This is a genomic window from Brevibacillus fortis (assembly GCF_003013395.1).
GTDB lineage: Bacteria > Bacillota > Bacilli > Brevibacillales > Brevibacillaceae > Brevibacillus > Brevibacillus fortis.
The window spans coordinates 1-55,164 of sequence record NZ_PXZM01000045.1 but is presented as its reverse complement, the minus strand read 5'-3'; the positions used below and the strand labels follow the sequence as shown (position 1 = coordinate 55,164).

At 47.0% G+C, this 55,164-nt stretch carries 60 protein-coding genes, 13 tRNA genes, 2 riboswitches and 1 other annotated feature (1 of these 76 only partly in view); of the genes, 22 read left to right on the top strand and 51 right to left on the bottom strand.

The features are described from left to right. The 3 genes from C7R93_RS25220 to C7R93_RS25210 all read right to left on the bottom strand — a co-directional run. On the bottom strand, positions 1 to 306 hold the 5' portion of the coding sequence (locus C7R93_RS25220) for a dicarboxylate/amino acid:cation symporter (protein WP_106841363.1). 861 nt of this gene lie to the left of the window's left edge; the window shows 306 of its 1,167 coding nt (coding positions 1-306); its start codon is at positions 304 to 306; its stop codon lies beyond the left edge, outside the window. Between the two features lie 189 nt (positions 307 to 495). Continuing rightward, positions 496 to 1,428 carry a hypothetical protein gene (locus C7R93_RS25215; protein ID WP_106841362.1) on the bottom strand — a complete coding sequence of 311 codons (933 nt, stop codon included), beginning with the start codon at positions 1,426 to 1,428 and terminating at the stop codon, positions 496 to 498. 451 nt (positions 1,429 to 1,879) lie between these two features. Then, positions 1,880 to 2,074 carry a BhlA/UviB family holin-like peptide gene (locus tag C7R93_RS25210; RefSeq protein WP_106841443.1) on the bottom strand — a complete coding sequence of 65 codons (195 nt, stop codon included), beginning with the start codon at positions 2,072 to 2,074 and terminating at the stop codon, positions 1,880 to 1,882. 179 nt (positions 2,075 to 2,253) lie between these two features. Between C7R93_RS25210 and C7R93_RS25205 the strand changes: the two genes are divergently transcribed. The 3 genes from C7R93_RS25205 (at position 2,254) to C7R93_RS25195 (ending at position 3,729) form a co-directional block, all read left to right on the top strand. Then, entirely contained in the window at positions 2,254 to 2,700 is a 447-nt protein-coding gene (locus C7R93_RS25205) for a helix-turn-helix domain-containing protein (RefSeq protein ID WP_106841361.1), read from the top strand. A 72-nt stretch (positions 2,701 to 2,772) separates the two neighbouring features. Continuing rightward, entirely contained in the window at positions 2,773 to 3,297 is a 525-nt protein-coding gene (locus C7R93_RS25200; protein WP_106841360.1) for an ImmA/IrrE family metallo-endopeptidase, read from the top strand. Positions 3,298 to 3,330: 33 nt separating this feature from the next. After that, entirely contained in the window at positions 3,331 to 3,729 is a 399-nt protein-coding gene (locus C7R93_RS25195) for a hypothetical protein (RefSeq protein ID WP_106841359.1), read from the top strand. Here C7R93_RS25195 and C7R93_RS25190 read toward each other — a convergent pair. Together C7R93_RS25190 and C7R93_RS25185 are read right to left on the bottom strand one after the other, a co-directional pair. Continuing rightward, positions 3,707 to 4,459, bottom strand: coding sequence for an alpha/beta fold hydrolase (locus C7R93_RS25190; protein WP_106841358.1), 753 nt, complete (start codon positions 4,457 to 4,459; stop codon positions 3,707 to 3,709). The two genes, C7R93_RS25195 and C7R93_RS25190, sit on opposite strands and share 23 nt — an antisense overlap. Positions 4,460 to 4,601: 142 nt before the next feature. Further along, positions 4,602 to 5,159 (bottom strand): CGNR zinc finger domain-containing protein, encoded by a 558-nt coding sequence (locus tag C7R93_RS25185; protein ID WP_106841357.1) that lies wholly within the window; start codon positions 5,157 to 5,159, stop codon positions 4,602 to 4,604. A gap of 167 nt (positions 5,160 to 5,326) precedes the next feature. Between C7R93_RS25185 and C7R93_RS25180 the strand changes: the two genes are divergently transcribed. From C7R93_RS25180 to C7R93_RS25165, 6 genes are all read left to right on the top strand, one after another. Continuing rightward, positions 5,327 to 5,821, top strand: coding sequence for a DinB family protein (locus tag C7R93_RS25180; RefSeq protein WP_106841356.1), 495 nt, complete (start codon positions 5,327 to 5,329; stop codon positions 5,819 to 5,821). Positions 5,822 to 5,905: 84 nt separating this feature from the next. Continuing rightward, positions 5,906 to 6,091, top strand: a riboswitch (Lysine riboswitch). A 112-nt stretch (positions 6,092 to 6,203) separates the two neighbouring features. Next, positions 6,204 to 7,652, top strand: a complete 1,449-nt coding sequence (locus C7R93_RS25175; RefSeq protein ID WP_106841442.1) for an amino acid permease — start codon at positions 6,204 to 6,206, stop codon at positions 7,650 to 7,652. 48 nt (positions 7,653 to 7,700) lie between these two features. Further along, positions 7,701 to 7,847, top strand: a complete 147-nt coding sequence (locus C7R93_RS30100; protein ID WP_158264049.1) for a hypothetical protein — start codon at positions 7,701 to 7,703, stop codon at positions 7,845 to 7,847. 36 nt (positions 7,848 to 7,883) lie between these two features. Continuing rightward, complete coding sequence (locus C7R93_RS25170; RefSeq protein WP_106841355.1) at positions 7,884 to 8,075, top strand: hypothetical protein; 192 nt, start codon at positions 7,884 to 7,886, stop codon at positions 8,073 to 8,075. Next, positions 8,068 to 8,214: a hypothetical protein gene (locus C7R93_RS30420; RefSeq protein WP_167402503.1), complete on the top strand. Its 147-nt coding sequence runs from the start codon at positions 8,068 to 8,070 to the stop codon at positions 8,212 to 8,214. Before C7R93_RS25170 ends, C7R93_RS30420 begins: the two co-directional genes overlap by 8 nt. Positions 8,215 to 8,431: 217 nt before the next feature. Further along, a complete protein-coding gene (locus C7R93_RS25165) occupies positions 8,432 to 9,487 on the top strand; it encodes a TolC family protein (RefSeq protein WP_106841354.1) in 1,056 nt (351 codons plus the stop codon). Positions 9,488 to 9,559: 72 nt separating this feature from the next. On the opposite strand, the gene C7R93_RS25160 is transcribed toward C7R93_RS25165, so the two are convergent. From C7R93_RS25160 to C7R93_RS25140, 5 genes are all read right to left on the bottom strand, one after another. Beyond that, positions 9,560 to 9,973 (bottom strand): aminoglycoside phosphotransferase family protein, encoded by a 414-nt coding sequence (locus C7R93_RS25160; RefSeq protein ID WP_244191654.1) that lies wholly within the window; start codon positions 9,971 to 9,973, stop codon positions 9,560 to 9,562. A 63-nt stretch (positions 9,974 to 10,036) separates the two neighbouring features. Continuing rightward, complete coding sequence (locus C7R93_RS25155; protein WP_106841353.1) at positions 10,037 to 11,215, bottom strand: aminotransferase; 1,179 nt, start codon at positions 11,213 to 11,215, stop codon at positions 10,037 to 10,039. Beyond that, complete coding sequence (locus C7R93_RS25150) at positions 11,212 to 11,712, bottom strand: Lrp/AsnC family transcriptional regulator (RefSeq protein ID WP_106841352.1); 501 nt, start codon at positions 11,710 to 11,712, stop codon at positions 11,212 to 11,214. Before C7R93_RS25150 ends, C7R93_RS25155 begins: the two co-directional genes overlap by 4 nt. Before the next feature lie 96 nt (positions 11,713 to 11,808). Beyond that, positions 11,809 to 12,050: a binding site (T-box leader), on the bottom strand. Positions 12,051 to 12,099: 49 nt separating this feature from the next. Further along, complete coding sequence (locus tag C7R93_RS25145) at positions 12,100 to 13,596, bottom strand: sensor histidine kinase (protein ID WP_106841351.1); 1,497 nt, start codon at positions 13,594 to 13,596, stop codon at positions 12,100 to 12,102. Further along, positions 13,593 to 14,276 (bottom strand): response regulator transcription factor, encoded by a 684-nt coding sequence (locus C7R93_RS25140; RefSeq protein ID WP_106841350.1) that lies wholly within the window; start codon positions 14,274 to 14,276, stop codon positions 13,593 to 13,595. The genes C7R93_RS25145 and C7R93_RS25140 overlap by 4 nt, the downstream gene beginning before the upstream one ends. A gap of 279 nt (positions 14,277 to 14,555) precedes the next feature. Here C7R93_RS25140 and C7R93_RS25135 point away from each other — a divergent pair, with 279 nt between their 5' ends. From C7R93_RS25135 to nadD, 4 genes are all read left to right on the top strand, one after another. Continuing rightward, positions 14,556 to 15,242, top strand: a complete 687-nt coding sequence (locus C7R93_RS25135; RefSeq protein ID WP_106841349.1) for a YceI family protein — start codon at positions 14,556 to 14,558, stop codon at positions 15,240 to 15,242. Positions 15,243 to 15,402: 160 nt separating this feature from the next. Next, on the top strand, positions 15,403 to 16,185 hold the full coding sequence (locus C7R93_RS25130; RefSeq protein WP_106841348.1) for an NUDIX hydrolase: 783 nt from the start codon (positions 15,403 to 15,405) through the stop codon (positions 16,183 to 16,185). Positions 16,186 to 16,219: 34 nt separating this feature from the next. Continuing rightward, a complete protein-coding gene (locus C7R93_RS25125) occupies positions 16,220 to 16,765 on the top strand; it encodes a cysteine hydrolase family protein (protein WP_106841347.1) in 546 nt (181 codons plus the stop codon). 30 nt (positions 16,766 to 16,795) lie between these two features. After that, on the top strand, positions 16,796 to 17,434 hold the full coding sequence (gene nadD / locus C7R93_RS25120) for a nicotinate-nucleotide adenylyltransferase (RefSeq protein ID WP_106841346.1): 639 nt from the start codon (positions 16,796 to 16,798) through the stop codon (positions 17,432 to 17,434). Between the two features lie 57 nt (positions 17,435 to 17,491). On the opposite strand, the gene C7R93_RS25115 is transcribed toward nadD, so the two are convergent. From C7R93_RS25115 to C7R93_RS25090, 6 genes are all read right to left on the bottom strand, one after another. Then, complete coding sequence (locus tag C7R93_RS25115) at positions 17,492 to 18,397, bottom strand: DMT family transporter (protein ID WP_106841345.1); 906 nt, start codon at positions 18,395 to 18,397, stop codon at positions 17,492 to 17,494. 112 nt (positions 18,398 to 18,509) lie between these two features. Next, positions 18,510 to 20,636: a bifunctional diguanylate cyclase/phosphodiesterase gene (locus C7R93_RS25110; RefSeq protein ID WP_106841344.1), complete on the bottom strand. Its 2,127-nt coding sequence runs from the start codon at positions 20,634 to 20,636 to the stop codon at positions 18,510 to 18,512. Between the two features lie 240 nt (positions 20,637 to 20,876). Next, entirely contained in the window at positions 20,877 to 22,022 is a 1,146-nt protein-coding gene (locus C7R93_RS25105) for an alpha-hydroxy-acid oxidizing protein (protein ID WP_106841441.1), read from the bottom strand. Positions 22,023 to 22,146: 124 nt separating this feature from the next. Next, a complete protein-coding gene (locus C7R93_RS25100) occupies positions 22,147 to 22,425 on the bottom strand; it encodes a spore germination protein (RefSeq protein ID WP_106841343.1) in 279 nt (92 codons plus the stop codon). A 152-nt stretch (positions 22,426 to 22,577) separates the two neighbouring features. Beyond that, positions 22,578 to 23,321 carry an SDR family NAD(P)-dependent oxidoreductase gene (locus tag C7R93_RS25095; protein WP_106841342.1) on the bottom strand — a complete coding sequence of 248 codons (744 nt, stop codon included), beginning with the start codon at positions 23,319 to 23,321 and terminating at the stop codon, positions 22,578 to 22,580. Positions 23,322 to 23,361: 40 nt separating this feature from the next. Continuing rightward, positions 23,362 to 24,117 (bottom strand): SDR family NAD(P)-dependent oxidoreductase, encoded by a 756-nt coding sequence (locus C7R93_RS25090; RefSeq protein WP_106841341.1) that lies wholly within the window; start codon positions 24,115 to 24,117, stop codon positions 23,362 to 23,364. A gap of 136 nt (positions 24,118 to 24,253) precedes the next feature. Here C7R93_RS25090 and C7R93_RS25085 point away from each other — a divergent pair, with 136 nt between their 5' ends. After that, the gene (locus C7R93_RS25085) at positions 24,254 to 25,180 is read left to right on the top strand and encodes a LysR family transcriptional regulator (RefSeq protein ID WP_106841340.1); all 927 of its coding nucleotides are present in this window, start codon (positions 24,254 to 24,256) and stop codon (positions 25,178 to 25,180) included. A gap of 51 nt (positions 25,181 to 25,231) precedes the next feature. Here C7R93_RS25085 and C7R93_RS25080 read toward each other — a convergent pair whose 3' ends face one another. From C7R93_RS25080 to C7R93_RS25070, 3 genes are all read right to left on the bottom strand, one after another. Then, positions 25,232 to 27,562 (bottom strand): glycoside hydrolase, encoded by a 2,331-nt coding sequence (locus C7R93_RS25080; RefSeq protein WP_106841339.1) that lies wholly within the window; start codon positions 27,560 to 27,562, stop codon positions 25,232 to 25,234. Between the two features lie 106 nt (positions 27,563 to 27,668). Continuing rightward, a complete protein-coding gene (locus tag C7R93_RS25075) occupies positions 27,669 to 28,424 on the bottom strand; it encodes a VanZ family protein (protein ID WP_106841338.1) in 756 nt (251 codons plus the stop codon). Between the two features lie 4 nt (positions 28,425 to 28,428). After that, positions 28,429 to 28,755, bottom strand: a complete 327-nt coding sequence (locus C7R93_RS25070) for a PadR family transcriptional regulator (protein WP_106841337.1) — start codon at positions 28,753 to 28,755, stop codon at positions 28,429 to 28,431. Positions 28,756 to 29,219: 464 nt separating this feature from the next. On the opposite strand from C7R93_RS25070, the gene C7R93_RS25065 reads away from it, so the two are divergent. Beyond that, entirely contained in the window at positions 29,220 to 29,483 is a 264-nt protein-coding gene (locus C7R93_RS25065; protein ID WP_106841336.1) for a KTSC domain-containing protein, read from the top strand. Positions 29,484 to 29,547: 64 nt separating this feature from the next. Here C7R93_RS25065 and C7R93_RS25060 read toward each other — a convergent pair whose 3' ends face one another. From C7R93_RS25060 to C7R93_RS25040, 5 genes are all read right to left on the bottom strand, one after another. Then, the gene (locus C7R93_RS25060; protein ID WP_106841335.1) at positions 29,548 to 30,294 is read right to left on the bottom strand and encodes an amino acid ABC transporter ATP-binding protein; all 747 of its coding nucleotides are present in this window, start codon (positions 30,292 to 30,294) and stop codon (positions 29,548 to 29,550) included. A gap of 14 nt (positions 30,295 to 30,308) precedes the next feature. After that, positions 30,309 to 30,968 carry an amino acid ABC transporter permease gene (locus C7R93_RS25055; RefSeq protein WP_106841334.1) on the bottom strand — a complete coding sequence of 220 codons (660 nt, stop codon included), beginning with the start codon at positions 30,966 to 30,968 and terminating at the stop codon, positions 30,309 to 30,311. Between the two features lie 73 nt (positions 30,969 to 31,041). Next, the gene (locus C7R93_RS25050) at positions 31,042 to 31,818 is read right to left on the bottom strand and encodes an amino acid ABC transporter substrate-binding protein (protein WP_106841333.1); all 777 of its coding nucleotides are present in this window, start codon (positions 31,816 to 31,818) and stop codon (positions 31,042 to 31,044) included. Positions 31,819 to 31,979: 161 nt separating this feature from the next. Continuing rightward, positions 31,980 to 32,687, bottom strand: coding sequence for a DNA alkylation repair protein (locus C7R93_RS25045; RefSeq protein ID WP_106841332.1), 708 nt, complete (start codon positions 32,685 to 32,687; stop codon positions 31,980 to 31,982). Between the two features lie 122 nt (positions 32,688 to 32,809). Next, positions 32,810 to 32,995: a hypothetical protein gene (locus tag C7R93_RS25040; RefSeq protein ID WP_106841331.1), complete on the bottom strand. Its 186-nt coding sequence runs from the start codon at positions 32,993 to 32,995 to the stop codon at positions 32,810 to 32,812. Positions 32,996 to 33,185: 190 nt separating this feature from the next. Beyond that, positions 33,186 to 33,274: riboswitch (cyclic di-GMP riboswitch) on the top strand. Positions 33,275 to 33,467: 193 nt separating this feature from the next. On the opposite strand from C7R93_RS25040, the gene C7R93_RS25035 reads away from it, so the two are divergent. The 3 genes from C7R93_RS25035 (at position 33,468) to C7R93_RS25025 (ending at position 36,667) form a co-directional block, all read left to right on the top strand. After that, entirely contained in the window at positions 33,468 to 34,022 is a 555-nt protein-coding gene (locus C7R93_RS25035) for a GNAT family N-acetyltransferase (protein WP_106841330.1), read from the top strand. A 1-nt stretch (position 34,023) separates the two neighbouring features. Next, positions 34,024 to 35,496: a methyl-accepting chemotaxis protein gene (locus tag C7R93_RS25030; RefSeq protein WP_106841329.1), complete on the top strand. Its 1,473-nt coding sequence runs from the start codon at positions 34,024 to 34,026 to the stop codon at positions 35,494 to 35,496. Positions 35,497 to 35,617: 121 nt separating this feature from the next. Next, the gene (locus C7R93_RS25025; protein ID WP_106841328.1) at positions 35,618 to 36,667 is read left to right on the top strand and encodes an alpha/beta fold hydrolase; all 1,050 of its coding nucleotides are present in this window, start codon (positions 35,618 to 35,620) and stop codon (positions 36,665 to 36,667) included. Between the two features lie 164 nt (positions 36,668 to 36,831). Here the strand turns inward: C7R93_RS25025 and C7R93_RS25020 are convergent, their stop codons facing one another. The 3 genes from C7R93_RS25020 to C7R93_RS25010 form a co-directional block, all read right to left on the bottom strand. Then, the gene (locus C7R93_RS25020; RefSeq protein ID WP_106841327.1) at positions 36,832 to 37,119 is read right to left on the bottom strand and encodes a YiaA/YiaB family inner membrane protein; all 288 of its coding nucleotides are present in this window, start codon (positions 37,117 to 37,119) and stop codon (positions 36,832 to 36,834) included. 87 nt (positions 37,120 to 37,206) lie between these two features. Next, positions 37,207 to 38,364, bottom strand: coding sequence for a sporulation protein YhbH (yhbH, locus tag C7R93_RS25015; RefSeq protein ID WP_106841326.1), 1,158 nt, complete (start codon positions 38,362 to 38,364; stop codon positions 37,207 to 37,209). Between the two features lie 70 nt (positions 38,365 to 38,434). Then, entirely contained in the window at positions 38,435 to 40,333 is a 1,899-nt protein-coding gene (locus tag C7R93_RS25010) for a PrkA family serine protein kinase (RefSeq protein WP_106841325.1), read from the bottom strand. A gap of 356 nt (positions 40,334 to 40,689) precedes the next feature. On the opposite strand from C7R93_RS25010, the gene C7R93_RS25005 reads away from it, so the two are divergent. Continuing rightward, a complete protein-coding gene (locus C7R93_RS25005) occupies positions 40,690 to 40,905 on the top strand; it encodes a hypothetical protein (RefSeq protein ID WP_106841324.1) in 216 nt (71 codons plus the stop codon). A 221-nt stretch (positions 40,906 to 41,126) separates the two neighbouring features. Here C7R93_RS25005 and C7R93_RS25000 read toward each other — a convergent pair whose 3' ends face one another. From C7R93_RS25000 to trmL, 3 genes are all read right to left on the bottom strand, one after another. Next, the gene (locus tag C7R93_RS25000; RefSeq protein ID WP_106841323.1) at positions 41,127 to 41,687 is read right to left on the bottom strand and encodes a hypothetical protein; all 561 of its coding nucleotides are present in this window, start codon (positions 41,685 to 41,687) and stop codon (positions 41,127 to 41,129) included. Positions 41,688 to 41,832: 145 nt separating this feature from the next. Beyond that, entirely contained in the window at positions 41,833 to 42,558 is a 726-nt protein-coding gene (locus tag C7R93_RS24995) for an HAD family hydrolase (RefSeq protein ID WP_106841322.1), read from the bottom strand. A 24-nt stretch (positions 42,559 to 42,582) separates the two neighbouring features. Then, positions 42,583 to 43,053 (bottom strand): tRNA (uridine(34)/cytosine(34)/5-carboxymethylaminomethyluridine(34)-2'-O)-methyltransferase TrmL, encoded by a 471-nt coding sequence (gene trmL / locus C7R93_RS24990; protein ID WP_106841321.1) that lies wholly within the window; start codon positions 43,051 to 43,053, stop codon positions 42,583 to 42,585. A gap of 139 nt (positions 43,054 to 43,192) precedes the next feature. Here trmL and C7R93_RS24985 point away from each other — a divergent pair, with 139 nt between their 5' ends. After that, entirely contained in the window at positions 43,193 to 43,900 is a 708-nt protein-coding gene (locus C7R93_RS24985; RefSeq protein ID WP_106841320.1) for a ferric reductase-like transmembrane domain-containing protein, read from the top strand. A gap of 18 nt (positions 43,901 to 43,918) precedes the next feature. On the opposite strand, the gene C7R93_RS24980 is transcribed toward C7R93_RS24985, so the two are convergent. From C7R93_RS24980 to rnhA, 4 genes are all read right to left on the bottom strand, one after another. After that, positions 43,919 to 44,887: an amidase domain-containing protein gene (locus C7R93_RS24980; protein WP_106841319.1), complete on the bottom strand. Its 969-nt coding sequence runs from the start codon at positions 44,885 to 44,887 to the stop codon at positions 43,919 to 43,921. A gap of 125 nt (positions 44,888 to 45,012) precedes the next feature. Then, complete coding sequence (locus C7R93_RS24975) at positions 45,013 to 45,549, bottom strand: methylated-DNA--[protein]-cysteine S-methyltransferase (protein WP_106841318.1); 537 nt, start codon at positions 45,547 to 45,549, stop codon at positions 45,013 to 45,015. A 26-nt stretch (positions 45,550 to 45,575) separates the two neighbouring features. After that, a complete protein-coding gene (gene queG / locus C7R93_RS24970; protein ID WP_106841317.1) occupies positions 45,576 to 46,727 on the bottom strand; it encodes a tRNA epoxyqueuosine(34) reductase QueG in 1,152 nt (383 codons plus the stop codon). Beyond that, the gene (rnhA, locus tag C7R93_RS24965) at positions 46,724 to 47,158 is read right to left on the bottom strand and encodes a ribonuclease HI (protein WP_208637852.1); all 435 of its coding nucleotides are present in this window, start codon (positions 47,156 to 47,158) and stop codon (positions 46,724 to 46,726) included. Before rnhA ends, queG begins: the two co-directional genes overlap by 4 nt. Positions 47,159 to 47,363: 205 nt before the next feature. Here rnhA and C7R93_RS24960 point away from each other — a divergent pair, with 205 nt between their 5' ends. Beyond that, positions 47,364 to 48,035, top strand: a complete 672-nt coding sequence (locus C7R93_RS24960) for a B3/B4 domain-containing protein (protein ID WP_106841315.1) — start codon at positions 47,364 to 47,366, stop codon at positions 48,033 to 48,035. A gap of 16 nt (positions 48,036 to 48,051) precedes the next feature. Here C7R93_RS24960 and C7R93_RS24955 read toward each other — a convergent pair whose 3' ends face one another. Further along, on the bottom strand, positions 48,052 to 49,383 hold the full coding sequence (locus C7R93_RS24955; protein ID WP_106841314.1) for a purine/pyrimidine permease: 1,332 nt from the start codon (positions 49,381 to 49,383) through the stop codon (positions 48,052 to 48,054). Between the two features lie 303 nt (positions 49,384 to 49,686). Here C7R93_RS24955 and C7R93_RS24950 point away from each other — a divergent pair, with 303 nt between their 5' ends. Beyond that, a complete protein-coding gene (locus C7R93_RS24950) occupies positions 49,687 to 50,316 on the top strand; it encodes a LysE family translocator (protein WP_146142440.1) in 630 nt (209 codons plus the stop codon). A gap of 205 nt (positions 50,317 to 50,521) precedes the next feature. Here C7R93_RS24950 and C7R93_RS24945 read toward each other — a convergent pair whose 3' ends face one another. From C7R93_RS24945 to C7R93_RS24870, 16 genes are all read right to left on the bottom strand, one after another. Continuing rightward, positions 50,522 to 51,571 (bottom strand): NAD(P)/FAD-dependent oxidoreductase, encoded by a 1,050-nt coding sequence (locus C7R93_RS24945; RefSeq protein WP_106841313.1) that lies wholly within the window; start codon positions 51,569 to 51,571, stop codon positions 50,522 to 50,524. A 30-nt stretch (positions 51,572 to 51,601) separates the two neighbouring features. Further along, entirely contained in the window at positions 51,602 to 52,600 is a 999-nt protein-coding gene (locus tag C7R93_RS24940) for an ABC transporter substrate-binding protein (RefSeq protein WP_106841312.1), read from the bottom strand. 69 nt (positions 52,601 to 52,669) lie between these two features. Next, positions 52,670 to 53,521 (bottom strand): helix-turn-helix domain-containing protein, encoded by an 852-nt coding sequence (locus C7R93_RS24935; protein WP_208637851.1) that lies wholly within the window; start codon positions 53,519 to 53,521, stop codon positions 52,670 to 52,672. 285 nt (positions 53,522 to 53,806) lie between these two features. After that, positions 53,807 to 53,888 (bottom strand) — tRNA-Leu (locus C7R93_RS24930). 8 nt (positions 53,889 to 53,896) lie between these two features. Beyond that, positions 53,897 to 53,970 (bottom strand) — tRNA-Cys (locus C7R93_RS24925). A 28-nt stretch (positions 53,971 to 53,998) separates the two neighbouring features. After that, a tRNA-Gly gene (locus C7R93_RS24920) sits at positions 53,999 to 54,074 on the bottom strand. 7 nt (positions 54,075 to 54,081) lie between these two features. Next, positions 54,082 to 54,156 (bottom strand) — tRNA-Gln (locus tag C7R93_RS24915). Positions 54,157 to 54,182: 26 nt separating this feature from the next. Beyond that, positions 54,183 to 54,258, bottom strand: a tRNA-His gene (locus tag C7R93_RS24910). Positions 54,259 to 54,285: 27 nt separating this feature from the next. Continuing rightward, positions 54,286 to 54,359: transfer RNA gene (locus C7R93_RS24905), tRNA-Trp, on the bottom strand. 8 nt (positions 54,360 to 54,367) lie between these two features. Beyond that, a tRNA-Phe gene (locus C7R93_RS24900) sits at positions 54,368 to 54,440 on the bottom strand. A 41-nt stretch (positions 54,441 to 54,481) separates the two neighbouring features. Further along, positions 54,482 to 54,558 (bottom strand) — tRNA-Asp (locus tag C7R93_RS24895). A 68-nt stretch (positions 54,559 to 54,626) separates the two neighbouring features. Further along, positions 54,627 to 54,703 (bottom strand) — tRNA-Met (locus C7R93_RS24890). Between the two features lie 78 nt (positions 54,704 to 54,781). Next, positions 54,782 to 54,857, bottom strand: a tRNA-Val gene (locus tag C7R93_RS24885). Positions 54,858 to 54,891: 34 nt separating this feature from the next. Next, positions 54,892 to 54,965 (bottom strand) — tRNA-Glu (locus C7R93_RS24880). A gap of 4 nt (positions 54,966 to 54,969) precedes the next feature. Continuing rightward, positions 54,970 to 55,062: transfer RNA gene (locus C7R93_RS24875), tRNA-Ser, on the bottom strand. A 3-nt stretch (positions 55,063 to 55,065) separates the two neighbouring features. Next, positions 55,066 to 55,141, bottom strand: a tRNA-Asn gene (locus C7R93_RS24870). Positions 55,142 to 55,164 lie beyond the last annotated feature (23 nt).

Sequence of the window (55,164 nt, the reverse complement as noted above, 5' to 3'; positions counted from 1 at the left end):
TACCTCAAGAATATGTGGAAAAATACTCGTACTGACCAAATAAGCAAGCGCTCCAGCAATGATTGTAGACAAATAAGCAACCCCTGTGGTTACCCCAAGCAAACGGCCTGCCCCTTTGCCCAGCTCACCGATGCCTGGCGCGATAAATCCAATGATAATCAACGGAATCGCAAATCCGAGAAAATTTCCAAACAGGCCACTAAATGTAGCCAATCCTTTCACAACCCAAATCGGCGAAATGGAGCCAATCCCGATCCCAAGGACAATGGCGATCAGAATTTTGGGTAGTAAACCTAGCTGTTTCATGACTTGAACCCCCGTTACGTGTTGATAAATAATGTCCACGTGGAATGGACTATGTCTCTTTTACATGGACTAATGAATAACAAGGTAACACATTCGGGATGAAGTTGTCATGGATCATAAAAAAGTAAGAATATTTAAATTTAAAAAAAGCCCCCAATGAGCGTTACTTACTCACTTGGGGGAACGATATTATTTGGCGCAAAGCACCTGGCGAAACTCTTCTTCGATGTCCGCCAACACGCGCATGGCTTTCGCTAGCTCTTGCTCATTCTTTTCCACGATCAGTGTGTGACAACCTCCGAATTGCTTCGCCTGCTTCTCTTTGATCGCCGCCAGCTCTGGCGAATGCTTCGAGAAAAACACAGCGAAATCCATGGCTCTCCTCGCCCCTAACTGAAACGCAAAATAGGAGAAATGACCAATTTCAGCTGGGGAGAGCCCACCTTCTCCTTCTATCCGTTTCACTACCCGTAAAATCGCTTCCTTTCCGTGTAGGACCGAAGCTTTTGGTTCCATCGATGCACTTTCCTGATAAATCCCCTGGAATAACCGAAGCGCATTTGCGGCAAGTTTTTCTTCAGATGGACTACCAACACGCTCTGGTGCTGTCCAATAGTGATAGGAAAAGAGGCGATCGAAGATTTTTTCGGCTTTCCACGCCAAGACAAACTGGGACAATGGCAAGCTCACAAAAGGAAATCCTGCCGGATCATGCAGATAGATCGCTTGCTCATCCATCTCGTACGCGAGAACAAAATGGTCAGCGCCACCCAAGTAAGCAGCATTTGGATTATACGTCAAATAGCCCATATCAAGCGGTCCTAGTAAAACGGGGCCACGTTCCAAATCACGCCGTAATTCCTCCAAAGGTGGCTCGCCCTCAGCAGCTCCTGATCTTTCCGTCCAACGAAATCCAAGCAGTTCCAGCGCATGACTCACACCACGATCAGGAATCACCTGTCCAAAATAAATGACTTTCTGCTCCTCATGCCACATCGCTCCGATGCCTACGCCAGAAAGCACTTCAAGTACAGCAGGCGATACCTTCTCCCCAATCGTCTCCAAAAGCATAGCTGAAGAATTTGCGTAGCAGTACGGACCACTTCCGATGTACGGTAACATGCTTTTCTCCCTCTTTCTCGTCAATAGTATGGCTTACCTATCATTGACTTCGGGTTGCATGCTTTTCTGACAACGTTTGAAAAATGCTTCTCGTTGTGACCTTCTTCTTCTGACATGACGAAAAACTCTTTCTCAAACCCGGTTTTCTCCCAAAAGGCTTGGTATGCCGGAGCCACATACAGTTCATCCACGTGTCCCGAGTAAGTATCAAAACTGCTAAGTATTAGTAAGACGGTAGAAGTGTGAATGGGGAAAAGGACACAGCAAGTAAAGAAGGACCTTGAAGGGCTAAGAGCCGATCAAGGTCTGGTACAGACTGCATCGATTTGTTCCCTTTGCTGAATAAGCTCTTCAAGGAATCGGGCAACATAAGTAATGTATTCGTATTCGTCACGCTCATCAGAAGGTTTGATGTCGAGAAAGGTCTCTGGAGTGTCAGTAGCCGTCATCGTTATCTCTTCACTTTTCCTTTGATCTCGCGCAATTCCTCGAGGATCAGATCGTATTTGTCGCTATATTTGTCCAACAAGTCTTGTAAACGCCCCTCGCGTTCGCGATTTGCTTTCATAATATAAAACAACAACCAGACAAACAAAGCAGCAAATGGCCCTTGCTGAAGTAATACGGTTGTTACTTGATCTTCCATGTTGATCTCCCCTTTTGTCACTGTACAGAACGAGCGTTCCCAATTCGTTCTTATCTGTATTTTGTACAAAGTGCTTGTACATAATTCGTTGAAAACAAAAATTAAATCCATACTTTTCTTTTCCCCTCCCATTTAGTACAATAATTTTGTACATCCTCACAGGAAGGACTGGCACGCTCATGCTATCTCAGCGCTTACGCACTGCTCGTAAGACAAAAGGTCTGACCCAGGAAGAGTTGGCAGAGCATGTCTGCACGACCAAGGGGACGATCAGTAACTACGAGAACAACCACAGCACACCACCGAACGACATGCTGCGGCAATTGGCTGATGTGCTGGACGTCACGACCGATTGGTTGTTGGGCCGCACAGATGAAGTCACGGCCTATATTCTCCCAGAAACAGGAGAGACTAATAAACGTTCGCTGGACGAGCTCTTGCAGGAAAAGATCGATGACCCGGACGACTACTATTTCCTAGACGGGTATCTGGATGCTTCAGAAGAGGAGAAAAAAGAAATTCGCCGCTACTGGTACGACTTGAAGAAGCAGTGGAAAGTCCGTAAAGTACGCGAGGAAAGACCTCCGTCTTTGTTTGACATCACGGAAGACATCAAAAAAAAATAACCCCAGTGCGGGGTTTTCTTTTCAACGAAAAATAGAACGTACGTTCCTTGCCGTTCTTTTAGGAGGTCATTGATGCTTCACTCCCTTTTGCAAGAAATCTGCGAACCGCAAACATGGCTCGAGAGTCGCGTGTACTTGTTGCTCCAGCATCACGGCATCGACCAACCTGAACAAATCGATCTGCATCTGCTCTGCGAGACGTACGGTATCGAGATCCATCGTATTTGCGGCCGGAGTCGTGCACACGCGCATCCCTTTTTGCCGGGACGTTATGTCATTGCGGTGGACGAGCGACTCGATCTGGCTGCGCAGCGTGTTAAAATCGCACATGAACTCGGACATTTGCTTCTTCATGAAGGCATTCAGCCCCAGAGCAGCGAATGGATGATTGACTGGCAAGAATCGCAGGCGAATCATTTTGCCGAGCATTTGTTGCTTCCCATTTACATGATGAGCACCCTGCTTGCCGATTGTTCTCGATACAACGCCCCGGCTATGTTGGCTCAGCGCTTTCAGGTGCCGATGCCTCTTGCTCGTGCCCGTTTTGAGCGCATACTAAGCCGTATGTATGCCAAAGGCTTTCCCGTCTATGGGTGAATTACGACTCTATTATGTAGGAGGCGATACCGAATGAAACGAGTCTTTATCGCCGGAGATGCATACACGACTCATTTTTTTGATCTCGCCTTGGACCAAGACGAGGAGTTGTCGCTATTACCCTCCTTGCAGGTAGCTAGCTATCACGTGGCCCGCTTTGCTCTCATCATGCGAGATGACGGCCTGAGTGGTCTCGGTATTTTTCCCGGGGACGCCCTTTTGATCTCAGACTTTTCGATGGAGCCTGTAAAAGACAGACCTGTATTGATCCGACAGGAGGGGCAGTTCCTTGTGCGCATCGCAGCAGACGTCAATCCATTGGAATGTCTGTTTACAACCACACGCGAGCAAGACACTCCCATGCTGCTCCCCTCGGAAAACATTCGCATTACAGGTGTTGTATCCGGTATTATTCCACGTTCATCATCGTAACCTCATGAAGCAGCCAATCCTTGATCGCTGCCACCGTTTGCTGCCACTGCTCCTGCGGGGTAATGGCAGCGGGCTGGTCGCCCTCCTGCGATCCATAGCTTCCGAACTGGGAGTGGTTCCCCCCTTCTATGGACATGTACACAGTACGCTCTGGCAAATATTGCTTGCTCTCCTCAAACTCTTTCATATCGATCACACCGTCTCGAGACCCGAGCAAAGACAGCACAGGCAAATTCGCGGTCTTCAAATTCCCCTGGCTGTTCGGGTACGCTCCCAATAAAAACACACCCTTGATTCGATCCGGGTGGTTTGCTGCGAATTGTGCTGCCATGGTACCACCAAGCGAATGTCCTCCGATGACAAACGTTTTATTCGGGTACGCCTTTAATACTTGTGTTGCTCGCTGCATATCACCTACGGCCAAATTCAACGGCATTCGTGCGAGAAAAACATGGTAACCGTAGCCGGCAAGGGCACGGGCAATCGGTGCATAGCTCTCCGGTTTGACCAGTGCTCCCGGATATAAGATGAGTCCCGGTTCGCGTGACTCCCCGCCTTGGAAAATAATCCAGTCATTTGTATCCATGACCGTTATCCCTTCACCGCCTTGCATGGCAGTTAACGCTGCCTGATCGGGCTGATATGGCTGTAAATACCATATAGCCAGACAAATAGCTCCAAGTATCACCAATACGAGTGCCTGCATCCATTTTTTTCGTGCTTGACTCATCCTACCCACCTCGTTTCCGTTCCGATGTATGATGCTACTTATTATGTCTCAAACGCTCTATGCATGTGCATGAATTGTGAATCTCGACAATTCCATGGTGTTGACGAACAAAGGCGTGCCCTGCCACTGCAAGGAAAGCGTATCACCTTTTTTCCTTCTGCCGCTCGCGAAAACGTCGCACTTTCATCAGGTTCCCGCACATTTTGTCATCACACCAGCGGCGCACCCGGTTGCGGCTTTCATCATAAAACACCCAGCGGCAATCCTCGTTGTCACATATTTTGATGCGCTCCAGATGCTGCGGGGCAAGCAACTCCGCGAAAGAAGCCGCAATTTGAGCCATGACGAGTGGCCAGCCCTCTGTTGAGCTGGATTGCTTTTGCCTGTAGCCTCCCTCCTCTTCTACATACAACACCTGCACTTGAAAAGAGGCGAGACCCAAGACTCTGTTCAATTCCACAAGGTCCTCCTCTTGGAATCGGTCTCCACGGACAACGGCTTCCAGCATACGTCTCAAACGTTCGCGCAGTTGCAAAAGAGACGCGGCACACTCCTCATTCATTGGCAGCGGAGCGGTTAAATTGTATGTTTGCAAAAAGGATGCCAGCCATTCCTGGTTCTCCAAACGATTTTCCCCACGACCAGAACCACGCCAATCACGCCAATCACTATTTAAAAAATCGATACAAAGCCAGTCCATGTCATCATCTCTCCTGACTAACCCTTCATTTTTCTCTCTTGTATCACCATACAGGATATGGTAATCTTTATGTGTAACTACCGTAATTTAATTAACTGGTTACAGATTCACATCTTACTGCTATTATAGCGTTTCAGCAATCTGTTTCACAGACGAGGAGGAAGCGTATGAATCGGAAGGATTTGCTTTTGCACGGATGGGAATGTACGTATGACAAGGAAGATTGGTATCCACCCTTAAAAGAAACGCTTTCCGGAGTATCGGCAACCGAGGCTAGCTGGCGCCCTGTGGGAGAAGCAGCCAACACGATCTGGGAAAATGTCAGCCATCTTCTTTATTACAAAGAACGCCTGTTGCATCGTCTATTGGGTACGGAATTTCCTGGATCCGCAAAGACCAATGATGATACCTTCATCCCGTCCGGTGGTCCAGATGATGAAAACGCTTGGCAAGCTACCCTCTTGCGAATGGAAACCGTTCATCGCCACATTCATGAAAAGCTTTCCTTGCTGACAGATGAGGAGTTAGACCAGACAGCTACCTATACGCCCATTTACCAAACCGTGATGAGTCTGGTCCTCCATGATGCGTTTCACACGGGACAAATCGTCCAAATTCGCAAGCTGCAAGGCTCATGGCCTGCCAGACGCTCTTTTGAATAACAAAATTTCACATTGATTAATCACAAACAATCCTTTATAGTTGATAAATCACATAATTGCATACATGTTATCCTCATCTTTCACGGTGAGGATAGAGGTCGCGGCTTTTATATCATCCTGTACGAGATTCAGAGAAAATCAATGACTCCAGGTAAGGAAAATCCGCCGAAGCTCATATCGCGTCTCTGTGCGATTGGGTTGGGGCTGTACTCGAAAGGGACAGAACTGTCACGTTTGCATGCCAAGCAAGCGTGGTGAGCTATCTTCAGTGAAGGCTTGGTGGGGATTGGATGATACCGCCCTATGCCATTTTTTGGCTATGGCGGTTTTTTCGTTTCCGACCTTCCTTCTCAAAAATCAAGAAAGGTCGTGCAAGCATCTTATGTCACAAAATCAATTGCAACGTGGTTTAAAAGCCCGACACCTGACGATGATCGCCATCGGCGGCTCGATTGGGACGGGATTGTTTCTCGCGAGCGGTGGCTCGATCCATTCCGCCGGACCTGGTGGAGCATTAGCCGCGTATGTCGCTATTAGTATCATGGTTTACTTTTTAATGACGAGCTTGGGGGAAATGGCGGCCTTCATGCCTGTGTCCGGTTCGTTTTCGACGTATGCCACACGGTTCGTCGATCCATCTCTCGGCTTTGCTCTCGGCTGGAACTACTGGTACAACTGGGCCATTACCATTGCCGTCGAGCTGTCAGCTTCCGCACTCATTATGAAATATTGGTTCCCGGATACCCCAGCGATATTGTGGAGCGCTTTATTCCTCGGATTGCTGTTTGCCTTGAATCTCCTGTCTGTGAAAGCCTATGGAGAATCTGAATATTGGTTTGCTTTGATCAAAGTCATAACCGTTATCGTCTTTATTATTGTGGGTGTGTTGATGATTTTTGGTATTATGGGCGGCCAAGCAGTTGGTCTCCAAAACTTCACCAAAGGCGACGCACCATTCAATGGCGGCTTCATGGCCCTGCTCGGCGTCTTCATGATTGCCGGATTCTCTTTCCAAGGGACAGAGCTGGTTGGTGTCGCAGCTGGGGAGAGCGAAGACCCTGCACGCAACATTCCGAAGGCCATCCGTCAAATTTTTTGGCGCATCCTGCTCTTCTACATCCTCGCGATTATGATCATCGGATTGTTGGTTCCATACGATAATCCAAATCTGATCAGTGGCGACATTACGGATATTGCAATCAGTCCGTTTACGATTGTATTTGAAAATGCCGGATTTGCTTTTGCAGCATCCGTCATGAATGCGGTTATTCTCACGTCTGTATTGTCTGCTGGTAACTCTGGAATGTACGCCTCTACACGCATGCTGTGGAACTTGGCGAAAGAAGGTAAAGCTCCAAAATGGTTCGCAAAAGTAACAAGTAACGGCGTACCGATCAATGCCTTGATCTTGACTGCGCTCATCGGTGCTCTTGCTTTTCTGTCCTCTCTGTTCGGGGAAGGCGAAGTGTACGTATGGCTTTTGAATGCGTCCGGTATGTCTGGCTTCATCGCTTGGCTGGGAATTGCCATCAGTCACTACCGTTTCCGCAAGGCGTTTATCGCTCAGGGCCGTGATTTAAGCGAATTGCCTTATCGGGCAAAGTGGTTCCCGTTTGGCCCAATTTTTGCCTTCATCATTTGCTGTATCGTTATTTTGGGGCAAAACTACTCCGCATTCATGGGTGGAATGATCGACTGGTATGGCGTCCTGGTATCTTACATTGGCCTGCCACTCTTCTTAATCATTTGGCTCGCTTATAAAATCACTCAAAAGACCAAGCTCGTCCCTCTAGAACAAGTAGACTTCAGCATGGATGAAGACACGAAATAATCGAAGAAAAAATTACGGACTTCCGTTAGCTGAACGGGAGTCCTTTTTATGTTTAAAAACTGCCCCAAAAGAGCCGATAGTATAGCTGGCGTTGCTAAAACACGAAAGGTTGACCCTGCAACTGGCAGTGTCAGCTACGTAGAGCTTCCGCAAAAACCGCATGGGACGCCGAACGACTATGTGAATCCATGCTGACTCTGGACATACTAACTCGTAAAGGAGGAGACGAACATGTATGACAATCGCGAAAACGACCTGCCTGATTTTAAACAACTGAATGACAGACTGATCGCTCAACCTCCAACTAGCCCAATACTCGCAATCCGTACCAATCTGGACACGGAACCAAATGACGTCGACAATCCGTATGTGCAACAAGAACCTAAACGTACTGGACAAAATAAGGGGGAAGCAAATGACTGATCGCATATCAAAGGAAAAACCGGACATGGGTTATAACGGCAGCAATATGCATGGTTATTCCATTACAGAAAAGGAAGGGACATTGGACCAAACTGCCAAGGCGGCTGCGGAAAACAAAGAAAACAGGGACAAAGAATAGTTCTTTTCCCATTACGACTAAAAATCCCCTTTAGGGAAACAGGCAGATGCTCATTTTGCTTTTTTCCTAAAGGGGATTCTTTTTGGATTTCTGACCAAGAACATGGTGAAAAAACATTTTTTTATTGACGAAATCCTATTGGAAATATATACTTTTCATGGATTTGATAATGAGAATCGTTATCAAATTCTTTTATATACGATCAGGAGGTTGCCCCATGAAATCCAGGCTCTTCAAACACATTTACAGCACAACACTAGTCACTTCTCTACTCACAGGTGGCGCCCATTTGGCTCTGGCTGCTCCACTCGTGGCCACTGCTGAACAGACGGATGTTTCCCCTTTGTCGCTAGATTTTGCAGTTGAACAGGCACTAAAGAACAGCCTTGATCTAGAACTGCTTCGGCTTGACTTAGATATTACAAAGTACGAGACATCCAGCACTCTGAGAGAAAAAGCAGAAATCAAAAAAGCCGACATCATGACGCTGGCTGACGCAAAAAAGAAATTCGAAGACTCAGCTAAAGCGATCAAAGAAGTGGTCGTCGATGAAGTCGCCCTGAATACGCAAAAAAACACCCTTCAATTGCAAGTGCAAAAAGCTTTCTTCGAAGTTCAATCATTAGAAGCCAAAATCAAAGCGCAAAAGAAAAGCTTGCAAAGACAGTACTGGTTGGACTCGCAAGAAACAGAAGCTCATAAAAATCTTTCTGCCCTTGAAGCCAGCTACAAACAAGCATTGGCCAAGCTCAACGATTTATTGAATGAAAAAGCAGACAGACAATGGAAAGTGATCGCCACTGATCTGACCCAGCACGAGCTGCTTTCCTTGGAGCAATTGCAGGCAAAAGCTTATGAAAAACGTCCCGAGATGATCAAAGCACAAGCAGAAATAGATTTTGCCCAAGTAAGAATTGACTACACGGCAGAGTATTCCGCACTCAGCACACTTAAAGGCACGGTCGCCAAAAATGAGCACAAAAAAGCGGAGCTGCAAAAACAAAAAACACAAAAGAAAGTCGGACAAGAAGTAAGTGACAACTATGCGAAGGTGCTGGCAACGAAAAAGGCATTAGAGGAAAGTACAGCAAAGAAAGAAACCGCATTGGAGCGCTATCAGGCAACCATCGATCAATATAGATTAGGAAAAGCATCGCTGAAAGAACTGATGGAAGACGAAGCAAACCTGTTTGACTCCGAAACAAAAGCAATCGAGTCCGTTTATCAGTACAATCTCACTGCTACCACATTGAATCAGTCGACCGGCTATTAATATTTCGCACAACGAAGGATCTCATTTATTCATTTAAAATAAAGAAGGCTTCATCCTTAAGGGTGAAGCCTTTTACTCATTTATTAGCCTCTCAAAAACCTCCGGCATCATCAAACGGCCACCGTCTACACCAAAATCCTCTATGAACCACCAAGCCGATAGTACACTATGGCAATATGCCCACGCCAACACTCTCTCTTTTTGCAAAGACAGTGCCTTCGTCAGTCCATCGACCCGTTGCTTCATTACTTCTTTTACCCGATCCTCTGGCAAATGGTTCAGCAAAAACGGAATCACCTCGTATTCCCTCTCCCCGATTAGCCCCTTTGGATCAATTGCTAACCACGGCTTTCTTTCTGCGCGCAAAATATTTTCATGATGAAGATCACCATGCAGCAGGCACTGTTCTTTTGGTGTGGAGAGAAGCTTTTTGTACCATTGCGGGGCGTAGGCCGAAGTGCAGACTGGAAATGCGCTTCTTCCCACTACAGCCACTCGTCAAAAAAGGGAGCAGCTTGAAAGCCGCCCCCCTTTATTTCCCGGAAAATGTTATGACAGTCGTCCCATCAAGCTCTCCATACGATCCAACGCCTTTTTCAACTGCTCCATCGATGTTGCATAAGAACAACGGATATGCCCCTGACCGCTTTCACCAAACACGTCTCCAGGTACGACAGCTACCTTTTCCTCCATGAGTAGCTTCTCCGCAAACTCTGAAGAGCTGAGACCTGTAGACGCAACAGATGGGAATGCGTAGAATGCTCCATCAGGCTCATGACAAGTCAATCCGATTTGACGGAAACCATCTACCACATAATTGCGGCGCTGACGGTAGCTCTCGATCATCCGTTCCATATCAGAACGTCCATGACGCAAGGCTTCCAACGCAGCCATCTGAGCCATCGTCGGTGCACACAGCATGGTGTACTGGTGGATTTTCAGCATGCCTGCGAGCAAATCAGGTGACGCGCAGACATATCCCAGACGCCAGCCGGTCATCGCGAACGCTTTGGAAAAACCGGAGATCAGGATCGTTCGATCTTTCATCCCTGGCAGAGCCGCGATACTATCATGCATCCGTCCATAGGTAAGCTCCGCATAAATCTCATCGGAGATCACCATGAGGTCGTGCTTTTCAATGATCGGCAAAAGTGTTTTCCACTCTTCAGCCGTCATTGTCCCCCCGGTCGGGTTATTTGGATAGCAGAAAATGATTGCTTTTGTACGCGAGGTGATGTGCGTCTCCAACTCCTGCGGTGTCAGCTTGAACTGGTTCTCCATCGTCGTTTTCAGGAAAACCGGTACCCCGCCAGCCAAACGAATAACAGGTTCATAGGAAACATAGCAAGGTTCCACGACCAACACTTCATCACCCGGATCGAGAATCGCACGCAGCGCGATATCAATCGCTTCGCTGGCACCGACTGTCACGAGAATTTCTGTCTCTGGATGATAGCTGACAGAAAATCGTTCTTCCAAGTATTTCTGTATTTCCACGCGCAATGGCAGCATACCAGCATTGGATGTATAAGCTGTATGTCCACGCTCCAGCGAAGAAATCGAAGCTTCTCTCATACGCCAAGGAGTGACGAAATCAGGCTCCCCTACCCCTAAGGAAATGACACCCTCCATCGATGCTGCCAAATCGAAAAAGCGGCGAATGCCTGATGGCTTCAACGATTGAACTGTATTGGATAAACGGTTTTTGACTTTGACTTGTGTACTCACGGCGTAACCACCATCCTGTGATCTTCGTCACGATCTTCCAGCTCAATGCCATCGTGCTTGTAACGTTTCAAAATAAAGTGTGTAGCTGTTGAGACAACCGAATCGAGAGTGGACAGCTTTTGCGAAACAAAAGTGGCTACCTCTTTCATCGTTTTGCCCTCCAAAATAATCGACAAGTCATAGCTTGCACCAGACATCAAGTAAACAGCCTTCACTTCTGGGAAACGGCAGATTCGCTCCGCCACTTCATCAAAGCCGACGTCGCGCTTCGGCGTCACTTTTACATCAATCATGGCGTTCACGTACGGATGATCGTCCACACGCTCCCAGTTCACCAGCGCTGGATATTTGACAATGACCTTCTCGGCTTCCAATGTTGCAATCGTCTGCTCAACGACCTCTGTCGGCTCCCCGATCATTTTTCCGATTTGCTCAGAGCTCATGCGACTGTCTTCTTCCAACAGGTGCAACAGCTCTCTTTGCTTCAAGCGATCCATGCCCCACCACTCCAGTTTTCTCTTTATTTTTTAAACACACAACCTCATAAAGCAAAAAGCCCCAGCAACCAGACTCATGATTTCCATGAATCCGATTGCTGAGGCGAAGGTATCGCGGTACCACTCAGCTTTTTTGCCTCTCTCACAAAAGGCAAACTTGTGCTGTCCATAAAGACATGCGCCCCATAACGTGGGCTATCCGCTGCTTTCTACTTGGCATTTTCAAAAGCAGAGCTCCAAGGTGGCTTTCAAAAAGAGTTCGCGGCTGCCCTCTCAGCTAACAGGCAACTCTCTGGACGTCAAAATCCCTTTTTTACTTTCCTTATCACGGCTGTGTTGGTTGTTTTATTGAATGTCTCAGATTATAAATGAGGTTTTCTCTCATTGTCAACCAACAACTTCTGTCTTCTGGACCTCTTTCAAACTCTTAGGCAACCAGACGCGAAAGACGGTCCCTGTTCCCAAGCTACTTTGTACGTCAATTTTTCCCCGATGATTTTCCACGATAGATTGGGTGATCGACAGCCCCAGACCAGCACCTCCGCTTTTGCGTGCGCGTGAGGATTCAAGCCGGTAGAAACGGTCGAATACATGCGGGACATGCTCCGGTGCGATTCCTGCCCCATTGTCTCTGATCGTCAGTTCAATCCCATTGGCAAGAGTGTTCAATGTAAGCTCGATCTCACCGTTCACAGGGTCAGTATGCTGCACCGCATTTTGAAACAGATTGAGAATGACTTGTTTCATTCCGTCACAGTCGAAAGTAGCCGTAACATTCGATTCTACCCGAAAGTTAACTTTTCGGTCACCCGCCAGGACCATGAGCTGTGATTCCATACTGTGCACGACAGCATCCAACTGCCCTTCTTGCAAAAGGAAGGCCGGTTCCCGATCCATGCGGGCCAGGTACAACAAATCGTTGACCAGTTTGTTCAGCCGCTCTGTCTCGCCGTGCATGCTTTTCAATGCTTTCTGCAAATGTTCGGGATTTGCCGCCGCACCGCGCAGCAGCACCTCCAAAAAACCATGGATGGATGTCAGGGGTGTTCGCAATTCGTGCGAGGCATCCGCCACAAAGCGTCGCATCCGCTCCCCAGCTTCTTGCTCGATTTTAAAGGAGGTTTCCAACCGCTCCAGCATTCCGTTAAAGACTGCCGATAGTTGATCAATCTCCATCTGGCCTTGATCCATCGGCAGTCGCTCATCCAAATTGCCCGCATTGATTCGCTCAACCGTCACTTCGATACGTGAGAGTGGGTTCAACGTTCGGCGAAGCACAGGCACATAGGTTAACAATCCGATGAGAAGAGCGAGTGCCGATGCAGAGAAAAAAATGATCAACTGCGGAAACAGCACTTCCCTCATTGAACCGACAGGTGTGCTTAGCTGCACGATGCCTTCCAGATGTTCCGGTGATTTGACTGGTGCCAACACGACCAAATAATCTTTCCCACTGCTACCTTCTAATATTTTGTATTTGAAAGAGCATACTCCACTAGCCAGGATCTCGCGGTATAGACTCTCAGGAAAGCGCGGGGAATACCCTTCGCTCGGATTCGCAAACAACTCCGTCACGCTGGCGTCGTTGTCAATAAAGGCATACTTGATATCGGGTGTGCGCAAGGAAAGCAATGCGCTGACATACTGATCGTTTTTCGGGAGCGTTACCGTGTCCTCCAAGACCTGATAAGGAACAGTGACAGCCAGATTTAACAAGCTTTCTGCTTTACTTCGATACAAGAACTGCTCCATCAAAAAGTATTGAATAATGCCGATCAAGAGCAGCAACCCGGATAAGATAAATAACGAACGAGACAACAGCTGATATCGTAAAGAGTTCGGTTCTAGAAAAGAGGCCCATTGATTATTTCGATTCGTCGTCATATAAAATCTACCCGATAGCCTGCACCTCGCAGAGTGCGAATGATCCGATGCTGACGATCGTTCAGTTTGTCACGCAGGGAGCGGATATACACCTCGACAATGTTCTCCTCCCCACCGAAATCATAGCCCCACACGTTATCCAGAATCATTGGTTTGCTCAGCACCAAGCCATGATTCGTCACCAAATATTTCAGCAAAGAGTATTCCGTTGGCGATAGCTCCAGAAGTGTTTCCTCGTAGCTAATTTCCTTTCGCCTGTCATCGATCTGGAATGGGCCGAGATGTACTTTGGAGAGCAAATGCGGGTAATGATTGCGAATGCGCGCATGAATACGGGCAAGCAGCTCCTCAAAGCTAAATGGCTTGATCATGTAATCATCCGCACCGAGCGTCAGCCCTTTTACTCGATCTTCCACGTCTTCTCTGGCTGTGAGCATGATCGTTGCTACATTCTGTATCTTTTTCAGCATCCGGCATACCTCGAAGCCATCCATACCTGGCATCATCACATCGAGAATAACGACATGGGGCTGATGCTCCTTCACCATGGTCACGGCGGTCATCCCATCTTGTGCCGTCAATACTTGGAAGCCTTCATTTTCAAGACCCATCTCCAAAAATTGCAGAATGGTCGGTTCATCATCGACAAGCAATATTTTAATGCCTTTGTTTAGGCTCATTTCTTTCACCTCACCTCTATTTTACCTAATCAGGCCAAATATAGCTGAAAGTTTGCTGAATATGCCCTGAGTACGAGCTGAAAGCTTCTTGCATAAAAATAAACCAAAAAATGTAAATGAAACATAGAAAACGTTGATAATTCTCTTTCCATTGCACATTCAACAAACTTTCAGCCAGCTTTCAAGCCCCACTCAGCTTCCTCTCTCATAATGATCTCTGCGAAGGCACATACATACGACGCAAGTCTAAACACTTCAAAAAATGGAGGTTTTACAAAAATGAAAAAGAATTCCGTCATTCTGACTGCCTCAGTTGCCACGCTCGTGGTCGGTATCGGAGGCTACATGCTCTATGACTATTTTGCGGGAAACCATGTGGAAATCCAGCCTGCAGCTGCGGTAACCACAGCCTCATCTACCGCTTCATCAACGGCTCTGACAGCAGATCAACTGAATAAAAAATGGAAGATCAATGACCAATCCAAAGTCTATTTCTCCGTAACTACGTCGAAAGAAACAGTAAACTTTGAAATGAACGGCATTACCGGCAGCTGGGATGTGAACCTCTCTGCACCCGCTCAAATGAAAGCAACAGCTTCCGCTGATCTGAATCAGCTGAACTCCGGTAATGAAAAGCGCGACACCCATATCAAATCCCCTGATTACTTTGATACAGCCGTACACCCCGCCGCTACCTTTGAAGCGAAATCTTTTGAGAACTGGCCAACGACGTGGACAGAAGGACAAAAGGCTTCGTTCACCATCAATGGCGTCTTGACTGTCAAAGGGATCGCCAAAGACGTGAAAATTGATGCAGACGCGATTTATTCCCAAGGCAAGCTACAGTTGGAAGGTACGTCCATCGTAACGTTTGGTGACTTCGGATTGACCAGCCCTCATACGATCGTGGCCAAAACGGAGGAAAACATTAACATTACATTGCGACTTGCGTTGGATGCTGTTTAATCAATCGCTTTTCGCGGGAACTGCTTCGAGAGACGTCTGATACGCACAGACGTCTTTTTTCACAGATTTTTACATTGTAATATTGACATTGTTAAAATGATATCATACTATAAATGCATGATAACAGATTCGAGCAAACGGAAAGGATGATCTTGTGAGTATGTCTCCCCTTCGAGCCAAACGCATCCACTTTCGGACCAAAAAGTATCGCTCGCCGGATGGACTTCCAACAGATATTTGCCTCTTTACGATCCTTTCCATCCCGCGCCATACGAAAACCAAATCGCTGCCACACAAGCAATTGGCCGTTCTTCTGATCAAGCGAAAAAGCGATACATTTGGAGAGCAATGGGCCTTGCCCGGCGGATTTTCCCATGAATCGGAGACACTGGACGAATGCGCCTATCGCGAGTTAAAAGAAGAGACGAATATTGACCGTGATGTACACATCGAGCAGCTGAAGACATACTACAAGCCGGGAAGAGACCCTCGCGGCTGGATTCCGAGTGTTGCCTATGTCTCCCTCGTTCATGAAGAGTTATTGAAGCACACACAGGCAAACGACGATGCATCAGACGCGCAGCTGTTTCCGATTGAGGAAGCTTTTGCCCTCAACCTTGCTTTTGATCATCGTGAAATTTTGACGGACGCCTTACAGCGAGTCCGTGAGCAAATGCTTCAAACGACAATTGCCAAAGCGTTTTTGCCAGATGAGTTTACCTTGAGCGAACTGCTGCAAGTGATCGAGACCGTCGTTCCATCCTTCTCGTCAAAAGATCGCGGCAATTTTGAAAGGCGCCTGCTTGCGACAACCAGACGGCAAGGACTTCTCGAACCAGTTTTATCGGCTGATGGGCAGCCTGTCTACTCGACCGAGTTTTCGAATTCGCCAGCCAAGCTCTATCGCTTTACCGGCTTCACCCCGACTGCCATGATTTACTGAGCAACTCCACACTCACATTCAGGAGGTTTTTGCCATGAAAGCTTTGATTGTGATCGACTACACGAATGATTTTGTCGCGACAGATGGCGCATTGACTTGTGGGGAGCCTGGTCAAGCTATTGAAGGACGCATTGGAGAACTGATCCGCGACTTCCTCGCAGAAGGCGACTTTGTCGTCATGGCAGTCGACGCTCATCGTGAGCAGGACCCGTACCACCCTGAGACAGGACTCTACCCTCCGCACAACATTATCGGTACCTCTGGCCGGAATTTGTACGGCAGGATTCAGGACATTTACGAGGAATTCGAAGATACGATTCACTGGATGGATAAGACGCGCTACAGTGCTTTTCAAGGCACCGATCTTGCGCTATTGTTGCGCACGAGAGGCATCACTGAGATTCATCTGGTAGGTGTCTGCACGGATATTTGTGTATTGCATACAGCGATTGAAGGCTTCTATAACGGCTTTTCCGTCGTCATCCACGAGGATGCAGTAGCGAGCTTTCTTCCAGAAGGTCACCAATGGGCTCTTGGTCATTTTCAGAACCAGCTTGGGATGACTGTCCGAAAAAAATAACTAGCTCATGGCGAACAGGAGGCAATTTTTATGCGAATCGGCATTTATGGCAGCAGCTTTGATCCCATAACGTACAGCCATTTGTTCACGGCAGCGACCGTCGCTCACCGGAGACGACTGGACAAAGTCATTTTCGTACCATGCTCTTCGAAGCGTCATGATAAAAAATTGCAGACTGATGACGTCCACCGCTTGCACATGCTCAAACTGGCTTTGGCTGGCAGTGCACACAAAACAAACAATTTTGGCGAACCTCTTTTCGAAATTTCTACAGTTGAGATGGATGCCTTGCCAGGTGAAACCTACACGTATGACACGATGATGCACATGAAAAAGAAGTATCCGAACGACGAGCTCTTTTTCATCATGGGATCAGATTTGTTAGAGGGACTATCGAACTGGGGCAACGCAGAAAAGCTGGTCGCAGGCTTCAACTTCATCGTTATGTCGCGCGAAGGTTATCCGACCGCTGACCTGATTGCAGAGGACGCGCTGTTGCGCAATCACGACGAGCATTTTCTCATCATGAGCAAAGGCATCAATATGGGGATCAGCTCTACTTACATCCGTGACGAAATCCGCAAGGGCGGCGACCCCAGCTTCCTATTGCCGGATGCTTGCCTTCAGTACATTTATGAAAAGGGAATCTACAAAGAGCCCTACGTATAAATGCACAAAGAAAAACAGCCGACCTGTGAAGTGTCGGCTGTTTTTTTGTCGTCTCCATCAACGATTGAGAACATTGGCAATGGCAGGCTTTTGTATCTTTTTCTGATAGTTCACCAAGTAAATGCTGCACACGATCAATACCAGACCGGCGATGAGCGAATACGTAACTGGCTCGTCCATAAAAATAGTGCCTGTGACAACTGCGATGAGCGGCACCAGAAACGTAAAGGCGGCCACCTTGCTCGCTTCGCCTGCATTCACAAGCCCAAAGTAAATGACAATGGCAATCGGCACGCCAAAAGTCGCACCATAGCTGAGACCGATCAAATAAGGTACATTCCAGACAATGTCCGACCAGCTTTCAACACCTGTCCCCAAAAGAGTTAAGGCGGCGCCACCAATGATGCATTGCATGGCAACCATCCACAGCGAATCTACCTTGGCACTGACTTTTTTCACATAGATCACGCCCAGCGCCCACGTCAGAGCCGTCAATAAGCCTAAAATGACGCCCACAATGGAAACCTGTCCAGTCAGTCCATCTGCACTGACAGCAAGTATCCCGAGGAATCCCATGATCAGCCCAATGACCTTGAGCACCGTCATGCTCTCACCTAGCCACAACCAGGCAAAGAGCCCAATCAAGATTGGCTGGAAGTAGACCAATACAGAGAATAATCCACCTGGCAAATACACGAGTCCAACCGTCTGAATGCCGTAAAAGCACAATGTATTCAGAAAGGCAGATATACAATAGCGCAACCAGTTTTCACGCCAGTTAATCTTTTTCCATTTCGGCAAAATGAATAAAGCTAGCAGAAGTCCGCCAATCAGCGAACGCATTCCTGCAAATAAAATCGGTGGAGTATAGGCGAGCGACATTTTGTAGATCGACCAGCTTAATCCCCACATCAACACCAAACTTGCAATAGCTAATACAGTCTTTCCCGAAAACTTTCCCACGAGGGGCCTCCCTTTCTAGCTGCACACTTGCACTTATGTTTTTGTCCGCCTCCTATAGTACCACACAAAAGAAAAAGCCAGATGTACTCACCCGGCTTTGCTTCCTGCCATTTTATTGCTTCTCCTGACGCAGGAGCTGGTCAAAATCATCAGTCGGAAGCGGTTTACTGAACAAATAGCCTTGACCGTGGTCGCAGCCATTTTCCTTCAAAGCCGCTACTTGATCATGCAGCTCAATTCCCTCTGCGATGACATTCATTTTGAGACTTTGCGCGATTGTGACGATCGCTTTTACAATGGCTTGACTCTCTTGGTTGTGATGAATGTCGCGAATAAACGAAGCGTCAATTTTGATTGTATCGACTGGCAAGCTTTTAATATAACTAAACGAGCTATAGCCTGTCCCAAAATCATCAATCGATATTTGGATACCGATATCCCGAATCTGTTGCAGGACTGCTGTCGCCTCTTCCATTTTGACAAAAATGCTCTCCGTAATCTCGAGCTCCAGCCAATCAGGGGACAGATTGGTTTCCCGAAGAATATCCTTGATCATCTCGACCAAATCTTTTTGATAGATCTGTCTCGCTGACAAATTGACAGAGACCTTCAGCGTATATCCTTGATCATGCCAAATTTTATTTTGTTTGCACGCCTGTTTCAAAATCCATTCCCCGAGCGCCAGAATCATCCCTGTCTCTTCGGCGATTGGAATAAAGCGATTCGGCGGGATGATACCTAGCTCTGGATGCACCCATCTGACGAGCGCCTCCATGCCTGTCATCGCGCTTGTTACGATATCGATTTTGGGCTGGTAGTAAATTTGGAACTGCTCTTGTTCAATGGCTTTCCGCATCTCATTTTCCATCAAAATGCGCTCCAGTGACTTCGCCTCCATCGTCGGATCGAAAAAGTCATAGCCATTCTTTCCGCGCGATTTCACTGTATATAATGCCGTATCAGCCCGTTTCAGCAAATCTTCGGGATTATCCCCATCCTGCGGGTACAAGGCGATACCGATGCTGCACGACACATTGAACACATGACCATCCAATTCAAACGGCCGCTGCAACTGATTCATGATCTGCTCTGCCAATGCAGTCGCTTCGCTGCGATCTTGCAGCTGGTTCTGCATAATTGTAAATTCGTCTCCACCCAGCCTGGCCACGGCATCTCCTGGCTTGAGACATGCCTGTAGACGCTTTGATGCTTCGATCAGCAACATATCCCCTACGTCATGACCGAACGAATCGTTCACATCCTTGAAGCGGTCCAAATCCAAAAACAGCACAGCTAGAGTCGATTGGAAACGCTTGGCCTGCATCATTTCCTTGCTGAGCTGTTGGACATACATCCGGCGATTTGGCAGGTCTGTCAGCGCATCATGGTAAGCCAAGTGGTGAATCGTCTCTTCGGACTGTTTCCGGTCTGTGACGTCACGGGTTACAAGTAGCAGCTTGGTTACATTACCTTCTTCATCCATAATCGGATTGATTTTGCTTTCTGTCCAGATCACGTCGTTTCTTTGCGTGTTAATCCGGCACTCTACCATGTACTCTTTACGCGTAGAGAAGGCATGCTGAATCGCATAAGCAAAAATATCTCGGTCATCCTCCACAATCCACTCGAACAGGTTGTGGATTTCCTCATCAGGAACAGTATGCTCCCATACACGCTTGTGAGACGGGGACAAATAGAGGAATTCCCCATCCAGATTGATGATGCTGATGATATCCGACGTGTTTTCCGCGATGATGCGATACTTTTCTTCACTCCGCTTCAGCTCGTCTTCCATTTGCTTGCGACATGTGATATCGCTGCGAATGGACAGGTATTGATAGATTTCGCCCGCTTGATTCTTAAATGGCACGATGGTTGTATCGACCCAATAATAGCTGCCATCTTTTGCGCGATTGCGAATTTCCCCCCGCCAGACTTGACCCGATCGTATGCAGGACCACATTTCTTTAAAAAAGCCTTTCGGATGGTAACCCGAATTAAGAATACGATGATCCTTTCCAAGCAATTCACTTCGTTCGTATTTTGATATGCGGCAAAATTGCTCATTTGCTCGCAAAATAATCCCCATATGGTCCGTAATTGCCAAGATCGTGGATTGGTCCAAAGCGTATTTGACATCTGCCAGCTCATTCACAACCATGTTCAGCTCACCATCTTTTTCACGTAGTAGCCCTGCCCAATCTTGGGGTGTCAGTGAAGATAACATTTGGTTTTTCATTTCAATCTCCTGTTTATACTTTCGAATACAGTCAAAAAAAATGATCCTTACAGAAGGATCGTAACGTTCTGAATACAAGTTCGTCCCATTTTACCATGTTTTTCCGAAAGTTCAACGACAACAGCTGCGGTAGAAACAACATTTTTGCAAACTTCTTACGGGGTTCATACAAAAAAAATGAACCAGTGCACGTAGCCTGGCTCACTTTTTTCAACAATGGATATAACCGGGTACCTTCCCTTACAAGCGAGCAAGAATGCTGCGATTGAGGTCTGCGACAGAATTGCTGCCAGACAGCGCCATCGCGACGTCAAATTCATGGATGAGTGTATCTAAAACACTCGCTACGCCCTGCTCTCCGGCAACAGCCAGTCCATACAAGAAGGGGCGTCCAATCAGGATGGCATCGGCACCTAAAGCAATCGCTTTAACGACATCTGCTCCTGTACGCACGCCACTGTCGAGCAAGACAGGGATCTTGCCGGCTACTACCTCGGCGATCGCTGGCAACGCATCCAGCGTAGAAATGGCGCCATCCATCTGCCGCCCACCGTGATTGGAGACGATGATTCCATCTACGCCATATTCTAAGGCAAGTCTTGCATCATCCGGATGCAAAATGCCTTTTACCAGAATCGGTAGACGAGTATGCTCACGCAAAAAAGCGATATCGTTCCAGTTCAGCGCTGGATGATAAATGTTTTTCAACACTTCCTCCACTGCATTCTCCGGTGTTACCTCGGGGAGTCGCGAGCAAAAAACAGGGTCTGTCAAATAATTCGCCAACCCTCTTCCTTCGCGCAGTGGCGAATACCCGTTGCGGAAGTCTCTGCGCTTCCACCCTAGCATGACGGTATCTACCGTGAGGACAATGGCAGAATAGCCAGACTTTTCCGCTCGTCTGACCATGCTCGCAGAAACCTCTCGATCATTCGACCAATAGAGCTGGAACCAGCGATAGGCATCCCCCATCACTTCGGCAATCTGTTCGAGCGAGTGAGCGGACACCGTACTGGCTACGAACGGCACTCCGGCTGCTGCTGCCGCCATGGCAGATGCCAGCTCTCCATCCGGATGTGAAATCGTCTGCATGCCAACAGGAGCCAAGAAGATCGGTGTGCGCAACGCTTGATTGTACATCGAAATACCAAGCGTCCGATTCGTCACATCCCGCATCATCCGTGGAATGATTGCCCAACGGGAAAATGCTACCCGGTTTTCTACCAGTGTTTCTTCTGCCCCTGATCCCCCGGCAACGTAGTCAAATGGCCCATCCGGCAAAACCTCTCGCGCCTTTTTCTCCCAATCCTCAATGGAAATGGGCAGCGCCTGTGTGTCCTTGTTCACACGAGTAAATAAGAGTGATTCCTCGTTTGTTTTCGTCATCTGGTTTGCTTCCTTTCTGCGATCGTCTTTCATTTTTTTTATCTCAATTCCGATAAATTCGCAATAGTCTTAATCTCAATTCTATTGTAGAGCTTGTCCACTCTCTCACGCGCCTTTTTCAAGGCTACTTTTTCTTTTTGCCTTTTCGGGCTGCACGACGGACCCGTTTCTTTGTCTTTATTGTCTTTATTGTCTTCACAGTCTTCATTCCAGCGGCACCTGAACCCACCCATGTATTGGTTTGGCTATTTTCATTGATGACCTTCACTACGTTGCCGCTATTGTTTCCACCCGAACCAGAAAACGCTTTGGTTACGCTTTTCGGAGAGTTGTTTGCCGTATCGCCAAAGTTGATGTTTCCGACATTATTGGTAATGGTCACCGTGCCCACAAAAGTCGGCAAAACTCCTCCCTCCCCGTTGCGTAATGGCTTATTCCCATCTTATTCGAACGGTTTTGCGCCCGCTTGGACGATCGTTGAGGGCATCTGTCCGATGTGGTCTTGCCAAAAAAAATCTCCCCGAGTAGACACATCTACGCGAGGAGAAGACCTTTTTATTGCGCGGTATATCCGCCGTCGACCAGCAGGCTTGTCCCTGTGACGAAGGAAGCATCATCGCTAGCAAGGAACAGAACAGCCTTGGCGACTTCTTCTGGTTTACCCAAGCGTCCCATCGGGTGCAATCCAATCAGGTGCTCGTTTAAGGCTTCATCTCGACCAGCGATCAGCGGCGTGTCAATATAGCCCGGGCAGACCGCATTTACGCGAATCCCTTGCTTGGCATACGTAAGTCCCAGTGTCTGGGTCAAAAGCTTCACGCCACCTTTTGCGGAGGAGTATGCCGTCACACCTGCTTTTCCAGCATGGCTATGGATCGAGCCGCAGTTGACAATCGCTCCGCCAGTTCCTTGCGCCAACATTTGCTCGATGACGTATTTATCACACAAGAACACGCCGGTCAGATTAATATCAATCGTTCTTTGCCAGTCATCCATGCTCAACAGATGACCTGGTGCGTCTTTCGCGATTCCTGCATTGGCAAACAAAACGTCTACCTTTCCGAACTTTTCTACAGTGGCGCTTACCATGTTTTTCACTTCGTCTTCTTTCGTTACGTCCGTTTTTACGAACAACGCATCGAAGCCTGCTTGACCCAGCTCTTCCGCCAATTCATTTCCACGTGGAGAGAAGTCAGCAATCACTACTTTTGCTCCTTCTTTTGCGAAGAGACGGACGGTCGTTTCACCGATTCCACTTGCTCCACCTGTTACGATCGCTACTTTATTTTCCAGTCTCATAGATAACTCCTCCTATTACCAAAATGGTATTCGTAACGTTTTATCGTGCTGTTGCGCCGCCATCGATGACGAATTCCGCCCCTGTGACATGGGAGGACTCGTCAGAAGCGAGGAACAGCACCATATTGGCTACATCCTCGACAGTACCGAGTCGACCTGTTGGAGCAGCCTGTGCCAGCTCTGCTTTGGAATGCTTAGTCGTCTCCGAAGCATAAGACACCATGTTTGTATCAATATAGCCAGGGTGAATCGAGTTCACGCGTACACCGTGTGCCGCATACTCCATAGCCGCATCCTTCGTCATGATGCGAACCGCTCCCTTGCTCGCTCCGTACAATATGTGACCTGGCGCACCAAAAAGTCCGGCGATGGAAGAGGCATTGATGACAGAGCCACCTTGTTGTTTTGCCATAAGTGGCATCACATGCTTCATTCCCAAAAAGACACCGGTAACGTTAATCGCCATGAGACGATTCCATTCTTCCACGGTAATCTCCGCCAGCGGTTTAATGATATAAATGCCTGCATTGTTGAATAGGATATCCACTTTCTCGTATTGTTCCAAGGTGGCTGCCACTACTTGCTGCCATTGCTCTTCACGGCTTACATCATGCGCAATCGCGATGGCTTCTCCACCCGCTTCCTTGATTTCCACTACCGTCTGAGAGGCACTGTCCAGATTAATGTCAGTAACGATTACTTTCGCACCTTCCTTGGCAAAACGAATCGCCGTTGTTTTCCCGATTCCTGTTCCGCCACCAGTAATAATCGCTACTTTCCCTTCGAGTCTCGCCATTGTAAACGCCTCCATTTGTCACGTCTTTTGTACCTGATCTCTTGCCTTGCTTTCATTATAGGACTCTTTTATATTTAAAAATATGTAAACATACTTACCCTTCCTTAAGCACGACTAAAGGATGTGATGATACCACATGCATTTGGAACAACTGGAATATATCGTAGAAATAGCGAAGGCAGGCTCCTTGACCAAAGCTGCTCAGAACAAGCATGTGACCCTCTCCGCCATCAGCCAGTCGCTCTCCAGTCTGGAAGCAGAGCTGGGCGTTGCCCTTTTTACACGCTCGCGTCTTGGAGCATTACCGACCCCTGAAGGGCGTATCATCATCAAAAAAGCGTTCGAAGCCTTGGGCAAGATCCAGGAGATCTGGGAAGAAGCACAAAACTATACAAACACATTAACTGGAGAGCTGAGACTCGCCACGATACCCGGTCCCATGAACTTACTGGTCGATGCCGTCGCGAGCTTTAAAAAAGATTATCCTCACATCCGTACCGAAATTGCAGAAAAAGGCACACAGGAAATATTAGAGGACATTCTTCAGGACAAACTGGACATTGGTCTGGTCATTATCCACGAGAACCTGCTCAAAAAGAGCGAGGGCCTAGGCTTGGTGTTCGAACAGTTGCTAGAGGGAAAAATGGTCGTAGGTGTAGGCAAAAACTCGCCACTTGCCTACCAGGATTCCGTCACACCTGAAGAGCTTCGCCAGCAATCCTTCGTCCTGTACAACGACGACTATGTCAAATGGTTCGTAGAGGATTTTTCCGCTACTTATGGTCCCGTCGACATTTTGTTTACAACGAACAACACAGAAGCGCTCCGCAATGCAATCCGGCAAAATCTCGCCGTAACCATCGGACTGGACTACTCTTTTGTTCATGAACCTCATTTGCAAGACTCTGATTCAATCACGCTTAATTTGGATATTCCTTATCAGCAACCTATCTATTTTGGCTGGGTACGCTCGGAGGAACGGCATTATTCTCGTATTTCGATGAACTTTATCAATCGACTCCAATACGATTTGAAAAGCAAGAAATACCCACCCACTCCATAGTAGAAAAAGGCTGCCGCTTCATTTTCGCGGACAGCCTTTTTCAATTCGTTCCTACTGCGCAGGGGCAAGGAAGTTCTGGATATCGTTACCGTTGATGATTAGAGCTGATCTAGCCTTCACCACTTGACTCTCGTACGTAAAATCTTGCTGTGAAAAATTCGCAATGACATGCATGTCATCCCCGTAGGACGTCTTTTGTACCAGCCTGTCAGGGGTCAGCATTTGAAAATCCGTCATCTCACGTTGCACGGCTTTTTTATGGAACGGTGACCACACCTTCAAATAGTTCAGGATCAGGTCTTGATTGGTATCCCACATCTTACGGTCCAGATGATAAAGTGGTGGAACGTTGTAGAGGAGCTCTTTTAACATCCGCGTTCCTACTTCGTCCTTGATCTTCAGGCTGCTCCACTCCCAATGATGGCTAGTGATAACGGAATCGTTGTACACCAGCTTGTACAGCGGCAATGAATAGGCAGGATCGATATACACATGTCGGTATTCTTCCTTGATCGGAACCTGCTTCGCGTATCTCTCAGGAATATCACCCGCCGGAGACCAATACCCTCCGACATAATACGGGCTCGTCTTGTTTTTGCGCATGTCCGGATCTGCCCATTTGATCACAGGCGTCTCAATTCCATGCGCATACGCGATATTTGTGCTAGCGAAGTCATTACCTGTCTCGGAACCGATGACCAACTTCTTTTCATCCCGAATGTAATCCATTCTCGCAAGCTTCGCCTTCATATCCTGGGCCTGTGTTGTTGGATGCTCCGGCGTGTAGTCATCGTTAAAATCGCCTGCCGCATCCACGTCGATAAACCACGAGTTGAACGCCACATCATTACTCATGATTTCATCCATACGCTGCTTCACGCTAGGCAGCGACAAGGTCGGATTGAGCAAGCGGCCTTGTTGCAGGAACCCGCCCTTCTTTTCTCCGTTTTTCTTCGCTATCGTAGCATTCTCATACAAGCTCTTATCCGCGAAAATCGCCGTATTCCAATCCGGGTTTTCATCCTTGTGAATGGAATGGTAGGAATCGTAGCTGGCAATCAAATAACCCGTGTCATTTGCTTGCTGGATGAATTCCGGCTTCATATAAGCGGCAGTCCAATCTGGCAATCCCAGCCATGCATGGTCGATTCCAGCGGCTTTCATGTCTTTTAGCAAATCTGTCGAGTCCGCATTTCCCCATTTTTCTACCGGCGGAACTACCTCCTGCAACACACTTTTTAGCAGTCGTTTGTTCAAGTCATACAACTGTGATTCATTCAGTGTGTCAATCCCTTTGGCAATCAGTTCTTGAGACTTCGCGTCGATATTCGTAAATAGCTTTGGATTGTAGAACGCAGGCGAACGCAAGGCATAGTTGAAACCGCCGAGAATCGCCTTCTTCTGGTAGGCCGCGACGTAATCCTGCTTTTTGATCTCTCTAAACTGCTGTATGCTCTCTTTTCCATCTGCTCCGTTGTTGGTCAAAATATGCGCCATCCATTCAATGAAGCTCTCATTCAGCTTGTTTTTCAAAGCATTCCATTTCACATCGGCTTCTGACAAAAAGCTCTTGTTCCAAACATAGAAATGCGGAGCGCCATACAGCTTTTCTACGTCCGGGTTGGCTTTGGCTTTTTCGGCCAGCGTCAGCAGTTCTCCGTTTTGTTTCACGTAATTTTTGTATACGCCTGCTATGCTCACAGGGTCATTGTCTGTCACATACAAGCGGAAGCCGTACGTCTTGTCCGGATTCACCGATGGGAATTCGTGTGTGAACGCAAAGGAAAGCGCCGGATCAACCTTAAAATCCACGGTATTGTTAAACAAGTTGTCAGCGACGTACATCAGTGCGTACTTGCTTTTGTTCACAGCAAAAAAGCGCATGGAGAAAGACTCGGCAAAGGTCAGGCTCTCGTCCTTATAGAAAGCTTGCCACTGCTTGTCGTCAGCAGGAATCCACTTCCCTTCGCCGATCGGCAGCATGTAGCTCGGTCCTTTTACGATTGGCCAAGAAAAGCTCTCCGCTCCGGTCGAGGTCAGGGTAATCTGCAAATGATCCTCTTCTTTTTTGATGGACACATCCAGCTTTTCGTCTGGATAGCTCCAGGTCATCTCCTTTTCCCCTTTATGTAGGTTCGTCACCTTGCGCGGCGCCATTGGTTCGGATGCTCGTTCTTTGACCCCTTCCTTTTCCACAAAAACTTCGAAGGTCTCTGGTTTCACGTCAAAAGAAAAAGCCGAATACTGATAGATGCGCTCCTGTTGCTTGACTGGCTGTCCAGTCTGTCCGCTCCCCTGCTTAGCTGCACTACTATTCTCGCAGCCCACGACCATCTGAAGCATAAGTGTTAATGAAATGAGTAAACACGTTGATTTTTTCATCTTTTCCTCCTCTGTCGAACAACTATGTACCTCGTAATACGATGTTAAAAAATATGAGAAGCCGAAAGAAAAGGAAGCACTCTTCTTTTCGACTCTTCTATTGGGATTAAGACGGTGTCGCAGTCAGATCATCATCAGATTGTATCTTCCGGCGGTATCTGTCCATCATAGATGTTCCTACTCGAAACAGCCCGTAACCCACCAATCCTCCGAGTCCATTCAGCAGCAGATCATCGACATCAATGCTGCCTAGAGCAAACAAAAATTGCAGCATTTCGATCACCAGGCTGGCACCAAGCGTGAGAAAAAACACCCGATGCATGTTTTGAAAGGACACGAAAAGCAATGGCAGGAAAAAGCCGAGCGGTACGAACACCGCGATATTTCCAACCAAATTGTACATGATTGTGCCAAAGCTGTAGTTGTCGTAATGAAAAATGTAATCTGACAGCGTTTGAAAAGGTTTTGCGTTTTGAAACAGATGGGTATATTGCGGGACACCGTACTCGATCATCCTTTGTTTCCACTCCACTGAAAATGCTCTACGCCTCCAGCGGTCAGGAGACAATAACAGGAGATAGCTGGCGATGGAGACATACAAGTAGAACAAGAGCATGAACCATTTGCGCATGTATTTATCCAGTAAGGGTAGAGATTCGGACAGCTGCCTTCTGATCTGCCCGATGGGACCGAATCGTTGAATGGTCTGTGAGACAGCTTCATGTTCTCCGTAGCCTTCTTCGATCAGTTCTACCTTCATACTGTTTAAATGATCCAGCAGTTCATCCTTGAGATCTTGCTTTTCCCATTTGGAGCACGGCAAGTGACTGACAACCTGCTCTGCGTATTGTTCGAACTTCACGAGATTACTCACTTCCCTCGTTACAGAGCGTGACTAATCTGGTTAGACTCTGCCAATCCTTCATCTTATCTTGAAGAAGTCCCTGTCCTGTCTTGGTTATCCGGTAATACTTGCGGCGTCCACCTTCGTTGGCTTCTCCCCAATAAGACTCGACGGCCTTTTGCGTTTCCAGTCGCTTCAAAGCTGGGTATAGTGTGCCCTCACCGATTTCATACAGATCATTGCTCTTCTCTCGAATCTTCTTGGCTAATTCATAGCCGTACTGATCTTTTTGTGCGATCAGAGAGAGAAGCAATAAATCGATGCTTCCTTTCAACAGCTCCTTGTTCACAAAAGCACTCCTCCCAGTGACATGCCTAGAGATTATCACACTATACCTCGTGATACAAGGTAAATCATCAAGGAAATTTACGGAATGCATTTTTGGTTCCATGTAATTATTGACAATAATAAAATAGGTAATATAGACTATATTCGACAAGGTTTCTCATGAGTCTACATACTTTCGGATGATCATTCTTTTCTACACGCAAACAGATACTAGGCCCATTGTACGAATCAAAAAGAATATTTTTACTTTTTTGGAGCGGGTTACATTCAATTCGTGACTTCATTCTCTTAAACAGGAGGCACTTACATGCTTGCCGACTTTCCGACGCTCATTCTGAATACGGTTCTCTTAGCCTATTTTGCAATCGGTGTGCTATTTTTGTATTCCGAATCCAAATTTTTGCGTAAAATGAAGACTCGTAGAAATAGATAACCCGATTTTTAGATAAAGGAGTTTGCACTACATTGCGATCTTATTTCCGCCAATTTCTGCCACGTCAGAATCAACCTCCAGAAATTCCATACAAAGAACTGGATTCGAAATTGATCAGAGCTGCTCGCTACGATCTGACTGCAAGCCACCTCTACATCCGTTTTCACGATGGACGCGAGGTCGTTTACTGTCGGGTCACTCCTTACGCTTACAATGCGTTTTTAAATGCTGACTCGTTCAGCGATCATTTTCATTCGTTCATCAGCCAACGGTACTTGAACTATCAGGTGATGTAGCCTGCCTATACAAAATGCCCTCAGCATGTCTTCTCGACACTGAGGGCATTTGTTGTTGATCATACTATTTTAATGCGCGATGCAAAAAAGATTTGGTTCGCTCAAATTTGGCGTTTGTAAATAATTGCTCAGGTGTCCCCGACTCTACGAATTCTCCATTGTCCATAAACATGATTTGGTTCGCTACCTCTCGCGCGAATCCCATCTCATGCGTCACAACCATCATCGTCATATGCTCCTGGGCAAGCTGCTTGATAACTTGCAATACCTCACCTGTCAGTTCGGGATCGAGCGCAGACGTAGGCTCGTCAAATAACAAGATTTGCGGATTCATCATCAGTGCCCTGGCGATCGCCACACGTTGCTTCTGTCCGCCTGAGAGCCTCGCCGGATACGCGTCTGCCTTATCAGACAGGCCGACCTTATCCAAGAGCTCTGCACTCTTTCTGTGGATGTCCTGAGGCGCCTCACCTTTGACTACGCGTGGTGCGATCTCCAAATTTTCCTTTACTGTGAGATGAGGAAACAGATTAAAATGCTGAAAGACCATGCCCATTCTCGATGTGATCTGCTTGATTTCCTGGCTGCTGGCATAAACGCCATCCTTCACCAAATAATCATCTTGTACACGAATGCTGCCACCATTCACCTGCTCCAGATTGACCAAGCTGCGCAGCATTGTGCTCTTACCCGAGCCAGACGGTCCAATAACCGCTACGACTTCGTTCTTACTCACCGAAAACGATACATCTCGCAAAACTTCCTGATTGCCAAACGATTTCTTTAGATTCGATACTTGAATGATATCCATGCAGCGCCAGCCCTTTATTCGAATTTGAATCTTTTCTCCAGCCACTTAAAAAACAACGTCAACAATAGCGTCATAAACAAATAAATGATTCCAGCAATAAAAAACGGAACGATGGTAAAGTCGCGATTCACGGCCGTTTGTGCAAAGTGAAGCAATTCAGGGACAGCAACGGCATAGAGCAGCGCTGTATCTTTTACGAGGGTAATGGATTCATTTGCGACAGCAGGCAAAGCCACGCGAAACATTTGGGGCAAAATAATCTTGTTGGTTGTCTGCCATTTGCTAAAGCCGAGAACCTGCGCTGCTTCGTACTGTCCTTTGTCGATCGACAGCAGTCCTCCACGGAAAATCTCTGCGAAATACGCTGCGTAGTTCAGCACGAAGCCGACACATGCAGCGACGAACCGATCCATCACTAAATACTCTCCCACTACAGGCAAGAGAGGCAGCCCGAAGCAAATAAACAACAGCTGCAATAAGAGAGGGGTTCCGCGCATCACATACACGTACATATGCGCGAACCAGGACAACGCCTTATTACTGCTCTTTGCCAGTAAGGTGATCAGAAAACCTAATGGAATGGAAAGCAGAATGGCGATGATAAACAACAGCACCGTCATCTGCGCCCCTTCTAGCATGGGCTTCGTAATGGAGAGAATGTAGTCTACGCTCATCTTGGTATGCTCCTAATCCTGAAAATAAAAGCGTGGCTCCGCCAATCATTCGGCGAAGCCATCGCTGATCTTCTTATTTCAATACACGATTTTCGCCGAACCATTTTTCTGATATTTTTGCAGCTGTTCCATCCTGATTCATCGCATCCAGCGCTTTTTGCAGCTCATTCAACAATGCCTCGTTGCCTTTTTTGACGCCTACTCCATATTCCTCAGGGGACAGCGATTCTTCCAACTGCTTAAAGGTTCCAGGATCTTTTGCCATATAGTAATCGGCCACAATCTGGTCGATGACGACTGCTTCTACACGACCGATCTTCAAATCACTCAGTGCCAGTACGTTATCAGGGAACTCCGTAATCGATTTGACCTGATTTTTGATATCATTCGCATTAATCGCGTCAGCTGCGGAAGACAGCTTTTGCAAACCAATTCCTTTACCAGCCAAGTCTGACAGCTTGGTCAAATTGCTATTTGCCATCGTGACAACTACTTGTGCGTTTTTCAGATAAGGCTTGGTAAAGAGAACCTTCTCTTTTCTCTCATCCGTAATCGTATATCCATTCCAGATCAAGTCAATACGACCGCTGTTTAGTTCAGACTCTTTTGCACTCCAATCGATTGGTTGAAACTCGACTTGTTTTCCCATTTTTTCGCCGGCCGCTCGCGCATAATCAATATCAAAACCGACTAGCTCATTTTTCTCATCCCGGAATCCCATTGGTGCGAACTTATCATCAATTCCGATAATCAGCTTGTTCGCGTCAGCGCCAGTGTTTGCGCTAGAACAGCCCACTACCAATGAAACCATCGCACTCAACAACAATGACATCCATGCTATTTTCTTCATCGTGATGATCCCCCTCGTTATCCCTACTCTATATTTTACTCTGATAAAGTGGTAATACGTTAACAAGGTATCATGATAGCACATTAGCAAGGAATAGTCGATACTTTAGCAAACAAAAGCACCTTAGAAATATACGCCAAAGGAAAGAGAAAAATGCCCGACTAGCAGATGCACGTCTTTTTCTTTTTTCCGACACTCCCTCGTTCCTCTATCTTTTTGATATACTCCGTAGCCAACGGAACCTTGCAAGCTGTCTGTCCGACATCTACATGTACTTTGCCAATCGCTGCAGCCACTTCCAACGCTTCCTGATGAAGTTCCGGTACATACGCGCCTACTGAAATAACGAATTGATTCATGGTGTACCGTACGCGATTTTGTTCCTGGTGAATCGTCTCCTTCACTCTCATGAGAAGCCTTTTGATTTCTTCTTTATCTAGCAGTTCATCGGGAGTAATCGACAGGTAGTTCGAATACGTATTCCACCCACATGTGGCTACCATCTCTTCTTTTGATTGGAGCCATTCCCGTGCCAGCTCCATGGCAAAATTGCTCTCAGCTGCTACACTCGCAACCGTATATTCGGCAGGCGCGTGCCAAGAAACTTGCTTGACCCAAGCCTGCAGCCGCTCTTTTGTCATGCTCTTCGGGTCAACCGTCAATCCGGCCAAGTACATGGCGTCGTAGTTTCCTGTATCGTACAACGCCAAGACGAGCTGCTGATCACGCTTTACCTCCTTGACCAGCTTTTTCATATCACCGACTCTCACGCCAAACAAAGGTTCTTTAGCCCCATGCCGCAATAACGTTTTTTTCGTCTGTTCTGTCCCCATCGCTTCGAGCTTCTGCATGACTTCTTCCAGCGTCATCTTGTCACCCTCCTTTTTCTTCTATTAATAGGATAACCAGGAGCGTTACCTCCAACACGAAAAAACCCTCCTCATTTAAAGGAGAGCTTTTTCCTGACGAGCTTGACGCCATTATCCTATCCTTACGCCTGACTGCGTACTTTGATATACGAAACATTTCTGACGTTGATGACAACATCATCGTACTGTAGCCATCCACCGTCTTGATTAGCGACCATTTGAATGATCTCTTCCGGTTCCGTCGTTTCGATGCTAATCGTGTCACCGCCACCGGAAAAGTAAAATTGAATCACTTTTACTTCCTTCATAAAATCCCCTCCTATTCCTTCTAGTTATCGGATAGTTGGAAAATTTTTGTTACGGGTGATTTTCGGGAAACACTTTATGAACAATTAGTTAATTTTCCCTACCAAAACTTGACAAGGATATTTCTTTTGGCTTATATTTTCCATAATTATATCTAGCAAAATTCGACACATATTTACAAATTTTGCTAAAAAATGCAAAAGGCAAAGTCATCGAAAGGTGGCGACGCAAAACCACGGGTCTACAGTCTAGTCTTTGACCATGATAGCCGGGTTGCCATCATCTTGTGACCATTTTTTGATGTTGGTAGCTTCGGTTGTTCCATTTTGATGGAACGGCCTTTTTTTGTGTTTACTTTTTTGAAAGGAGGATGAAAGCATTTTCATTTTCATAACGGATGGTAAAGCATAACTTTTGAGACGTCAAACTTACACAACATGATTCAATCAGAGAAAATGATGGAGTGGAGAAGTTATGTACAAACAAGTAGAAACCGTACAAGATTTAGCAAAATTTCATGAAATTAAACAAACAGTCTGGACAAGCATGGGCTTCGAAATGGAGTACGCGAAAGAAGGCTCTGCTCTGTTCCTCTTAATCGCTGAAGATGGTGAAGCAGGTGGAACATTTGAGATGACACCCTTTTCCAATTCAAGTGCTTATATGAAATCACTTTTTCAAGATGTTGTTACAGCAGATATGAAAGTAATGGAGGTAGACAGTCTCGCTGTTTTGCCGAAATACCGCGGACAACTAGGGCAACAAGGCATTTGCCTGATGATAGATTACGCTGAAAAGCAAGGCTACACCCACGCAATCGGTGTAGCAGATCCGACATTTTTTAAGTTTATTAACAAGAAATATCAAGTAAAGGCAACTCAGACCAGAGATATCGTCTTTTACAAAGGGGCCGACGCCATTCCGACCCTTTTCCATCTAAAAGATGTCTATGACAATAAGCACGATCCGAAATATTCCTGGTACAATTCGTCGTCATCCAACCAAGTAAAAGTCGAGGTAGGTGGGTAACATGGATAACATTGATCTATTGAGAAGAAGAAACAATTGGGTCGTAATCGTATTCGCAAGTATTATTACGGTTGTTCAGGTCTTAAACCTTTTTCTAGGCGTATCATACACATTCGTATTCACGATACTGGGTATTTTGTATGGCGTGCTGGCACCTTTTACTTACATCTCCAATCGCCCGAGCTTCCGTGAAAAAGCAGCGCCCTTCATGAAGTTTTTCAACTTGGTCGTAATCGGGATGTTCATGTTCATCGTAGTTGGACTAGACCCGCATATGATCAATATCATGACCATTATGTTCTTTGTAGCAGTCATGGGGATTTATCAAGACCGACTCATTAATATTTTGACGATTGTATCGACATTGGGTATTGTCTCTTACTACTTCCTAACACAGAGAGAAACGATTTTCCATTCGACTAACAATATTGATCTGATGTACTTCCTGCTTACCTTCTGCTTCGTCTCTGTCACGAGCATGATGCATGCTGTATTCAATAACAAGCTGCAACAAGAAAGCGAGCAACAAAAGCAAGAAGCGATTGCCTCGAAGGAATCGTTGCAACGTGTTCTGGATCAGATCAATGAATCACTCACTTCAATGCAAGACTATCAAGAGAATTTGAACAAGGTGACGGATGGCGTGAACGTTCGTGCTGTGGAAACAGTTGCTTCCCTGCAAGACATTATGGAGTCCTTTACGACCCAGACCAGCAATACGGACGAGCTGCGTCGCGAAATGAGCTCGACGAATCTGCAAGTTGAGGACATGACCCGCTCTGTTACGGAGATGCATGAGTACGTAGAATCGACCAAAGAAGCCACTAACGAGAGCGGCAAACGCATCGGTAACATCGGCAATGACTTTGAACGATTCATCAAGGACATCCAAGGTACGAACCAGCTGATCCAAGAGCTCAATAAGGAAACCGAATCGATTGGGAAAATCATTCAAACCATTTCCGAGATTTCTGCACAAACCAATCTGTTGGCACTCAATGCCACGATTGAAGCATCTCGCGCAGGCGAACACGGCCGAGGCTTTGCTGTCGTAGCGGATGAAGTACGCAAGCTGGCTGAATCCTCCAAGCTATCCTCTGAGTCGATCTCGAACCTGCTCATGACCATTCGCGAAAAAATGAAGCTCGTATCGGATATGATTTCCGAGTCACAAACTTCTTTTGAGAAAAATAGCGAGGGCATCCTCGAAGTACAAGAAATGTTCACCAATGTAGATAATTACATGCAAAACTTCGCGGATAAAACGAAAAACCTGCAAGAGTTCATCATTCATGTTCACAGCATGATTCAGGAAGTCGGCGCAAAAGTTGAAGTCAACGCAGATATTACCGACAAGAACAAAGAGAGCCTGGAAGAAGTGCTTGTTCTCGTTTCTGAGCAAAAAGACGAAGTCGTTAAGGTCTCTGGCGGCTTTGAGAAAATCGAACAGCAAATGCGTGGTCTCCATATGTAATCTTCCTGCAACCGCCTTTCAAGGGCGGTTGTTTTCTTTTTTCATTTTGTAACCGAACAGATATATAATAGAAATATTCTGATATTTATGGTCTTACACAATGAAAGGAGGCACATCATTGATGGATACACGAATCGAAACGAAAACCATTCAGACCAATCGCCTGCTCGTTTCCTATCTGACAGCAGGCGTACCGGAAGGAGAACCCCTTCTTCTCATTCACGGCAATGCCTCATCCAACTTGTTCTGGGATGATACCATTGCGGCTCTGTGTGAGCAGTACCGTGTGTATGCTCCTGATATGCGTGGCTACGGAGCAAGTGAAGCATTGCCAATCGATGCGACACGCGGTTTGCGAGACTGGTCGGATGACCTTCATTCGTTTATTCGGGCATTGGACTTGCCAACACCTGTCCATCTTGCCGGCTGGTCGTTGGGTGGAGGCATCGTGATGCAGTTTGCCATCGATTACCCGGAGGAAGTCCGCTCCCTGATTCTAGTCGCCCCGATGTCCCCTTACGGCTTTGGTGGAACCAAGGATATAGCTGGTACCCCGTGCTACAGCAGCTTCTCAGGTTCGGGTGGTGGAGCCGCCAACTCCGAGCTGGTCAAAAGGATAGCAGCCAAAGATATGGGCAATGAAGCTCCCTCCAGTCCTCGGAATGTCATGAACCAGCTCTATTTCAAGCCCCCGTTCCAGGTTGCCCTAGAGCAGGAAGACCGTTATGTGAGTGCAATACTCTCCACGCGGATTGGGGAGGACTTTTACCCCGGTGCCTTTGAATACGTAACCGATTGGCCCGGTGTTGCTCCTGGATCGACGGGGATTACGAATGCGATTTCTCCTAAATACGTAAATTTGTCCGGTATTGTCCAGATGGAGCCGAAGTGTCCGATTTTATGGATTCGCGGTGCGGATGATGCCATTATCTCAGATCAATCGCTTGCTGATTTCGGTACGCTGGGCAAACTTGGCTATGTACCCGGCTGGCCGGGGGAAGACGAATATCCCCCACAACCGATGGTCTCACAAATTCGGGATGTGCTGGAACAATATCAGCGAGCTGGTGGTTCCTATCAGGAGATCGTCATGGAAAATGTGGGGCACGCTCCACACATCGAGAAAGCAGAGGAGTTTGTACAGCTCATTCGAAAAACCGTCAGGGCATGATCTGAAGTGACCCCAAAAAGTTAGACATGTCATTGTCATTTAATTAGGCGGCTGCCTGGGCATAAGTTCGGTATTGTACCGGACTCATGCCTTTTTATTTTGCCTTAATCCGTTTGTGATTATAGTATTCGATATAGCTAGCCATTCCTCGATATGTAACCAGGCTATTTATTCGTGTCTTTCTCCGCTTTCGACACCTTCAAGTTCAATTCTCTTTCTTGCTCCTCGATAATCGCTCGATCCTCTGCATTATCTCTCACTACTTTTTGCGTCAAAATCGATCCAACTGCTACCAGAAGCATGCATGCGATATAGTACCCCTTTTCGTGCAGTTGAAGACCAGTTGCATTGTATAAACCAATGGAAAATAGCAGTACGCCTGCGCCTAATGTAAAGTAGGCCAAGAAAGTGAAGGCTCCTGTGTTGCGCATCCGATGCTTTTGTGGATACATAGTAACACCCCTCACATTTTGTTCATGTGGCTCATGCTAACAAATATAAGTCAACCGGACGATTTCTCGCCCGGTTGCCTCTATAGACTACTTCACAGCTTCTTTTTTCCCAAAGAAAGTACGCAACGCCTTGTAAACCTCGCCCTTTTCCCGAATGACACAATGCATGAATTTCGGCTCTTTGATGTGGCGATATGCTGACATGAGGGTGCTGTGCCTATTATACTGATTCACTTCGCCATAGCCGAACATGTTGCATCTCTCCATGAGCTCTTTGACCAGCTTTACGCAACGCTCATTGTCAGACGTGAGGTTGTCGCCATCGGAAAAATGGAATGGATAAATGTTGTACTGTGATGTCGGATAGCGGCTATCGATGATCTCCAACGCTTTTTTATAGGCAGAGGAGCAGATCGTCCCCCCGCTTTCCCCTTTTGAGAAAAAGGTGTCCTCCGTCACTTCCTTCGCATCCGTATGATGGGCGATGAAGACGATCTCGACTTTTTCATACTTGGTGCGCAGAAAACGTACCATCCAGAAGAAAAAGCTGCGAGCGATGTACTTTTCAAACACACCCATACTTCCCGAAGTATCCATCATCGCAATAATGACTGCGTTGGAATGAGGCTTGATGATCTCTTCCCACGTCTTGAAGCGTAGGTCGTCATCCGTGATCCCCAGCTCCATATCACTGTAGCCTGCCAGCGCATTTCGGCGGATGGCCGCAATCAGCGTACGTTTTTTATCAATGTTGCCCATCAAGCCCTTTTTCCTGACATCATTGAACCGAGTCTCTTCCACGACGATTTGTTCCTCATCTTTTTGTTGAAGGTTCGGCAGCTCCAGCTCGGCGAAAAGCATCTCCTGCAATTCTTCTACGCTGATTTCAGCCTCGTAGTAGTCTATACCTGGCTGGTCGCCCGCTCCCTGACCTTTTCCAGCCCCTTGCGCCGGATCGCCGTCACGGGCTATGACATCGCCTACTTTACTGTTTCCTTTACCTTGACCGCCATGTTTTCCCTTTTGGAAGTTAAAACGCAATCGGTATTCATCCAGGGAGCGAATAGGGATCTTAATGACTTCCCGACCATTCGACATGATGATGTTTTCTTCGCTGACGAGATCGGGCAGATTTTTTTTGATCGCTTCTTTCACTTTTTCCTGGTGTCGATTTTGGTCCTGGTACCCTTTGCGGTGCAGCGACCAGTCTTCCCGGGAGACAATGAACGATGATTCATCTTTCATGCCGTCTCCTCCTAGCAACTGGCGCAATCTGCGCCGAATATGACGTGCTCCTCATGTCGCCAACGTTCTGTCATCTGTTCAACAAACTTCCCACGTAGCGCAGCAACTCATTTGCGCAAACCGGGCAATATTGATGCTCTTCGATAAGGCGCTTGGTGACCTCATTAATTTTCTTGAGCTGATGTTCATCTGGTGTTTTGTTCGAGGTCGTAATCTTGACGACATCCTTCAGATCGGCAAACAGCTTCTTCTCGATAGCTTCCCGCAGACGATCATGCGTGCTGTAGTCAAAACGCTTCCCTTTACGTGCATAGGCCGAAATACGGATAAGAATTTCTTCACGGAAGGCCCGCTTGGCATTTTCCGAGATGCCGATTTGCTCCTCGATAGAACGCATCAGGCGCTCATCTGGATCCATCTCCTCACCTGTAACGGGGTCGCGGATTTTGTTCATGTTGCAATAAGCTTCCACATTGTCCAAATAGTTATCCATGAGCGTTTTAGCCGATTCTTCATAGCTGTAGACAAACGCCTTCTGCACTTCTTTTTTCGCCAGCTCGTCGTATTCCTTGCGCGCGATGGAGATGAAGTTCATATACCTCTCCCGCTGCTCCTTGGTGATGGATGGATGCTGGTCAAAGCCTTCTTTTAGCGCCCGAAGAATATCAAGCGCATTGATGCACTCCGTGTCGCGGCGGATCAGGGCACTGGAGATACGGTTAATGACATAACGCGGATCAATACCAGACATTCCTTCATCGGCATGCTCGTTTCGCAGCTCTTCCAGATCGGCTCCCTTGAAGCCTTCCACCGATTCACCGTCATACAACCGCATCTTTTTCAGCAGATCTGCCCCTTGTTTTTTCGATTCCTTCAAGCGGGTCATAATGGAAAAGACTGCTGCTGACCGGAGAGCGTGCGGAGCAATATGCACATGCCCCAAGTCGGATTGCTTAATTAATTTAGAGTATATTTTTTCTTCGTCACTGACACGCAGATTATACGGCATCGGCATGACGATAATCCTTGATTGCAGTGCCTCATTTTTCTTATTCGCAATAAAAGCCTTGTACTCCGATTCGTTCGTATGCGCCACAATCAGCTCATCTGCAGAAATGAGGGCAAAACGACCTGCCTTGAAGTTTCCTTCCTGTGTCAGCGATAGGAGATGCCACAAAAATTTCTCGTCGCATTTCAGCATTTCCTGAAACTCCATCAATCCGCGATTGGCTTTGTTCAGTTCACCATCAAAACGGTAAGCACGAGGGTCGGACTCAGAGCCGTACTTCGTAATCGTCGAAAAGTCGATGCTGCCCGTCAAATCGGCAATATCCTGTGACTTCGGATCGGAAGGGCTAAATGTACCGATCCCGACACGATTGGCTTCAGAAAACAAAATCCGGTGAACAGGGAAATCCTCGATGCACCCTCCGAATTCGGTCTCCAACCTCATCCGGTTATAGGGCGTCAATTCTCCTTCAATCTTGATTCCCAGCTCTTCTTCCACCTCTGGACGCAGATCGTGCGGAATGAGATGAAGTGGTTCTTCGTGCATGGGGCAGCCATCAAGTGCATAGATCGCTCCGTCTTCCGTCCGGGAATACTCTTCCAGTCCTCGCTTGAGCATCGTCACGAGCGTAGACTTACCGCCACTGACAGGTCCCATCAAGAGCAAGATGCGTTTGCGGACATCCAGACGACGTGCAGCTGAGTGGAAATATTCCTCCACTAGGCGCTCAACAGAACGATCCAGTCCGAAGATTTCTCGACTAAAAAATTGATACGAACGTGAGCCGTCCTCGTTCTCTTCAACCCCCGCACTTTTAATCATGTTGTAGACGCGTGAATGCGCCGTCTGGGCAATTTGCGGATTTTTACGTACCAGTTGCAAATATTCAGCGAATGTTCCTCTCCACATCAGGTTTTCTTCGCGGGCTCGGTGCTCAGCGATCCGTTTTAAAATGTCCATGTTCGACACTCCTCCTCTTAAGCCCCTCTCTCTTCCCAACGACAATGTACTCTCATGTATATGTCCGCCTGCGGTCACGCATTCACGTGCAAGCCGTTTTCTCCGGTTGCCAACAGGCTCTTACAGCCTTTACATATGTGTATGCGAGACATCAGCACAAGTTTCAGCAATCTTCCCATAAAAATACGGCACATTACTTTTTTACAGCTTGGAAGATTACGGAATTGTAAGGTTTAACGGGCGTAGCTGTAAGTTGATTCGATGGTTTGTAAGCCCATCTCCCCTGTAAAATACAATCATAAGCAGCATACACGGATGCCAATACGGATTGGCATAAAATAACAGGAGGAACAATCATGGACATTCAAGTAGAACGCATTCAAGTGAAAAAAGGACTTTATTTGACCGGCATCGCGAGCTTGGTGATTCTGGCGATATTTATTTACCAAGCAGTGACAGGAATGGAACTCGATACGGGTGAAATACTGAGTGTGTATATTTCGCTTAGTGCATTTTTGAAACTTGTGCATGACTATCGAAAATTGTCTCACTTAAGGGCACAGCAGCTTTAATTCGTTTGCAAAGTGGGCAGGCTACGCTATAATGAGAGTAGTTTGTTTACGAAAGGAGCTGTCAAACGTGGGTACATTTATCGTAGCATTGGTCTTCGGAGCTTTTCTGTTTTTCATTCTGACAGCTGGCTACAACGAGGACAAAACCTGGAACATGTAAGGATCATCCAGGAAAAAAAGCAGGCTGCCTACTAGGGCAACCTGCTTTTTTTGTTTTCTTGTTATTTCTTATTCTCTTTCTTTTCTGCTTTCTTCACTTCGATCTCTGCCTTGATTTCTTTTGCGCTCTTTCCTGCTGTGTCAACGCCCCACTTGGCAGCCTTTTCTTTCAGGCTCTCGAGCTGCTCTTGCTTCTTCGCTTCTTTTGCTGCCTTTTTCTCAGGGTTTTCTGCTTTTTTAGCTTCTTTTGCATTTTTAATGGCCGCTTTTACTTCCTTCGCGGTTTTACCTGTCGTGTCAACGCCCAGCTTCCCAGCTTTATCGTTTAGCTTGGAGAGTTGTTCTTGCTTCTTCGCTTCTTTTGCTGCTTTTTTCTCAGCGTTATCTGCTTTCTTTGCTGCTTTTGCTTCTTGAATCGCTGCTTTTACTTCCTTATTTGTTTTATCCGTGGTTTCTACGCCCCACTTGGCAGCCTTCGCGTTCAGCTTGGCTCTGTTTTCTTCCTTTTTCTCCGCTTTCGCGTGCTTAACTGTTGGGGTCACTGCTGTATCCGCCGCAGCCACTGCAGATATACCGCTAAACAGCAAGGTAGCCATCACCAGAGACGAAACAAGTTTTTTCATGTAGAATTTCCTCCTTTATTATGTAAAACATGGTCGTACACACCTAGCCTACCTGATGATTTTGGGAAAAGTATGTGAAAAAGCAGGCTTGACCATTTTTTTAAACGGACAGCCTGCTTCTCGCCTATTCTTTCATGGTCGTTTCTTAACGCGCAAACACACCGCTTTTTTCAGAAATCGCCGTAAACAGCTCTTCTAATGATCCACGCTGATCTACCGGATACTGAGGCTCACCACGGTCTTCCATCCAATTCGTTACCAAAAATGTTTTCATCCCCAGCTTGGATGCGACCATGTCTTCCTGCATGTGATTCCCAACCATGACACAATCTGTCGGTTCAGCCCCGAGCTTTTGGCAAATTTCATTGTAATATCCATGATTCGGCTTCGTGAAATGCGATTCCTCGTAGTTGGTAACCAGCTCAAAATCATCCGGGGACATCCCGATCCAAGCAAGGCGATGATGAATCGCATCACGCGGGAAAACAGGATTCGTCGCTACTGCAACCCGAAATCCTTGCTCTTTGGCAGCAGCAATAATCTGCTTTGCCCATGGCGAAGGATACGTCAGGTGAGAAAGTGTCGGAAATACATCGCGATAAAATGAATCGAACAGCTGCCATATTTCCTCTCGATCCCACTCACTGTGTTCGGTAAAATGTTCGATAAAAACTTGCTCATTCGTCTTGTCAGGCTCTTGGTTCATGATCATTGCCTTTGTCGCATCCCAAATCAGCGCCAACAGCTTTTCCGTATCGTACTGATCTCCGACATGACGACCTACTTCAACCAAGTAACTTTTGACAAAGGGTTCTGTCTGCATCTCTAATAACGTACCGTCCAAATCAAACAGGATGGTGTTCACAGTCATAATTGCTCTCTCCCTCCCAAATCCTTACGATAGCGATGGAAAACCTAACTGACGAAGTCCCTCAAACAAGACAATAGCTGCACAATTGGACAGGTTCACAGAACGGGTCGCACCGCCCATCGGAATGCGAATCGTCTGTTCCCGATATTTTTCTGTCAGCTCTTCTGGCAAGCCCGTCGTCTCCTTGCCCAAAATAATGTAGTCGCCATCCTGGAAAGAAACGTCTGTATACAGCTTTTCCCCCCAGGTCTCCACAAAGTAAAAGGTGCCCGCACCTTCTCCTTGTGCCGCAGCAAAGTGCTCGAAGCTCTCATGATGGTGAACATTTACCGCATGCCAATAATCGAGACCAGCCCTCTTCAAGTAACGATCGTCCGTTGAAAATCCGAGCGGATGAATCAAATGCAGGTGCGCTCCTGTCGCTGCACATGAACGGGCAATGTTTCCCGTGTTGGCCGGGATGAGTGGCTCATGCAATACAATATGTAACGGCATATCTGAAAATCTCCTTGTAAATGGCGAACTTGATACTTGTACACGTCCTATTATACCACCGTGCACAGCTTCTGTAACAAATGGAGTGCCTGCTGCATCTAATCAGAAAACTTTTGGCTATCAAAGGAGTGACGATTAGATGGAGACAAACATTTCATGTGGGCGACGCCTTGTCACACATGTGGGCATCCTGAGTTTGATCCTCTTAGGTGCCAGTTGGATGTGGACTGACTTTTCTTCGTTCCCTGCCACAGAAACATGGAGCATGATCCTCGGCTATCTCTCATTTATTTTAATCGGCTTCACCTTACTGATTGGTCCACTCCAGTCCTGGCTCCCTGCTCACTGGATGGCTATCAGCTTGTCCATCCGTCGAGATATTGGCATATGGGCTGGGTTAACGGGTCTGCTGCACGTCATTCTTGTACTCGTCCTTTTTGAAGGTGAGCCCCGCCTGATGATCATACATGAAAACCATTCTGAAAAGGCTGCTGGATGGCTCGGTCTGTTCTTTTTCGCTTCCTCTGATCCAACCATATGGCCATCTCCCAACTGGACCCTCACAGGCGTTGCGAACTACCTTGGCCTGCTTGCTCTTTTCATTCTACTGGCCCTGTGGCTGACTTCTTCTGCACGTGCAGAAGAATGGCTGGGTGGCTCCAGTTGGAAAAGGCTTCATCTCGCCAATCCATGGCTTTTTATCATCGTCTTGTTCCATGGCTTGATTTACATCCAATCCATCAAAGGAGAACCGCATACCTTTTCAGACATGCTCGTTTTCGCTGCAATAATTTGGATGGTTCGCAGTATCGCTTTTATACGAAGAGCTTTTTTTCGCAAGCGGTGACGAATCCGTTTTTGCTGGCTACACCCCTCTTATATGAAAGAAGGCATAGCGCATTTTGGGCGTATAGGCTGTGGAATCCTCATATGCCCAATAACGCATGCTGCTATCTGTCGTATGGGCATTCACTAACGGCATCTGATTCGCGTCTTTTGCGACCACGATCGTATTGTGCTGAAAGCGTCCATCCCCGTTAAAATCATAACAAATGATATCGCCTGGAACCAATTCAGCCGCAGAGCTTTTCGTAACCGCCCGCATAGGTGGTCCACCCGATTTCAAAAGCAAATACAAGCTATGCGCTACCGTCCAGCTATAGCTCCATGATGCGCCTTTTCCCGTGCGAATCCACCACCCCTTGCCCATCTCTTTCGACATCAGCATAGGGATTCCACCAGCGTATAAACATTGCGAAATATAATTCGTGCAGTCATCCGTAAAACGAGGATACACCGGATTGGTCGTATTCCAATAGCGTTCCGCATACGCGACTGCATTTGCGGCATCGTAACCTCCAGCTCCATGAACAATCAGCATAGGCTGGTCAATGGCATCCTCGTCGCCTGACACAACGATGACAGGCTTTTCCTCTTCCTCGACCGCCAATTTTTGATCTCCGCTCGACTCCCTAGCCCCTATTATCGACCACTTTTCATTCGTTTTGAGCAACTGGAGCTGGAACAATCGTTTGTTTGCCTCTTTATACTGGGTATGCTTGATCTCCAGGGTTTTCTTTTCTTGCCATTGAACCGTTATTTCCATGGTGGCATCGGTATCTACCCAGCATAGGGGCGTTACTTGTCCCTGGACAGCCAATAATTTGACTCCCCGCTCTTCGATTTTCCGTTTTTCCCGGTTCAGTCGATCCCATTCTTCCTGTGCGCCAGACTCTCCTGCACAATAAAAAGGCAGCAACCGCTCATACTTTCCATCCATAGATGACTGGTGAACTGCCTGAAAGTATTGCTGAACAAATTCACGCCACTCCACACTCCCCTCCCCCTTTCCGCCTCCAGAATGCGACATAGACTCAAGAACCGTTCATCTCAATGAAGAATATGTCGCTCACGGTGCATTCAGAAGAAAAAGAAAAGCTGTCCGAGCAAGCAGACAGCTTATTTGGAAGAAGCGTAGGCAAATAGTGGACCTTCTTCTAAGGAAAGCAAATATTCTTTAATGGATAAGCCACCGCCGTATCCGACCAAGGCACCATTCGAGCCAATCACACGATGGCACGGTATGATGACAGGTATCGGATTACGATTGTTCGCACCGCCAATGGCCCGAACAGCTTTCGCCGCTCCAATAGCCAAGGCAATATCTTTGTAAGAACGAGTTTCTCCATAGGGGATGTTCGATAGCTCATTCCATACAGCCATTTGAAAGGGAGTCCCGTACAGCACGGTTGGAACATCAAACGTCTTGCGCTTGCCTACAAAATACTCTTCTAATTGTTTTTTTGCAGACTCATTGATCGCATCGTTGCGCGTTGGGGTAATTCCTAAGAACGTTTTTTTGCACCAGCGCACAAGCGGCGCCAATCCGTCTTCTTCATTGGCAAACTGAATGTAGCACAGCCCTTCTTCTGTAGAAGCCAAGAGCAATGGTCCAATTGGTGAATCCATCATGGTATAGCCTAATTCCTTTGCCATTTTACGTCCTCCCTTTCTCGTTCAAACTAAGCCTGTGCACGAATCATGCTCATGCCTTTTTCTATCTCTTCCACCACTTCTGGTGAGTCCTCTTTTGCTTTTGCGGAAATGAGCGCTTCTTGTGCCTGCACTCCTCCGATTTTTCCAAGTGCCCACGCAGCAGTTCCGCGAATGACTGGACGGGGGTCTTCGAACAAAAGACGCTCTAAATGAGGAACAGCCGTCCGATCCTTGAAATGGGCAAGCGCTAGTATGGCATTGCGCTGAATCGGTTTTTTTCCCCGCCAGGATGAGGAGGATAGCCCGAACTTTTCCTTGAATTCCTTATTGCTCATCTGCAGCAGCGGAATCAACAAAGGCTTGGCAATCTCCGGATCAGGCTGGAATTCAGCATGATGGTCGTTGTCGATGCGACGATTCTTAGGACATACCGTCTGACAAGTGTCACAACCATACAGCCGATTCCCGATTTTCCCCCGGAATTCATCTGGAATAAAGTCTTTTACCTGAGTCAAATAAGCAACACATCTCTGTGCATCAAGTTGCCCGCCCTGAATCAAGGCTCCGGTCGGACAAGCGTCTACACAAATATTACAGTCGCCACAGCCTTCTTCGATCGGTTGGTCGCTTGGCAACGGAAGATTCGTAACAAGTTCCCCCAAGTACACCCATGATCCGAACTCCGGCGTTATGATGGCACAGTTTTTTCCTACAAACCCAATCCCAGCCCGTTCGGCTACTGCACGATCTGACAGTGCTCCCGTGTCTACCATGGATTCGATCCGAGCCCCTGGCTCCAGCTCCATGATGAATCGAGTCAGCTTGTCCAGCTTGTAGCGCAGGACGTGATGGTAATCGGTTCCCCATGCTGCGCGGCACAAGATTCCCCGATACGCACCTGGCTCCGACTTCGGTGGATTTTTTAGCTTGGATGGATATGCCAGTGCTATTGAAATCAGCGAACGTGCCCCGTCCAACAACAGCTCTGGGTTCGTCCTCTTTTCTAAATCAGGCTCCTCAAATCCAGATTCATAACCCTTTTCCCGGTGTACAAGAAGCCGTTCTTTTAAGGTCGTGAATGGATCGGCACTGGCAAACCCGATCTTATCGATTCCGATTTCCTTGGCATAGTCAATGATGGACTGCTTTGTCTGCTCCCAGTACAGCAAGTCGTTCACAGTTGTTTAATCGCTCCTGTCGCCAGTTCGTCGCAGCGGTTGTTCCATTTGTTGTCGGCGTGTCCTTTGACTTTTACGTACTCTACCTTGTGGGTGTCCATCAATTGCAGCAGTTCTTTCCATAAATCCTGATTTTCTACCGGCTGACCTTTGCTGTTTTTCCAGCCGTTTTTCAGCCAGCCTTTATACCAGCCTTGCTTGAAGCAGTTAACCAAGTATGCACTATCACTGTACAGCGTCACCTTACAAGGCTCCTTCAATGTAGAGAGTGCCTTGATGGCAGCCAACAACTCCATTTTGTTATTCGTTGTATGTGGTTCGGCACCGGACATTTCCTTGATGTGTTGGCCGTACATCAGTACAGCTCCCCAACCACCTGGTCCTGGATTGCCGGAACAAGCTCCGTCTGTATAAATCTCAACCTCACGCATCGTCATCGTCAGGTAATTCCTCCTTACGTTCTTTGTTTATCATGAACTTTGTACGCTGTCTATATAAGCTGCTGCGCCTCCTGAAGAACCATCTTCGAGAGTTGCTCCAGTATGATTCTTATTCTATTGTAACGAAGCTTTGTCGCTTCCACAAAAAAATTTTGTTATACTACCAAAAAATAGGTATAAAAAGGAGTGACACATGATGAAAGTACAGCTGGACGCTTCTGTAACTGAACGCCTCCCTCAACTTTCTCTGGGCATTCTCCACTATAGCGGTGCTTCCGTAAGCGACTCCCCTAAAATGCTTCAAGGTCGCATCAATTACTTTGTGGAAAGCCTCCGTCTCGAGCACGATCCTGCACGCTTGACTAAGATTGAGGGCATTCGCGAGTGGCGAGCTGCTTTCAAACAGGTCGGCACCGATCCATCGCGGTACCGCCCCTCATCTGAGGCGCTGCTTCGCAGACTTTTGCAAGGAAATGCATTTTTCTGGATCAACAGCGCGGTCGACGTCAATAATTTCTTCTCCGTCCTCCATGCCCTTCCTTTTGGCATTTATGACCAGGAGCAATTAGTTGGAGATGTCATTTTGCGAGTCGGCACCAGTGAAGACGTATACGAGGGATTGAATGGTCGCGAGGTCAACATGGAAGGCAAGCTGCTGCTCTCAGATGACAAAGGAGCTTTTGGCAGCCCGATCGTTGACTCCAAGCGCTCTTGTGTCACCGAAAATAGCCGCAATCTCATACAAGTGATCTTTTTCCACGAGCAAGTAAGCTCACAAAAGAAGGACGAGATCCTGAACTCGGTCGGCAGGATGTTTACGGAGATCAATGGCGGCGATTTGGATAGCGCTTATATTCTCCCTGTCTAATAGAAAAAACGGCCCGTCAAGCAGCGTGGCCGTCTTTTTTCTTGTCATCATCTCCAGTCCTTCGGAAAATGACATGTTCCAGCACTAAGCAGACGATAACCCCGAGCAGCAAGCCGTTCCCAAAAAGGAAGCTGACGAGAGGAGGCAAATGCTGCCATGCGGTCGATGGAACAAACATCACTCCGATCCCCACCAACAAGGAGCTCCCACCTACCGTAATCGTCCGATCGTCCATTTTTACATTCACATAATCCTTTAGTCCAAATCCTAGCAGCTGTGTGTAGGAAATGAACATGGCTGCATATGCAACTGGTGTAGGCAGAGCCGCCAAAAAGTTCGAGACATAAGGCAGCAAGCCTATGATCATGATGCCGACCATAGCCAGCATAAAAGGCAATCGAGCCGCCATTCGCGTCGTCTGAATAACCGCAGCAGCAAGCGAGAGCGGAATCATCCCCACTACTCCACCAAGCCCGGACAACAGATGGGACACCCCTGTAAAGACTCCTCCGCGGTTGTACTGCTCCTCAGTCGGTACTGTGTCAGTCGCTTTACCCATGACCACCATGCTAGTTACCAGATTGGTCAACAGCACGAAGCCCGTCAGCATGCTTGTCAGAATGACTCCCCAATCCCAGAGAGGAGGTCCCCAGAAAAAGAGTGACGGCCACGCAATCACTTGTTCAGCAGGCCGGACAGGCTCAGTCCAACCCATACCGGCATAGAACAACCATCCTGCCACCATTCCAAACAAAACCGCAAAGCTGGAAAAACGCTTCGTCCGCATCACTACGATTACCAACGCAACGATCGCGATCGAGACAATCGCCACCTGCGGGATCACTTCTTTGGAATGTTGGAATCCGATCCCCAGCATCCCAGCCAAAATGTTGCTGCACAACGAGACAGCAAGCAAAATCATGTATGTCCCCGAAACGAGAGGCGTAAACCATCTCTGCAGCTTCCCGATCCATCCCATCAAGCCAAAGATCAAGAACAAGACCCCAGCCATTATGAGTCCGATCTGAAAAGACTGCCCGATCTCACGCGGCTCTAGTCCCACACTGGTTCCGATCTGTGCCAAAATAATAAAGATCCCCCACCAAATCCCTGCTGGTCCTTCCAGCATAGGATATCGGTGACCGATCCATACCTGCAAAAGAGAAGCCAGACCAATAAAAAACATAGTCTGCTGCATCAAGTTACCGATTTCATCCGGTCCAAGACCGTAGACATCACCGATCATCAGAGGTACCGCTACACTGCTCGATACGGCTACGATCATCCATTGGAGAGCGGACAAAATGGTTGTGCCCACTGGCGGTTTGTCATACAAACCGTACTTCATCAAAACCACCTCATTCTTGTTACGGACAATATTCGCTCACGTATTCACTATTCCCGAAAAGCATGTGCTATTCTACTGTCGATTGCAATTTGGATTGAGCCTGCATCGAAAGTATACAATACCGAAAAGAATATCACCATCTGGTTTCCTTGCAAATGATTAACTAAGTAATAAATTTAGCAATTCCGTTTATTAGTAGCCTAAAAATTTTCCCATACTCATTGCAAAAAATGCTACCAAAACTGTACTTGGGATATATAATAGTTTCTAACTTTGATGAACCACGGAGAGGAGTAATATAAATTGGTGAGTTTTAGTACTTTTATTGCCTTCATATTTGTTTCACTTGGTATGGTTTGTTCTCCTGGCCCTAACATGATTTACCTAATTTCTCGTACGATTTCGCAAGGTCGCACAGCTGGAGTCATCTCGCTTCTTGGCGTTATACTTGGATTCGTGATTTACATGATCGCAACTATGCTCGGTCTCTCGGCTCTTTTCCTAACGGTTCCGTTCATTTACGAGTCAGTCAAGTGGGCCGGGGCTGTTTACCTGCTCTGGCTCGCTTGGAATGCGGTCAAACCAGGTGCTGCTTCCATTCTCAAGCCTAATACTCTTTCTATTGAATCGCCAAAAAAGTTATTTTTGATGGGATTGATGACAAATCTACTGAACCCCAAAATTGCTATATTGTATGTTTCGCTCTTACCTCAGTTTGTAGATCCTACGCGGGGATCGGTGCTCCAGCAAGGTGCTATTTTAGGTCTAACACAAATAGCCGTCAGTTTTAACATTAACCTGCTTATCGTTCTTGTAGCGAGCAGAGTTGCTGTGTGGTTTGGTACACGCCCAACATGGCTACGGGTGCAGCGTTGGCTAATGGCAAGTGTCTTGACAGGTCTTGCAGCAAGTCTTGCTTTTGATCGGAGATAGTGATACATGCACTATTTCCATATTTCAAATATCTAGTGATTTAGAAGACCAGGACTTCTTGTACCATAAGCGGTTCCGGTCTTCTACTCAGCATTCCTGCCCGAAGCAGGCGACATACATACACAAAAGGCTCATCAATCACGATGGCGTGATTGACAAGCCGATTTTGCTCTTATTTCCTGCCATTATTCTTTCCGATAAAACCCTATTTCATCATGTGTTTTATCAACTCACGGTTTCGGCTTTGAAAAATGTCATTATGCGAAGAAACCATTCCGCTTTTATGCGCTTCAGGCTGTATATAAAGTTTAGCCTGATTTACCGCATTCGCTGCATCTTGGAAAGCCCCTGCGATCAAGTGCACTTTTCCCTCATACTTCAGTATATCCCCCGCCGCATAAATACCTGGCACTGAGGTCGCACTGGTAGCTTGACCCTCAATAAAATACTCTTCGCTTAACTCGAGCTTGACTTTGCTATTTTCCAACAGTGACCTGTCTTTCTCATAACCATGATTGATGATAACTTCGTCAATATGTAGCACCTGTTTTTCACCTGTTACATGGTTAGTCAGTTCAACTCGTTCAATCTTCTCGTGATTGGGAGAAGCAATCAACCTGGTAATGGAAGTGTCAAAAAAACATTTTGCAGAACTGTTCATGAGCTGTTTTACTTGTGCCTCGTGTCCTGATAAAGTGTCTTTTCGATACGTTAGATACACTTGTTGAGCGATCGGTTCAAGCTCGTTTGCCCAATCAACCGCCGAGTTTCCTCCGCCAGAAATGATCACTGTTTTATCCTTAAACCGCTTCAGTGATTTTACCGTATAATTTAGATTTGTTACTTCAAACTTATCTGCACCCTCCAAATCAATTTTTTGGGGCTTTAAAATTCCTCCACCTATTGCTAGAATGACGGTTTTTGTATAATGCCGTTCTCCTGAAGCAGTATGGAGCACAAATAATCCTGATTCGTCACGTTCCATCCGTTCCACTTTCTGATTGAGGACCACAGTCGGGTGAAAGGTTTGTCCTTGTTCAACCAGTTGTTCGATTAATTTTTCTCCAAGAATGGGAGTAAGACCGCCGACATCCCAAATCATTTTTTCTGGATAGACATGGATTTTACCGCCCAGTACTGGTTGATATTCAATCAGCTTGGTCTTCATTTCTCTAAGACCGCTGTAAAAAGCGGAGAAAAGACCAGCTGGCCCACCTCCGATGATCGTTACGTCATACCATTCCTCGTTTTTCATCGTTTGACCTCTCCTCTGTTACAGACGATTCTATTTGGCCCGAATCTTTTCCATGATGGTTTTTACTCCGAGTTCGATCGCCAACGGTCCACCGGCCGCAATCGAACTGTCTAACGCGTACATATGACCATTCTTTATTATGCCAAGCGAATTCCATACAGAATCACTTTCCAGGTTTTTTAAGTAACTCTCCAAATTCTTCGTAGACCCTCCTATATCAGCAACAAACATGTAATCAGGGTTCATTGCTGCCAGTCCCTCCAAAGAAATCTGCTCTCCTTTTGTTGACATGTCTGCATACTTGCTTGGTGGATTTAAACCGAGACCACTTTCCTTATTGAAAATAAACTGTGTCGTAAAAGCCCAAAATTGCTTGTCTCCCAGCATAATCAAACCAAAGGTTTTGTCGTTGTATGCCTTTAATTGCTCTTTTGAATCGGCAAGGAGTGTTTCAATACGCGTAATTTCATCATGAGCCTTTTGCTCTTTGCCAAATATTTTTCCATATTCTCGCAACGCACCTTGCCAATTGTTTTCATTGGTATCCACGACAACAACCGGCGCTATTTGCTCCAATTTTTCTCCGTATTTCTCATACCGATTCGCGACCACGATAATTAAATCCGGATCGACTTCCAGTAACTTTTCTAGATTGGGATTCGCTATTGATCCGAGATCCGCAATTTCCTTATCCTTATACGGCGCCAGGGATTGCCACTCATCAAGCACGTTGAGATCCGTAGCAGCTACAGGGGATTCATCAAGCAAAAACAAATGCTCAAAATTTCGAAAGAAGAGGAGGGCTACTCTCTCCGGCTTCTTTTCCAATACGATCTCACGGCCTAGAGCATCTACATATGTTCTCGGCCATTTTCCTGTTTCCTTATCCTTTTGGATGGGTGTTCCTGTCTCCTCTGTTACAGCGGGCGTGCTGCTTGAAGCTGAACTGCTATTGGACGTTCCAGCACAACCTGTCAAAATACCCGCCAAAAGTGCGATTGAGACCATTAGTCCCATGAGTCTTCTCATTATGACTCCTCCGATATGACTTTAGTTTTGCATGGCTAGCTTGGTAAGGCCAGTGTAGCAAAACACGTTTTATATAGGAATGGAGCTATCCTGAAAACCATATGGATTATTCCTGAATGTCGCCCGGAATTCTCCAGGGGAGACACCAAACTGCTTTTTAAAGATACGGCTGAAATAAAATGCATCTGTGTATCCGACACTAATGGCCACCTCGCCAATTGGCGCATCATTAGCCAACAAGCATTCCTTTGCCCGATTAAGACGGTATGCCATTAAATATTTTCCTGGCCCCATGCCTGTGTACTTCTTGAATACATAGAACAGCCTGTTCTCGTTGATCTCATTTTGTTCCGCTAAGGCTCGTACAGTCAGATGATCCATATAACGATCATGTATGTATTTCGATATTTGCTCAAATAACGCTTGCTCACCGTCGTTACTTTGGTTACGGACACAGACGAACAGTTCCTCTAATGCACAGCGGAACAACATTTCTGTCTGAAAAGCGGGAATTCCGCCCGGCTGACGAGAAACCCGCCACAGAAGCTCAAGGAGCTCGGTCAGGCGGGGGCTATGCCCTAGTGTAAGCTCAAAATGCGCTTTGGGCAGGCAAAAGCCTGTCGGCTCGGGAGCACAGATTCGATACAGCACAAGCAGATACTCCCATCTGGTATTGCCAACGACCTGTCTATCCAATTGCATATGTGCGCCACCGTGCACTACCTTTCCCGGAGCAAGCGTGTAGGGCGTTCCATTAAAAACAAACTCTGCCTTACCTCTTAAGGGAAATACAAAGCCTGGAAAAGGCTCCGTATAGCCATCACAGCGCATTCCCGGATCTCGCGCATAGCGACAGACTTGTTCCACCCGAAAAGAAGTATGCGCAAAATGCTCTGCAAGCTTATTGATATCGATTTTCACTTTTCGCACCTCCCATTGTTCCGAAGCTTATTTCACAATAGTGATAATCATTTTCACTATTGGATAAATTAAATCCTATCCGTCCATGTTTAATCATACTTATATTGAGATTGATAATCAATCTTAATGTCCTGTAGGCAAACGAAATAACCAAGTCATATTCCTCCCTTCTCAGGGAAACCTGGCATCACGTTCCTGTTCTCTTTCTCCTAGCAATTTTTTTACGTATAAACATAAAAAAAACCCTGAAATCAATAATTGATTTTCAGAGCTTGCTTGTATGTATGGTGCCGGTGAAGGGACTTGAACCCCCACGGTTTCCCTCACGATTTTGAGTCGCGCGCGTCTGCCATTCCGCCACACCGGCAAATACTTTGGAGGAGGCACCCGGATTTGAACCGGGGGTGAGGGTTTTGCAGACCCGTGCCTTACCACTTGGCTATGCCTCCATGATATAAGGTGAAACATTTTGAGAAATGGAGCGGACGAAGGGTCTCGAACCCTCGACCTTCGCCTTGGCAAGGCGACGCTCTACCAATTGAGCTACGTCCGCATTTTAATGGCTGGGGTACTAGGATTTGAACCTAGGAATGACGGAGTCAAAGTCCGTTGCCTTACCGCTTGGCTATACCCCAATAAGTAATCCCCAACTATGAATTTATGGGGCGATCGATGGGACTTGAACCCACGAGTGCCGGAGCCACAATCCGGTGCGTTAACCCCTTCGCCACGACCGCCATGATTACTACTATTGTCTTGAAAAATGGCAGGGGCAGTAGGAATCGAACCCACACCAAAGGTTTTGGAGACCTTCGTTCTACCGTTAAACTATGCCCCTATAAAAGGTGGCTCGGGACGGAATCGAACCGCCGACACGAGGATTTTCAGTCCTCTGCTCTACCGACTGAGCTACCGAGCCTTATATACATGCTTTATGCGCCAATTTCATTTGATTAGAAATGGCGGAGCTGACGGGACTCGAACCCGCGACCTCCGGTGTGACAGACCGGCGTGAACTCCAACTTCACCACAGCTCCATATTTGGTTGCACCCAATGGGCATTCCGATCCTACTTGATCACTCAACGAAGTGCAAGTAGAAAATTTGGTTGCGGGAGCAGGATTTGAACCTGCGACCTTCGGGTTATGAGCCCGACGAGCTACCGAGCTGCTCCATCCCGCGATAGTCAGGACGACTGAGTGTCAGTGTTGCCACAGGACGTGGCGCTTTTAGCTGACCTTCCTTGTCCGTTAATATAAGTGGTGGAGGCTGACGGGATCGAACCGCCGACCCTCTGCTTGTAAGGCAGATGCTCTCCCAGCTGAGCTAAGCCTCCAAATCACCTACAAGTGTGTAGGGATTTTTCTAGGTGACCCGTAGGGGATTCGAACCCCTGTATGACAGCGTGAAAGGCTGCTGTGTTAAACCGCTTCACCAACGGGCCAAGATGGCGGATGGAGTGGGATTTGAACCCACGAGACGGTTCGACACCGCCTACACGATTTCCAATCGTGCTCCTTCGGCCGCTCGGACATCCATCCATATGGCTCCTCGGGACGGACTCGAACCGCCGACCGATCGGTTAACAGCCGATTGCTCTACCAACTGAGCTACCGAGGAACATTGAAGGTTTATTCCTTCAA

What these genes read in the sequence shown, in the direction of transcription:
- C7R93_RS25215 (WP_106841362.1), bottom strand. Translation starts at nt 1,428, where the DNA reads ATGTTACCGTACATCGGAAGTGGTCCGTACTGCTACGCAAATTCTTCA.
- C7R93_RS25210 (WP_106841443.1), bottom strand. Translation starts at nt 2,074, where the DNA reads ATGGAAGATCAAGTAACAACCGTATTACTTCAGCAAGGGCCATTTGCT.
- C7R93_RS25205 (WP_106841361.1), top strand. Translation starts at nt 2,254, where the DNA reads ATGCTATCTCAGCGCTTACGCACTGCTCGTAAGACAAAAGGTCTGACC.
- C7R93_RS25200 (WP_106841360.1), top strand. Translation starts at nt 2,773, where the DNA reads ATGCTTCACTCCCTTTTGCAAGAAATCTGCGAACCGCAAACATGGCTC.
- C7R93_RS25195 (WP_106841359.1), top strand. Translation starts at nt 3,331, where the DNA reads ATGAAACGAGTCTTTATCGCCGGAGATGCATACACGACTCATTTTTTT.
- C7R93_RS25190 (WP_106841358.1), bottom strand. Translation starts at nt 4,459, where the DNA reads ATGAGTCAAGCACGAAAAAAATGGATGCAGGCACTCGTATTGGTGATA.
- C7R93_RS25185 (WP_106841357.1), bottom strand. Translation starts at nt 5,159, where the DNA reads ATGGACTGGCTTTGTATCGATTTTTTAAATAGTGATTGGCGTGATTGG.
- C7R93_RS25180 (WP_106841356.1), top strand. Translation starts at nt 5,327, where the DNA reads ATGAATCGGAAGGATTTGCTTTTGCACGGATGGGAATGTACGTATGAC.
- C7R93_RS25175 (WP_106841442.1), top strand. Translation starts at nt 6,204, where the DNA reads ATGTCACAAAATCAATTGCAACGTGGTTTAAAAGCCCGACACCTGACG.
- C7R93_RS30100 (WP_158264049.1), top strand. Translation starts at nt 7,701, where the DNA reads ATGTTTAAAAACTGCCCCAAAAGAGCCGATAGTATAGCTGGCGTTGCT.
- C7R93_RS25170 (WP_106841355.1), top strand. Translation starts at nt 7,884, where the DNA reads ATGTATGACAATCGCGAAAACGACCTGCCTGATTTTAAACAACTGAAT.
- C7R93_RS30420 (WP_167402503.1), top strand. Translation starts at nt 8,068, where the DNA reads ATGACTGATCGCATATCAAAGGAAAAACCGGACATGGGTTATAACGGC.
- C7R93_RS25165 (WP_106841354.1), top strand. Translation starts at nt 8,432, where the DNA reads ATGAAATCCAGGCTCTTCAAACACATTTACAGCACAACACTAGTCACT.
- C7R93_RS25150 (WP_106841352.1), bottom strand. Translation starts at nt 11,712, where the DNA reads ATGGATCGCTTGAAGCAAAGAGAGCTGTTGCACCTGTTGGAAGAAGAC.
- C7R93_RS25145 (WP_106841351.1), bottom strand. Translation starts at nt 13,596, where the DNA reads ATGACGACGAATCGAAATAATCAATGGGCCTCTTTTCTAGAACCGAAC.
- C7R93_RS25140 (WP_106841350.1), bottom strand. Translation starts at nt 14,276, where the DNA reads ATGAGCCTAAACAAAGGCATTAAAATATTGCTTGTCGATGATGAACCG.
- C7R93_RS25135 (WP_106841349.1), top strand. Translation starts at nt 14,556, where the DNA reads ATGAAAAAGAATTCCGTCATTCTGACTGCCTCAGTTGCCACGCTCGTG.
- C7R93_RS25130 (WP_106841348.1), top strand. Translation starts at nt 15,403, where the DNA reads ATGTCTCCCCTTCGAGCCAAACGCATCCACTTTCGGACCAAAAAGTAT.
- C7R93_RS25125 (WP_106841347.1), top strand. Translation starts at nt 16,220, where the DNA reads ATGAAAGCTTTGATTGTGATCGACTACACGAATGATTTTGTCGCGACA.
- nadD (WP_106841346.1), top strand. Translation starts at nt 16,796, where the DNA reads ATGCGAATCGGCATTTATGGCAGCAGCTTTGATCCCATAACGTACAGC.
- C7R93_RS25110 (WP_106841344.1), bottom strand. Translation starts at nt 20,636, where the DNA reads ATGAAAAACCAAATGTTATCTTCACTGACACCCCAAGATTGGGCAGGG.
- C7R93_RS25105 (WP_106841441.1), bottom strand. Translation starts at nt 22,022, where the DNA reads ATGACGAAAACAAACGAGGAATCACTCTTATTTACTCGTGTGAACAAG.
- C7R93_RS25095 (WP_106841342.1), bottom strand. Translation starts at nt 23,321, where the DNA reads ATGAGACTGGAAAATAAAGTAGCGATCGTAACAGGTGGAGCAAGTGGA.
- C7R93_RS25090 (WP_106841341.1), bottom strand. Translation starts at nt 24,117, where the DNA reads ATGGCGAGACTCGAAGGGAAAGTAGCGATTATTACTGGTGGCGGAACA.
- C7R93_RS25085 (WP_106841340.1), top strand. Translation starts at nt 24,254, where the DNA reads ATGCATTTGGAACAACTGGAATATATCGTAGAAATAGCGAAGGCAGGC.
- C7R93_RS25080 (WP_106841339.1), bottom strand. Translation starts at nt 27,562, where the DNA reads ATGAAAAAATCAACGTGTTTACTCATTTCATTAACACTTATGCTTCAG.
- C7R93_RS25060 (WP_106841335.1), bottom strand. Translation starts at nt 30,294, where the DNA reads ATGGATATCATTCAAGTATCGAATCTAAAGAAATCGTTTGGCAATCAG.
- C7R93_RS25055 (WP_106841334.1), bottom strand. Translation starts at nt 30,968, where the DNA reads ATGAGCGTAGACTACATTCTCTCCATTACGAAGCCCATGCTAGAAGGG.
- C7R93_RS25050 (WP_106841333.1), bottom strand. Translation starts at nt 31,818, where the DNA reads ATGAAGAAAATAGCATGGATGTCATTGTTGTTGAGTGCGATGGTTTCA.
- C7R93_RS25045 (WP_106841332.1), bottom strand. Translation starts at nt 32,687, where the DNA reads ATGACGCTGGAAGAAGTCATGCAGAAGCTCGAAGCGATGGGGACAGAA.
- C7R93_RS25040 (WP_106841331.1), bottom strand. Translation starts at nt 32,995, where the DNA reads ATGAAGGAAGTAAAAGTGATTCAATTTTACTTTTCCGGTGGCGGTGAC.
- C7R93_RS25035 (WP_106841330.1), top strand. Translation starts at nt 33,468, where the DNA reads ATGTACAAACAAGTAGAAACCGTACAAGATTTAGCAAAATTTCATGAA.
- C7R93_RS25030 (WP_106841329.1), top strand. Translation starts at nt 34,024, where the DNA reads ATGGATAACATTGATCTATTGAGAAGAAGAAACAATTGGGTCGTAATC.
- C7R93_RS25025 (WP_106841328.1), top strand. Translation starts at nt 35,618, where the DNA reads ATGGATACACGAATCGAAACGAAAACCATTCAGACCAATCGCCTGCTC.
- C7R93_RS25020 (WP_106841327.1), bottom strand. Translation starts at nt 37,119, where the DNA reads ATGTATCCACAAAAGCATCGGATGCGCAACACAGGAGCCTTCACTTTC.
- yhbH (WP_106841326.1), bottom strand. Translation starts at nt 38,364, where the DNA reads ATGAAAGATGAATCATCGTTCATTGTCTCCCGGGAAGACTGGTCGCTG.
- C7R93_RS25010 (WP_106841325.1), bottom strand. Translation starts at nt 40,333, where the DNA reads ATGGACATTTTAAAACGGATCGCTGAGCACCGAGCCCGCGAAGAAAAC.
- C7R93_RS25005 (WP_106841324.1), top strand. Translation starts at nt 40,690, where the DNA reads ATGGACATTCAAGTAGAACGCATTCAAGTGAAAAAAGGACTTTATTTG.
- C7R93_RS25000 (WP_106841323.1), bottom strand. Translation starts at nt 41,687, where the DNA reads ATGAAAAAACTTGTTTCGTCTCTGGTGATGGCTACCTTGCTGTTTAGC.
- C7R93_RS24995 (WP_106841322.1), bottom strand. Translation starts at nt 42,558, where the DNA reads ATGACTGTGAACACCATCCTGTTTGATTTGGACGGTACGTTATTAGAG.
- trmL (WP_106841321.1), bottom strand. Translation starts at nt 43,053, where the DNA reads ATGCCGTTACATATTGTATTGCATGAGCCACTCATCCCGGCCAACACG.
- C7R93_RS24985 (WP_106841320.1), top strand. Translation starts at nt 43,193, where the DNA reads ATGGAGACAAACATTTCATGTGGGCGACGCCTTGTCACACATGTGGGC.
- C7R93_RS24975 (WP_106841318.1), bottom strand. Translation starts at nt 45,549, where the DNA reads ATGGCAAAGGAATTAGGCTATACCATGATGGATTCACCAATTGGACCA.
- rnhA (WP_208637852.1), bottom strand. Translation starts at nt 47,158, where the DNA reads ATGCGTGAGGTTGAGATTTATACAGACGGAGCTTGTTCCGGCAATCCA.
- C7R93_RS24960 (WP_106841315.1), top strand. Translation starts at nt 47,364, where the DNA reads ATGAAAGTACAGCTGGACGCTTCTGTAACTGAACGCCTCCCTCAACTT.
- C7R93_RS24955 (WP_106841314.1), bottom strand. Translation starts at nt 49,383, where the DNA reads ATGAAGTACGGTTTGTATGACAAACCGCCAGTGGGCACAACCATTTTG.
- C7R93_RS24945 (WP_106841313.1), bottom strand. Translation starts at nt 51,571, where the DNA reads ATGAAAAACGAGGAATGGTATGACGTAACGATCATCGGAGGTGGGCCA.
- C7R93_RS24940 (WP_106841312.1), bottom strand. Translation starts at nt 52,600, where the DNA reads ATGAGAAGACTCATGGGACTAATGGTCTCAATCGCACTTTTGGCGGGT.